Here is a 57207-nt window from a genome sequence, read left to right on the forward strand (position 1 = left end):
TGGAGGCGTCGATCAACGGGCTGCCCGAAGGGCCGAGGCCGCAGGCCGAAGAGACGGTAACCCGCAGGCTTCTATAGCGGGTGCCGTCTGCCCGTTGAGCGACGCCGGAAGGAGGGGACCCGTAGCGAAGCGGAGGGCCCAAGCAGGGGCAAGCCCTTTTTGCTTACTTTTTGGGGCGACTGCCAAAAAGTGAGTCGGCGTAAGGCCGAAACGGTCGGTGGTCGCACCACGAAAATGGATATATCCAGAAACGTCAGAAGCGGGATCCGATCATCGTGAACATATCCATTACCTAGGGTGATGCACAATCACCTTTCCGCCCTTACGGCGGCTCACTTTTTGTCAAACGCCACAAAAAGTAAGCAAAAAAGGCTTGCCCCTGCTTGGTCCCTACGCTTCGCTGCGGGTTCCCTCCCTCCGGCGTCGCCCAAGCGGCCGACGGCCCGGAATAGAAGCGCCTCCGGTTCCGTCTTCCCCGGCTACGCCGTGGACCGCTCGGCCAACGCCTCCAGTCGGCCCTGGCGCTTTATGGGGCACACAATCAAGATCAAGGGCCGCACGGGATCAAGATCAAAAGCAGTTCGCGGCAGCTACGGTGGCTGCGGTGGCTGCGTTAACACACTGCCGCCGAACCGCTTTTCAAAAGGCAAAAAAAAGGGGCGGTATGACCCGCCCACCTTTTCTGTCCCTATTCCCTGTATCCCTGTCATCGTCCTGATGAACCGCGTCCTGCGGTGTCCTGGCGCTCATCCTTGAGAGCCTGTGCCTGCTCCTTGGCACTGGTTCGATCATAGAGAATCCAGATGACGATTCAACTGCACAAGTCTTTCAGGAAAAGTCTTTTCCAAGCTGCAACAGTCAGGAAAAACCAGACAGAACAGTACGTTGCGCACAGCCATGGAAGACGTTTGACAGCCGCAGTCCACAATCACTTACAGAACACGCTGGCGATCGCTGACCCGAACGCCGGAAACAAAAACGCCCCGAACCAGTCGGGGCGCCTGAGCTGCCAAACGAACTACTGGAACAGTGATTCGCTGGACAGCCCGTTCTTCTCGAGAATCTCGCGCAAGCGCTTCAAGCCCTCGACCTGAATCTGGCGAACCCGCTCCCGGGTAAGGCCGATTTCCAGGCCGACGTCTTCCAGGGTACTGCTTTCGTGGCCACGCAGGCCGAAGCGCCGCACCACCACTTCGCGCTGCTTGTCGGTGAGCTCGGAGAGCCACTGGTCGATGCTCTGGGACAGGTCATCGTCCTGCAGCAGCTCGCACGGGTCGGTGGGACGGTCGTCCGTGAGGGTGTCGAGCAGGGTCTTGTCGGAGTCCGGGCCGAGGGAGACGTCCACCGAGGACACCCGCTCGTTGAGCCCGAGCATGCGCTTGACCTCGCCCACCGGCTTCTCCAGCAGGCTGGCGATTTCTTCCGGCGACGGCTCGTGGTCGAGTTTCTGGGTCAGTTCGCGCGCCGCCCGCAGGTAGACGTTGAGTTCCTTCACGACATGAATCGGCAGCCGGATGGTCCGGGTCTGGTTCATGATGGCGCGTTCGATGGTCTGGCGAATCCACCAGGTGGCGTAGGTGGAGAAGCGGAAACCGCGCTCGGGGTCGAATTTCTCGACGGCCCGGATAAGCCCCAGGTTGCCTTCCTCGATCAGGTCGAGCAGGGACAGGCCACGGTTGACGTAGCGACGGGCGATTTTCACCACCAGGCGCAGGTTGCTTTCGATCATGCGCTTGCGGCCGGCCGGATCACCCTTTTGCGACAGGCGCGCAAAATGGACTTCTTCTTCCGGGGACAACAGGGGGGAAAAGCCGATTTCGTTCAAATACAGCTGTGTCGCATCCAGCGCACGGGTGTAATCGATGTACTTGTGTTGCTTGAGTGCTGTGGAGTTCTTGGCCTTGGCACGAACCGTGGGCACCACGGGTTCATCGTCCGCCTCAGCGTCCAGGACGATGCCGGTTTCCATAAGGAGCACCTCATCGTCGATGTCAAACTCCGGCGCTTCTTTGTTGAGAGCCATTTGTTATAGTCCTTTGTTGAGTTCGACCTCAAGCTCTAGCGCCGCGCTTATCCTTGGCTACGCTAAAGCCTGTCCCCGCTACATCGAAGGAACAGGCTTGGCAACGATCAACGTCGTGGCAAAAACTGCAAGGGGTCTACTGGCTTGCCCTGCCGGCGAATCTCGAAGTGGAGCTTCACCCGGTCGGTACCCGTGGAACCCATCTCGGCAATTGTCTGCCCGGCCTTGACCTGCTGCCCCTCCCGAACCAAGAGCCTGCGGTTGTGACCGTAGGCACTGACGTAGGTATCGCTGTGCTTGATGATTACCAACTCGCCGTAGCCCCGCAACCCACTCCCGGCGTACACCACCGAACCATCAGACGCAGCAAAAACAGGCTGTCCCAATTCCCCGGCGATATCAACGCCTTTATTCAAACTACCGTTTGAAGCAAATTTTCCAATCAGCACGCCGTTGGCAGGCCATGTCCAACCGCCTGTGATCTTCTCGCCCGCAGGCACCGGCACCGGCTCGGGAGCGGCCGCAACGGGGGCCGGTGGCGCGGTTTTCTGACCCTGGGCACCCGCCACCGGCGTGAAGATAATGGGCCGACGAGTGACCTTGAACGAGCCCGACGGCGACGCCGAGGTTTCAGTTTGCGCCGCCGCGACCGGTGCAGATGGAGCGCTGCCATCACCGAAGCGAATGACCTGTCCCGGATGAATGGTATAGGGCTCGGGGATGTTGTTGCGGGCAGCCAGGGCCTTGTAGTCCCAGGAGTAGCGGAACGCGATGGAGAACAGGGTATCGCCGCGCTTGACCCGGTACTGGCCCGTGGTGACCGGCTGGCGCTCTGGCGCGGCCGGTGCCGAGGCGCTCCCGCCGCTGCTGCGGTCGACCACCCGCACGCCGCCCGAAGGGTGGCTTGCGCAGCCAGCCAGGGTCGTTGCAAGGGCGAGGCCAATCACCAGAAGCTTGTAGCTCGATAGTCCTGCATGCTGCCGAATGACTGTGGGACTCACCCGCCGCTCCCTTGAAAATGGTGGCTGATAGAAAAATAGACTGTTGTGTCGCAATTATAACCATCCACACGCATATTTCTGACGTATTCGCGTTACAACCTGTAAAGGCTGCGCTGTCAGACCCGTGCCCTGCCAAAGAATTCACCGCCAGCCAACGAAATCCTGCTCAGGCCAGGGGCCCGTTGAGCAGCGGCACGAAACGCACCGCTCCCAGCACATGCCGGGAAAAACCCTGATCTTCGCGGACGATCAGCATCAGTTGCTGCACCTCCCCCGACCCCACCGGAATGACCAGGCGCCCCCCCGGCGCCAACTGGTCCAGCAGCGCCTGGGGCACGTCGGTGGCCACGGCGGTGACGATGATGCCGTTGTACGGCGCCAGCGCCGGCCAGCCTTCCCAGCCATCGCCCCAGCGGAACACCACGTTGCGCAGGTTGAGCTCCACCAGGCGCTCCTTGGCGCGATCCTGCAGCACCTTGATGCGTTCGACCGAGAACACCCGCTCCACCAACTGCGACAACACCGCAGTCTGGTAGCCCGAGCCCGTGCCGATCTCCATGACCTTGTCCAGCGGCCCGGCCTCCAGCAGCAGCTCGCTCATGCGCGCCACCATGTAGGGCTGGGAGATGGTCTGGTTGTGGCCGATGGGCAGCGCCGTGTCCTCGTAGGCGCGGTGCGCCAGGGCTTCGTCGACGAACAGATGACGCGGGGTGCGGCGGATCACGTCCAGCACCCGCTCGTTGCTCACGCCCTCTTCGTACAGGCGCTGGATCAGCCGCTCGCGGGTGCGCTGGGAGGTGAAACCGATGCCGCGACGGCTCAGGTCATCTTGTTCGCGCATCAGCGTAGCCCCTCCAGCCAGGTTTCCAGGCTGTCGAACGCCGGGCTGAAAGTGCGGTCCAGCTGCAACGGGGTGACCGACACGTAGCCTTGCATCACCGCGTGGAAGTCGGTGCCCGGGCCGCCGTCCTCGGCGTTGCCGGCGGCGGCGATCCAGTAGCCTTCCTTGCCGCGCGGGTCGACCACGCGCGTGGGCGCCGCTGCGCGAGCGCGGTGGCCCAGGCGGGTCAGCTGGATGCCACGAATGCGCTCCAGCGGCAGGTTGGGAATGTTGACGTTGAGCACGGTGCGCGGCGGCAGGTTCAATTCACCGTGGGCCTGCACCAGGTGCCGGGCGTACCAGGCGGCAGTGGCGAGGTTGTCCACCTGGCGCGACAGGAACGAGAACGCAAACGAGGTGCCCCCCAGGAAACGCCCTTCCAGCGCGGCACCGACGGTGCCCGAATAGAGCACGTCGTCGCCCAGGTTGGCCCCCAGGTTGATGCCTGACACCACCAGGTCCGGCTCCTGCGGCAACAGGCCGTTGAGGCCCAGGTGCACGCAATCGGTGGGGGTGCCGTTGAGGCTGATGAAACCGTTGGCCAGGCGCTGCGGGTGCAGCGGCCGGTCCAGGGTCAGCGAACTGCTGGCACCGCTGCGGTCGCCGTCGGGGGCTATGACCGTGCACTCGGCAAAGCCGGCCAGCGCTTCATGCAGCGCGGCCAAGCCAGGGGCGGCGACACCATCATCGTTTGAAATCAGAATACGCATGGGCTTTCCGTCTGCCCTGCCGGCACCAGATCAACAAGCTCGCGCACCACCACGGTGGCGAAGCATCCGGCCGGAAGGACGAATTCCAATTGCAGAATGTCAGGCTCCGGATAATGCCACGCCAGCCCGCCGATGGGCAGCCGCAGGATGCGGCGTTCGTGAGCCATGCCCGCTTTTGCCAACCATTCGCCGAGCGGCGCCAACCGCGCGCCGACATTCTGTTCCAGTTCATGGATGGCACCCGCGGCCGGCGAGTCACCTTCGCCCCACATCGGGCCGGTGGGGTGCAGGTCGAGAATGCCCAGGCGCGGGTCGCTGCACTCGGCCTCACCGGCCGGGAAGAAGCTGCGGCTGTCGGTGAACGCCAGCAGGTCGCCGACCCGGGCCTGGTTCCAGCTACCGTCGCCGACGCGCGCAGCCAGCACCTGGTTGAACAGGTAGCTGCGGGCCGTGGACAGCAGGCGCGAACGCACGTTGCGCTGCTCTGGCAGGGCCTGGCGTTCGGCCCATTGGCGGGCGTCGTGGACGTTGCCACCCTGGAAGCCAAACCGCTGGGTGCCGAAGTAGTTCGGTACGCCAATGGTCTTGAGCTGTTCCAAACGTGCGTCCAGGGCCGCGCGGTCAGCCTCCAGCGCGGTCAGGCGCAGGGTGAAGCCGTTGGCCGAGTGCGCGCCGCGCTGCAGCTTGCGCTTGTGGCGGGCGACCTTGAGGATGGCCAGGGTGTCGTTTTCGGCGGCGCTCAGGTCCGGGTCCGCCTTGCCGGGCAGGTGCAGGCTGAACCACTGCCGGGTCAACGCCTGGCGGTCCTTGAGGCCTGCGTAGCTGACGGTGCGCAGCGGCACGCCGGCGGCCTTGGCCAGGCGGCGGGCAGCCTCTTCGGTGTTGAGGTTGCGTTTTTCCACCCACAGCCACAGGTGCTCGCCTTCGCCCGCCAACGGGATGTCCAGCACCTCGTCGACCTGGAAGTCTTCGGCAGTGGCTTTCAGCACGGCGCGGCCCAGGGCCGGCCCGGCGGCGCAGGGGCCCAACAGTTCGAGTTCGGTCATGCTGGCAGCAAAAAGGCGACGGCGTGAACCGCGATACCTTCCTCACGGCCGGTGAAGCCCAGCTTTTCGGTGGTGGTGGCCTTGACGTTGACCTGGTCCAGTTCGACCTGCAGGTCAGCGGCGATCAGGCTGCGCATGGTGTCGATGTGCGGGGCCATCTTCGGCGCCTGGGCGACGATGGTGGCGTCGACGTTGCCGACCTTCCAGCCCTTGGCCTGGACGATGCCGACCACGTGGCGCAGCAGCACGCGGCTGTCGGCGCCCTTGAATTGCGGATCGGTGTCGGGGAAGTGCTTGCCGATATCACCCAGCGCGGCGGCGCCGAGCAGCGCATCACTCAGGGCGTGCAGCAGCACGTCACCATCGGAATGGGCGAGCAGGCCGAATTTGTGAGCGATGCGAACGCCGCCCAGGGTAATGAAATCGCCGTCAGCGAAACGGTGCACATCGTAGCCGTGGCCAATACGCATAAATAGAAAAGCCCTGAAGGAGACAGGGCGTGATTCTACCTGCTTTATGTAACAACGGGGCCGCAAAAAGCGGCCCCGAAACGCCGTGAATCAGGGGCAAAACGACATCATGGCCACTGCAAAACGCGTAGCCGCTGCCGCAGGCTGCACTGGGCCGATACCTCACCGGAGATATCCAGTGACCACAAGCGCCAGCGCAGCCTGGCGGCAGCGGCTACGTCAAGCCAATGCCGCGGCGTGGTGACGCAGGTGGTCGTCAATGAAGCTGGCGATGAAGTAGTAGCTGTGGTCGTAGCCAGGCTGCAGGCGTAGCTGCAGGTCGTGGCCTGCGACCTTCGCCGCCTGCACCAGCGCCTCGGGCTTGAGCTGGTTGACGAGGAAATCGTCACGGTCGCCCTGGTCCACCAGGAACGCCTGGGGCGCCTTGCTCTCGGCCATCAGCACCGAGGCATCCCACTCGCGCCAGCGCGAACGCTCCTCGCCCAGATAACGGGTGAAGGCCTTCTGGCCCCACGGGCAATCCATGGGGTTGCTGATGGGCGAAAACGCCGACACCGAACGGTAGCGCCCCGGGTTGCGCAAGGCGCACACCAGCGCGCCATGGCCACCCATGGAGTGACCGCTGATGGCACGGCGGTCGGAGGCCGGGAAATGCGCCTCCACCAGGGCTGGTAGCTCGTTCACCACGTAGTCGTGCATGCGATAGTGCTGGGCCCACGGCTGCTGGGTGGCGTTGAGGTAGAACCCCGCCCCCAGGCCGAAGTCCCAGGCGCCGTCCGGGTCACCGGGCACGTCGGCGCCGCGCGGGCTGGTGTCCGGCGCGACGATGATCAGGCCCAGCTCGGCGGCCAGCTTGTGGGCGCCGGCCTTCTGCATGAAGTTCTCGTCCGTGCAGGTCAGCCCCGACAGCCAGTACAACACCGGCAGCGTGCCGCCCTGCTCCGCCTGGGGCGGCAGGTAGACGGCGAAGGTCATGTCGCAACCCAGCACGTCCGAGCGGTGGCGGTAGCGCTTGTGCCAACCGCCGGCGCTTTTCTGGCAGGAGATGTTTTCCAGGCTCATGGGCAACCTCAGAAGTGGATGACCGAACGGATGCTCTTGCCTTCGTGCATCAGGTCGAACGCCTTGTTGATGTCTTCCAGGCCCATGGTGTGGGTGATGAAGGTGTCCAGCGGGATCTCGCCCTTCTCGGCCATTTCCACGTAGCTTGGCAGCTCGGTGCGGCCACGCACGCCACCGAACGCCGAACCGCGCCAGACGCGACCGGTCACCAGCTGGAACGGACGGGTGGAAATTTCCTGGCCCGCGCCGGCCACGCCGATGATCACCGACTCGCCCCAGCCCTTGTGGGCGCATTCCAGGGCGGCACGCATCAGGTGCACGTTGCCGATGCACTCGAACGAGAAGTCGACGCCGCCGTCGGTCATGTCGACGATGACTTCCTGGATAGGACGGTCGAAGTCCTTCGGGTTGACGCAGTCGGTGGCGCCCAGCTGGCGAGCGATCTCGAACTTGGCCGGGTTGATGTCGATGGCGATGATGCGGCTGGCCTTGGCCTTGACCGCGCCGATGACCGCCGACAGGCCGATGCCGCCCAGGCCGAAGATAGCCACGGTGTCACCCGGCTTGACCTTGGCGGTGTTGAGCACCGCACCGATGCCGGTGGTCACGCCGCAACCCAGCAGGCAGACCTTCTCCAGCGGCGCTTCCTTCTGGATCTTGGCCACGGAGATTTCCGGCAGCACGGTGTATTCCGAGAAGGTCGAGGTACCCATGTAGTGGAACAGCGGCTTGCCGTTGTAGGAGAAACGCGAGGTGCCGTCGGGCATCAGGCCCTTGCCCTGGGTGGCGCGCACGGCCTGGCAGAGGTTGGTCTTGCCCGACAGGCAGAATTTGCACTGGCGGCATTCGGCGGTGTACAGCGGGATCACGTGGTCGCCCACGGCCACCGAGGTCACGCCTTCGCCGATGGCTTCGACGATGCCGCCGCCTTCGTGGCCCAGGATCGACGGGAAGATGCCTTCAGGGTCGGCACCGGACAGGGTGTAGGCGTCGGTGTGGCACACACCGGAAGCGACCACACGCACCAGCACTTCGCCAGCCTTGGGCATCGCCACGTCGACTTCGACGATTTCCAGCGGCTTCTTGGCCTCGAATGCTACTGCGGCACGGGACTTGATCATCGCAACCTTCTCCTGAAGTGTTTAGGTAAGGCGTTCAGTGTAATTCATGGGCCATTGAGGAATAATCAGGCCAAAGACAAAACATTATTGCCATGCAGGGATAATCAATGAGCGACAACCGCTGGGACGGCATCGACGAATTCGTCGCGGTCGCCGAGTGCAGCCAGTTCACCGCGGCGGCGGAGCGCCTGGGCATCTCCTCGTCGCACATCAGCCGGCAGATCGCCCGGCTGGAAGAACGCCTGCAGACCCGCCTGCTGTACCGCAGCACCCGGCGCGTGACCCTGACCGAGGCCGGGCAGACCTTCCTGCAGCACTGCCAGCGCCTGCAGGACGGCCGCGAGGAAGCCCTGCGCGCCATGGGCGACCTCAACAGCGAACCCAAGGGCCTGCTGCGCATGACCTGCGCCGTGGCCTACGGCGAGCGCTTCATCGTGCCGCTGGTGACCCGCTTCATGGGGCTGTACCCGCAACTGCGGGTGGACATCGAGCTGACCAACCGCACCCTCGACCTGGTGCACGAAGGCCTGGACCTGGGCATACGCCTGGGCCGCCTGCAGGATTCGCGGCAGGTGGCGTCGCGCCTGGCGCCGCGACGCATGTACCTGTGCGCATCACCTTCCTACCTTGCACGCTATGGCCGCCCGCACAGCTTGTCGGAACTGGCGCGGCATAACTGCCTGGTTGGCAGCTCGGATGTCTGGCAACTGCAGAACGAGGGCCGCGAACTGGCGCAGCGCGTACAGGGCAACTGGCGGTGCAACAGCGGGCAGGCCGTGCTGGATGCGGCGTTGCAGGGGATAGGCTTGTGCCAGCTGCCGGACTATTACGTGCTGGAGCATTTGCACAGCGGCGCGCTGGTGTCGCTACTGGAAGCGCACCAACCGCCCAATACCGCAGTGTGGGCGCTGTACCCGCAGCAGCGGCATCTGTCGCCTAAGGTGAGGAAGCTGGTGGATTATTTGAAGGAAGGGTTGGCGTCAAGACCCGAATATCAAGCCAATCACCTGTAGCCGCTGCCGCCAGGCTGCGCTGGCCCTTATGTACGCCAAAGATCCTCAGCGAGGCATCAGGCCAGCGCAGCCTGGCGGCAGCGGCTACAGGACTAGTGCGGACGCTGCGCCCAACGCTGGCGCAGCCACTCCAGATCCTCAGGCCGGGTCACCTTGAGGTTGTCCGAACGCCCTTCGATCAGCCGCGGCGCTTGCCCGGCCCACTCCATGGCAGAGGCCTCATCGGTAATCGCCACGTCCGCCACCAGGCTGTCGGCCAACGCCCGGTGCAAGGCACCGAGGCGGAACATCTGCGGCGTGTAGGCTTGCCAGATGGTGCTGCGGTCGACAGTCTCCGCCACGCGGCCATGGGCGTCGGCGCGCTTGAGGGTGTCCTTGGCCGGCACGGCCAGCAGGCCGCCCACCGGGTCGTGGGCCAGCTCGCCCAGCAGCTTGTCGAGGTCGGTGCGCGCCAGGTTGGGCCGCGCGGCGTCGTGCACCAGCACCCAATCGTCATCGGCAGCGCCCTGGGCGTGCAGGTGCAGTAAGGCATTGAGCACCGAGTCGGCACGCTCGGCGCCGCCAGGGGCACGCTGGATACGCGGGTCACGGGCACTGGCCAGGTCAGGCCAATAGGGGTCGTCTTCAGCCAGGCTGACCACCAGGCCCTTGAGCCCGGGGTGGTCGAGGAAACAGGCCAGGCTGTGTTCGAGAATGGTTCGGCCGCCCAGTTGCAGGTATTGCTTGGGCCGGTCGGCTGCCATGCGGGCACCAACGCCTGCGGCAGGAATCACTGCCCAGAAGGCAGGGGAAGAATAGGTCATTGCGCCAACTGATAAAGGGTTTCACCGTCCTTGACCATGCCCAGTTCATGGCGAGCCCGTTCTTCAACGGTCTCCATGCCCTTTTTCAGCTCCGCCACTTCCGCGTCGAGGACACGGTTACGCTCCAGCAGGCGCTCGTTTTCGGCGTGCTGGTCGGCGATCTGCTGCTCAAGGCTCGACACCTGGGCCAGGCTGCCGTTACCGACCCAGAGGCGGTACTGCAGGCCACCCAGCAGCAAGAGCAGGACAAGGAACAACCAATAGGGACTGCGCATCAAGGTATCCAGTGGAAATAAACGGCCGTACTGATGGCACGAAGCCTGGCTAGGCCAGGCTTTGTGCTGTACAGCGCTTGCTTTGTACCATCTAAAGCTTAGCCGCGAAACTCGGCACGGCCACGATAGACCGCCTTGGCGCCCAGTTGTTCTTCAATGCGCAGCAGCTGGTTGTACTTGGACACGCGGTCCGAGCGGCACAGCGAGCCAGTCTTGATCTGACCAGCAGCGGTACCCACGGCCAGGTCGGCAATGGTCGAGTCCTCGGTTTCGCCCGAACGGTGCGAAATGACCGCGGTGTAGCCGGCGGCCTTGGCCATCTGGATGGCTTCCAGGGTTTCGGTCAGGGTGCCGATCTGGTTGAACTTGATCAGGATGGAGTTGGCGATCTTTTTATCGATGCCTTCCTTCAGGATCTTGGTGTTGGTCACGAACAGGTCGTCGCCTACCAGCTGCACCTTGTCGCCCAGCTTCTCGGTCAGCACTTTCCAGCCAGCCCAGTCGGACTCGTCCAGGCCGTCTTCGATCGAGATGATCGGGAAACGCTCGGTCAGGCCTTTCAGGTAGTCGGCAAAACCGGCGGCGTCGAAGCTGTGGCCTTCACCGGCCAGGTTGTACACGCCGTCTTCGTAGAATTCGCTGGCTGCGCAGTCCAGGGCCAGGGTCACGTCGGTGCCCAGCTTGTAACCGGCGTTGGCCACGGCTTCGGCGATGGCCGACAGCGCGTCTTCGTTGGAGGTCAGGTTCGGGGCGAAGCCGCCCTCGTCACCCACGGCAGTGTTCAGGCCACGGGCCTTCAGCACAGCCTTGAGGTGGTGGAAAATCTCGGTGCCCATGCGCAGGCCGTCGGAGAAGGTCTTGGCGCCAACCGGCTGCACCATGAACTCCTGGATGTCGACGTTGTTGTCGGCGTGCTCGCCACCGTTGATGATGTTCATCATCGGTACTGGCATGGAGTAGACGCCAGGGGTGCCATTGAGGTTGGCGATGTGCGCGTACAGCGGGATGTCCTGGTCCTGGGCAGCGGCCTTGGCAGCAGCCAGGGACACGGCGAGGATGGCGTTGGCACCCAGCGACGCTTTGTTTTCAGTGCCGTCGAGTTCGATCATGGCGTGGTCCAGGGCTTTCTGGTCCGCAGGATCCTTGCCCAGCAGCAGCGAGCGGATCGGGCCATTGATGTTGGCCACGGCCTTCAGTACGCCCTTGCCCATGTAACGGCTCTTGTCGCCATCACGCAGCTCGAGTGCTTCACGCGAACCGGTGGAAGCACCGGACGGCGCGCAAGCGCTGCCGATGATGCCGTTATCGAGAAGCACGTCGGCTTCCACAGTGGGATTGCCACGGGAGTCGAGAACTTCACGACCTTTGATGTCGACGATTTTTGCCATTGTTATAAGCACTCCAAATTTGACCAAAACGACACTGCTGAGGGAAATCTGTTGTGGCCGAAGGCTCAATACGGCAGGCAGGCCTTCGGTCGACAAGGCTCTGGCCCGAGCGGGCCAGAGTGAATCGAGAGGTACTTTACCGGAAAAAAGTTGTTACGCGGTTTCTACCGTCGGAAAACTTTTAACCAGGTCGTCCAATTGCTTGAGCTGGGCCAGGAACGGTTCCAGCTTGTCGAGGCGCAGGGCGCAGGGGCCATCGCACTTGGCGTTGTCCGGGTCTGGGTGGGCTTCCAGGAACAGGCCAGCCAGGCCCTGGGACATGCCCGCCTTGGCCAGGTCGGTGACCTGGGCACGGCGGCCGCCGGCGGAATCCGAACGCCCGCCCGGCATTTGCAGGGCGTGGGTGACGTCGAAGAACACCGGGTATTCGAACGACTTCATGATGCCGAAGCCGAGCATGTCCACCACCAGGTTGTTGTAGCCGAAGCTCGAACCGCGCTCGCACAGGATCAACTGATCGTTGCCGGCTTCCTCGCACTTGGTCAGGATGTGTTTCATTTCCTGCGGCGCGAGGAATTGCGCCTTCTTGATGTTGATGACTGCGCCGGTCTTGGCCATGGCCACCACCAGGTCGGTCTGGCGCGACAGGAAGGCCGGCAGCTGGATGATGTCGCAGACCTCGGCGACCACCGCGGCCTGGGCCGGCTCGTGGACGTCGGTGATCAGCGGCACGCCGAAGGTCTTCTTCACTTCCTCGAAGATGCGCATGCCCTCTTCCAGGCCGGGACCCCGGTAGGAGGTCACGGAGGAACGGTTGGCCTTGTCGAAGCTGGCCTTGAACACGTACGGGATACCGAGTTTTTCGGTAACGCGCACGTATTCTTCGCAGACCTGCATCGCCATGTCGCGCGACTCGAGCACATTCATGCCGCCGAACAAGACGAAAGGCTTGTCGTTGGCGATCTCAATGTTGCCTACACGGATGATTTTCTGCGCCATGCTGTATTACTTCCTTGATCAGGCTTTCTTCTGGTGTTGAGCCAGGGCCGCCTTGACGAAGCCACTGAACAGCGGGTGGCCGTCACGTGGGGTCGAGGTGAACTCGGGGTGGAACTGGCAAGCCACGAACCATGGGTGGTCCTTGGCTTCCACCACTTCAACCAGGGCGCCGTCGCCGGAACGACCGGACACCACCAGGCCAGCGTCGATCAGCTGTGGCAGCAGGTTGTTGTTGACCTCGTAGCGGTGACGGTGACGCTCCACGATCACTTCGTTGGCGTAGCAGTCGAACACCTTGGAGCCCTTGGCCAGCTGGCACTCTTGGGCGCCCAGGCGCATGGTGCCGCCCAGGTCCGAGGCTTCGGTACGGGTCTCGACCGCGCCGGTGGCGTCTTCCCACTCGGTGATCAGGCCCACGACCGGGTGGCCGCTGGTGCGGTCGAACTCGGTGGAGTTGGCGTCTTTCCAGCCCATGACGTTACGAGCGAACTCGATGACCGCCACTTGCATGCCCAGGCAGATACCCAGGTACGGGACCTTGTTCTCGCGAGCGTATTGCACCGCGGTGATCTTGCCTTCCACGCCGCGCAGACCGAAGCCGCCCGGTACCAGGATGGCGTCGGCGCCTTCCAGCAGGCCGGTGCCCTGGTTCTCGATGTCTTCGGAGTCGATGTAGCGCAGGTTGACCTTGGTACGGTTGCTGATGCCCGCGTGGCTCATCGCTTCGATCAGCGACTTGTACGCGTCCAGCAGCTCCATGTACTTGCCGACCATGGCGATGGTCACTTCGTGTTCCGGGTTCAGCTTGGCATCGACGACCTTGTCCCACTCGGACAGGTCGGCCCCACCGCACTGCAGGCCGAAGCGCTCGACGACGAAATCGTCCAGGCCCTGGGAGTGCAGGATGCCCGGGATCTTGTAGATGGTGTCGGCGTCTTCCAGCGAGATCACCGCACGTTCTTCAACGTTGGTGAACTGGGCGATCTTGCGGCGCGAGGACACGTCGATCGGGTGGTCGGAACGGCAGACCAGCACGTCAGGCTGCAGGCCGATGGAGCGCAGCTCCTTCACCGAGTGCTGGGTAGGCTTGGTCTTGGTCTCGCCAGCGGTGGCGATGTACGGAACCAGCGTCAGGTGCATCAGCATCGCGCGCTTGTTGCCCACTTCGAAGCGCAGCTGGCGGATGGCTTCCAGGAACGGTTGCGACTCGATGTCACCCACGGTGCCACCGATCTCGACCATGGCCACGTCGGCATCGCCGGCGCCCTTGATGATGCGGCGCTTGATTTCGTCGGTGATGTGCGGGATCACCTGGATGGTGGCGCCCAGGTAGTCACCACGGCGCTCCTTGCGCAGCACGTGCTCGTACACGCGGCCGGTGGTGAAGTTGTTGTTCTGGGTCATGGTCGTGCGGATGAACCGCTCGTAGTGGCCCAGGTCGAGGTCGGTCTCGGCACCGTCGTGGGTCACGAAGACTTCACCGTGCTGGAACGGGCTCATGGTGCCCGGGTCGACGTTGATGTACGGGTCCAGCTTCAGCATGGTGACCTTAAGTCCCCGCGCCTCCAGGATGGCCGCCAAAGATGCCGAAGCAATGCCTTTCCCCAATGAAGAAACAACACCGCCCGTGACGAAGATGTAGCGCGTCATGAAAAACCCTAGAAGTCTGCGTTAAAGCGGTCAGAGCCGCCGGGGAAAGCGAAGGAAGGCCGAAGCCCCCGATGGCCAAAAACGGTTTGGCAATCGGCAACTGCCGTGTTTGCTGAGCAAGCACAGAAGTTGTATCAAGAAGGGAGCGTAGTCTACCGGAAACAGCCTTTCATCTCAAACGTTGTGCGTTCGTCGGTGGCAGCCAGTGCAAAACCGCGCCCTGCCCCGGGCCCAACAGCAGGTTGGCGACAGCCTGCAATTGGCCGTCGACGAACAGCAGCGGCAAGCGCCCGCGCACGAACGGCGGCAGGCCCGATTCGTTGAGCAGCCGCTTCAGGTCGCGGTGGCCGCGCCCCTCTATCTGGAGCATCTCGCCGCCCTCGCGGTAGCGAATCTGCACCCTGCCCTGCGGCGCCAGGCCGCACATCCGTACCTGGCCATTGCCGGGCAACGGCAAGGGCGCGACGGGGTCTGCCCACTCGGCCACGCCCTGGGGCGCGCGCAACCAGTCGTCGGCCAGCCACCACAAGCGACCGGCCGCGCGTTGCAGGTTGCCATCGGCCAGTGCCCATACCGGGGTGGCCGACGGCGCAGCGTCACGCAGGTCCTGCCAGCCAGCCCAATGCTGGGTGTCGGGCAGGCGCGTCAGCGGCGCCAACCAATGCTGCAGGGCGTTGCGCTGGCGGGCGTCGGACAATGCCTGCAACGCGCCCAGGTCCAGCGACGGCAGCGGCAGCCAGGGGAACGGCGATGACGTGCCGGCCACCCGCAGGTCCTGCGCCGCCAACTCGGCCAGCAAGCCCTGGGCTTCAGCCAGGTGGCTGGCGGTGCGGGCGAAGGTCTGGGCGAACTGCGGCCAGCGCCGGGCGATCACCGGCAGCACGTCGTTGCGCAGGTAGTTGCGCGAGAAACGCGTGTCGCTGTTCGAGGGGTCTTCCACCCAGGCCAGCCGATGGCTGTTGGCATACTGCTCAAGCTGGGCACGGGAAACGTCAAGCAGCGGGCGCAGCAGCCACCCCCGCCCCAGCGCACGCTCGGCCGCCATGCCGGCCAGGCCGCGCACGCCAGTGCCGCGCAACAGGCGGAACAGCAGGGTCTCGGCCTGGTCGTCACGGTGCTGGCCCGTCAGCAGCACCTCACCCGGCCCCAGCGCCTGCTCGAACGCCTGGTAACGCGCCTCGCGGGCGGCCGCCTCCAGGCTGGCGCCCGGCGCCACCTGCACGTGCACCACGGTCAAGGGCACGCCCAGGCTGTCGCACAGTTGGTGGCAATGCTGCGGCCACGCGTCGGCCGCGGCCTGAAGGCCGTGATGGACGTGAATGGCATGCAAGGGAGGCAGGGTTTCGGTGCGGGCCAGGGTGGCCAGCTGGTGCAGCAGGACGGTGGAGTCGAGGCCGCCGGAGAGGGCGATGTGCCAGCGCGGGGCGGTGCGCCATGAAGTCAGAAGCGGAAACATGGCAGGCTCCTTTCTGGGGTGTTCCGGACGCGGGCGGGGGGCGGGGGGGGCGGGGGGGGGTGGGGGGCGAGGCCCCGCGGGGCGTTCATCCGGGTGACTCGGCGGCCGCCGGCCGCGTCAGGAGCGCCGCGAAGCCGTGGCTTACAGGCCGTAGCTCATCAGGCGGTCATAGCGGCGCTTGAGCAGCGCGTCCATGTCCAGGCCCTTGAGCATGGCCAGCTGCGAGCTCAGCTCCTTGCGGATCAGTGCCGAAGCAGCGGCCGGGTCGCGGTGGGCGCCGCCCAGCGGCTCCTGAATCACCTTGTCGACGATACCCAGGCCTTTCAGGCGCTCGGCCGTGATACCCATGGCCTCGGCGGCGTCCGGGGCCTTCTCGGCGGTCTTCCACAGGATGGAAGCGCAGCCTTCAGGCGAGATCACCGCGTAGGTGGAGTATTGCAGCATGTTCAGCTGGTCGCACACGCCAATGGCCAGTGCACCGCCCGAACCACCTTCGCCGATCACGGTGGCGATGATCGGGGTTTTCAGGCGCGCCATGACACGCAGGTTCCAGGCGATGGCTTCGCTCTGGTTGCGCTCTTCGGCGTCGATGCCCGGGTAGGCGCCCGGGGTGTCGATGAAGGTCAGGATCGGCATTTTGAAGCGCTCGGCCATTTCCATCAGGCGGCAGGCCTTGCGGTAGCCTTCAGGGCGCGGCATGCCGAAGTTGCGGCGCACTTTCTCGCGCACTTCACGGCCTTTCTGGTGACCGATGACCATCACTGGCTGGTCGTCCAGGCGGGCGATACCACCGACGATGGCGGCGTCGTCGGAGAAGTGGCGGTCGCCGTGCAGCTCATCGAACTCGGTGAAGATGTGCTGGATGTAGTCCAGGGTGTACGGACGGCGCGGGTGGCGCGCCATGCGTGCGATCTGCCAGCTGGTCAGGTTGCCGAAAATGCTTTCGGTCAGGGTGCTGCTCTTGTCTTGCAGGCGCGAGATCTCATCGCTGATGTTCAGCGAATTGTCATTGCCGACCAGGCGCAGCTCTTCAATCTTGGCTTGCAGGTCAGCGATCGGCTGTTCGAAATCAAGAAAATTCGGGTTCATAGGCATCCGTCTTGGGTCGACGGCCAAGCGGCCGGCCGGTTGATCCGTTAAGCGCCCTACCATACGGGAAAGGGCGCATTGAGGTCGAGTTTAACGATCTGGGTCGAGTCTAGTCACCTTTGACAGGCTCAACGATATTGCAGGAAGACGTTCTCACGCCCGAACTGGTCACGCAGCGCTTGAATCAAACCATCACCGGGATCAATTCGATAGTCCTCGCCGAACTGCAACAGCGCCTTGGCGTCGGGGCCGGTGTACTCCATGGTGATCGGGCAGGCGCCGCGGTGGCGCTTGCACAGCTCGCCCAGCCAGCCCAGGCGGTCGCCCTTCAGGGCGTCGGCGTGCACCTTCAGGCGCAGGCTCTCGGCCAGGTTGGTGCGGGCGTCTTCCATGGTCATCACGCGGTTGACCCGCAGGCGCAGGCCGCCGGAGAAGTCATCGTTGCTGACCTCGCCCTCCACCACCACCATGGCGTCGGTCTGCAGCAGCGACTGGGCGGCCATGAAGGCGTCGGCGAACAGCGAGGCCTCGATACGCGCCGAGCGGTCGTCGAGGGTGATGAAGCCCATCTTGTCGCCCTTCTTGTTCTTCATCACCCGCAGGTTGATGACCATGCCCGCCACTGTCTGGGTGCCACGGGCCGGCTTCAGGTCGATGATGCGCTGGCGGGCGAAACGACGGATCTCGCCTTCGTATTCGTCGATCGGGTGACCGGTGAGGTACAGCCCCAAGGTTTCCTTTTCGCCGCGCAGGCGCTCCTTGAGGGTCAGCTCCTTGGCCTTGCGGTGGCTGGCGTAGACGTCGGCGTCTTCCTCCACGAACAGGCCGCCGAACAGGTCGCTGTGGCCGCTGTCATGGGTGCGCGCGGTCTGCTCGGCCGCCTTGATCGCCTCTTCCATGGCCGCCAGCAGCACCGCGCGGTTGCGGTCGATGTTGGCCAGGTACGCCTTGCTCTCGTCGTAGAAGAACGGGCCCAGGCGATCCAGGGCGCCACTGCGGATCAGGCCATCGAGGGTGCGCTTGTTCACGCGCTTGAGGTCGATGCGCTCGCAGAAGTCGAACAGGTCCTTGAACGGGCCGGCCTGGCGGGCCTCGGTGATGGCCTCCACCGGCCCCTCGCCCACGCCCTTGATGGCGCCCAGGCCGTAGATGATGCGGCCTTCGTCGTTCACCGTGAACTTGAACTCCGAGGCGTTCACGTCCGGCGCGTCGAGGCGCAGTTTCATGGTGCGCACTTCCTCGATCAAGGTCACGACCTTGTCGGTGTTGTGCATGTCCGCCGACAGTACCGCGGCCATGAACGGCGCCGGGTAGTGAGCCTTCAGCCAGGCGGTCTGGTACGACACCAGGCCGTAGGCGGCGGAGTGGGATTTGTTGAAGCCGTAGCCGGCGAACTTTTCCACCAGGTCGAAGATGTTGCCCGCCAGGTCCGCATCGATGTTGTTGTTGGCACAACCTTCGATGAAGCCACCGCGCTGCTTGGCCATTTCCTCGGGCTTTTTCTTACCCATGGCCCGGCGCAGCATGTCCGCGCCACCCAGGGTGTAGCCCGCCATCACCTGGGCGATCTGCATCACCTGTTCCTGGTACAGGATGATGCCGTAGGTAGGCGCCAGTACCGGCTTGAGGCCTTCGTACTGGTAGTCGGGGTGCGGGTACGCCAGCTCGGCGCGGCCGTGCTTGCGGTTGATGAAGTCGTCCACCATGCCCGATTGCAGCGGGCCCGGACGGAATAGGGCCACCAGTGCGATCAAGTCTTCCAGGCAGTCGGGCTTGAGCTTCTTGATCAGCTCCTTCATGCCGCGCGATTCAAGCTGGAACACCGCGGTGGTCTCGGCTTTCTGCAGCAGGCTGTAGGTGGGCTTGTCGTCCAGCGGAATGAAGGCGATGTCCAGCGGCGCTTCGCCGACCTTGGCGCGGTCGCGGTTGATGGTCTTCAGGGCCCAGTCGATGATCGTCAGGGTACGCAGGCCGAGGAAGTCGAACTTCACCAGGCCGGCCGCCTCCACGTCGTCCTTGTCGAACTGGGTCACCAGGCCGTCGCCGGCCTCGTCGCAGTAAATGGGCGAGAAGTCGGTGAGCTTGGTCGGGGCGATAACCACGCCACCGGCGTGCTTGCCGACGTTCCGGGTAATACCCTCGAGCTTGCGCGCCATCTCCCAGATTTCGCCGGCTTCCTCGTCGGTCTTGAGGAAGTCGCGCAGGATCTCTTCCTGCTCGTAGGCCTTCTCCAGGGTCATGCCCACTTCGAAGGGGATCATCTTCGACAGGCGGTCGGCCAGGCCATAGGACTTGCCCTGCACCCGCGCCACGTCACGGACCACCGCCTTGGCGGCCATGGAGCCGAAGGTGATGATCTGGCTTACGGCGTTGCGGCCGTATTTCTCGGCCACGTAATCGATTACCCGGTCGCGGCCGTCCATGCAGAAGTCGACGTCGAAGTCGGGCATCGAGACCCGTTCCGGGTTGAGGAAACGTTCGAACAGCAGGTCATATTCCAGCGGGTCGAGGTCGGTGATCTTCTGCACGTAGGCCACCAGGGAACCGGCGCCCGAACCCCGGCCAGGGCCTACCGGCACGCCGTTGCTCTTGGCCCACTGGATGAAGTCCATCACGATCAGGAAGTAACCGGGGAAGCCCATCTGGATGATGATATCCAGCTCGAAGTTCAGCCGGTCCACGTAGACCTGGCGCTTGGCCTCGTAGTCCTCGGTGGTGTCGCGCGGCAGCAGCACCGCCAGGCGCTCTTCCAGGCCGTCGAACGACACCTTGCGGAAGTATTCGTCGATGGTCATGCCATCGGGAATCGGGTAGTCGGGCAGGAAGTGCTTGCCCAGCTTGACGTCGATGTTGCAACGCTTGGCGATCTCGACGGTGTTTTCCAGCGCCTCGGGCAGGTCGCTGAACAGCGCGTGCATTTCCTCGGCGCTTTTCAGGTACTGCTGGTCGCTGTAGTTCTTGTTGCGGCGCGGGTCATCCAGGGCCCGGCCTTCGCCGATGCACACGCGGGTCTCGTGGGCCTCGAAGTCTTCCTGGCGGATGAAGCGCACGTCGTTGGTGGCCACCAGCGGCGCGCCGAACTTGTCGGCCAGGGCCACGGCGGCGTGCAGGTATTCTTCGTCGTTGGTGCGGTTGGTGCGCTGCACTTCCACGTAGAAGCGGTCGGGGAACACCGCCATCCACTCCTGCAGCAGCGCCTCGGCGTCCAGCGGGTTGCCGCCCAGCAGCGCCATGCCGATCTCACCTTCCTTGGCCGCGGACAGGCAGATCACGCCCTCGCTGGCCTCGGCCAACCACTCGCGCTCGATGATCACCTGGCCGTTGCGCTGGCCGTCGATGAAACCGCGGGAGATCAGTTCGGTGATGTTGCGGTAGCCCAGGGCGTTCATCGCCAGCAGGCTGATGCGGCTCAGCGGGCCGTCGGGATCCTTGTTGGCCAGCCACAGGTCAGCGCCGCAGATCGGCTTGATGCCGCCGCCCATGGCCGTCTTGTAGAACTTGACCAGCGAACACATGTTGTTCTGGTCGGTCACCGCCACCGCGGGCATGTTCATGCCGGCCAGGGCCTTGACCAGTGGCTTGATGCGCACCAGGCCGTCGACCAGGGAATATTCGGTGTGCAGGCGAAGATGAACGAAAGAAACCGACATGGTGATCCTATAGGTGCACAAAACAACAAAGCCCGGATTGTACCGGGCCTTGATCAAAACATCAGCCAGCTCAGCTCAGCGACATGTCCGGGTCGAGCAGCGCCCGCGCTTCATACGCCTGGCGCACCGGCGCGAACGAACGACGGTGGATAGGCGTAGGCCCCAGGCGGGCCAGCGCTTCCAGGTGCACGGGCGTGGGGTAGCCCTTGTGCCCGCCGATGCCGTAGCCGGGGTAGATCAGCTCGAACGCGGCCATTTCCCGGTCGCGGCTGACCTTGGCCAGGATGGAGGCGGCGGCAATCGCCGGCACCTTGGCGTCGCCCTGCACCACCGGGGCGCTGGGCACTGCCAGTTTCGGGCAGCGGTTGCCGTCGATCAGCGCGAGCTTGGGGGTAATGTGCAGGCCTTCCACCGCGCGCTGCATGGCCAGCATGGTGGCGTGGAGGATGTTCAGCTCGTCGATTTCCTCGACTTCGGCGCGGGCGATGTGCCAGCTCAGGGCCTTTTCGCAGATCTCGTCGAACAGCTTCTCGCGCTTGGCCTCGGTCAGCTTCTTGGAGTCGTTGAGCCCCAGGATCGGCCGGTTCGGGTCGAGGATCACCGCCGCGGTGACCACGGCGCCGCACAGCGGGCCACGGCCCACTTCGTCGACGCCGGCCACCAGGTCTTCGACCAGGGTGTAGTCCAGGCCCATTTGCATTTGTGAGGTCATTGTTTCGCCAGCAGTGCCAGCACACCTTCCGCTGCCTGGTTGGAGGCATCGCGGCGCAGGGTGCGGTGAATGTCGTCGAAGCCTTGGGTCTGCGCCTGGCCGTCATCCAGCAAGGGTAGCAGCGTTTGCACCAGGGCTTCGGGGGTGGCGGCGTCCTGCAGCAACTCGGGCACCAGCATGCGCTGGGCCAGCAGGTTGGGCAGCGACACGTACGGGCTTTTCACCATACGCTTGAGAATCCAGTAGCTGAGCCCCGCCAGGCGGTACGCCACCACCATCGGGCGCTTGTACAGCAACGCCTCAAGGGTGGCCGTGCCGGAGGCAATGAGCACCGCGTCGCAGGCCGCCAGGGCGCGATGGGACTGGCCGTCGAGCAGGGTCAGCGGCAGGTCGCGGCCCACCAGCATGGCCTCGATCTGCGCCCGGCGCGCGGTGTTGGCGCACGGCAGCACGAAGCGCAGGCCTGGGCGCAGGGCCAGCAGGCGCTGGGCGGCGTCGAGGAACAGCTCGCCCAGGCGCCCTACTTCGCCGCCACGGCTGCCCGGCATCAGCGCCACCACCTGGCCGTCCAGGGGCAGGCCGATCTCGGCGCGCGCCTGGGCACGGTCGGCCTGCAGCGGGATGGTGTCGGCCAACGAGTGGCCGACGAACCGCACCGGCACGCCCTTCTCTTCGTAGAATTTCGCTTCGAAGGGGAACAGGGTCAGCATCAGGTCGCAGCCTTCGCGGATCTTCAGCACGCGCTTCTGCCGCCATGCCCACACGGAGGGGCTGACGTAGTGCACGGTCTTGATCCCGGCCTGACGCAACTTGAGTTCGATGTTGAGGGTGAAATCGGGCGCATCGATGCCGATGAACACGTCGGGCTTGCGCTCGATCAGGGTCTGGATCAGCAGCTTGCGCCGGGCCAGCAGCTCGCGCAGGCGCCCCAGCACCTCGACCAGGCCCATCACGGCCAGGCGCTCCATGGGGAACTCGGACACCAGGCCCTGGGCTTCCATGAGCGGGCCGCCCACGCCCATGAATTCGATGTCCGGGTGGCGCGCCTTGAGGGCCTGCATCAGCCCGGCGCCAAGGATATCGCCACTGGCCTCGCCCGCCACCAGGGCGACGCGCAGCTTGCCTGGCAACGGCATCAGCGGGTGATGCCGCGGGTCGAGTTCTGGATGGAGCGCAGGAACACGTCCACCTCAGGGTACTGGGCAGCCGGCTCGGCCAGCTCGGCGATCGCCTGGTCGACGGTCAGGCCCTGGCGGTAGACCACCTTGTAGGCGCGGCGCAGGGCATGGATGGCGTCATCGCTGAAGCCACGACGGCGCATGCCCTCGAAGTTCATGCTGCGCGCCTCGGCCGGGTTGCCGAACACCGTGACGTAGGCAGGCACGTCCTTGCCAATGGCGGTGCCCATGCCGGAGAAGCTGTGGGCGCCGATGTGGCAGTACTGGTGCACCAGGGTGAAACCGGACAGGATCGCCCAGTCATCCATGTGCACATGGCCCGCCAACGCGGTGTTGTTGACCAGGATGCAGTGGTTGCCGATCACGCAGTCGTGGCCGATGTGGGCATAGGCCATGACCAGGTTGTGGTCGCCCAGGGTGGTTTCCGCGCGGTCCTGGACGGTGCCGCGGTGGATGGTCACGCCTTCGCGGATCACGTTGTGGTCACCAATGACCAGGCGCGTATCTTCGCCCTTGTACTTGAGGTCAGGGGTGTCTTCGCCTACCGAGGAAAACTGGTAGATGCGGTTGTGCTTACCGATTTTGGTCGGCCCCTTGAGAATCACGTGGGGGCCGATGACGGTCCCCTCGCCGATTTCAACGCCAGCGCCGATGATCGACCAAGGGCCGACCTCGACGCCGTCCGCCAGGATGGCAGACGGGTCGATGATGGCGCGAGGGTCAATCAAACTCATAGCTTGCGTTCCGCACAAATGATTTCGGCCGAGCACACCGGCTTGCCGTCAACGGAGGCCTGGCACTCGAATTTCCAGATTTGGCGCTTGCAGCTGATGAACTTGGCTTCCAGGATCAGCTGGTCGCCCGGCAGCACCGGCTGGCGGAAACGCAGTTTGTCGGAACCCACGAAGTAGTACAGGGTACCGTCGGCCGGTTTCACGTCCAGCATCTTGAAACCAAGAATACCAGCTGCCTGGGCCATTGCCTCGATGATCAGCACGCCCGGCATGATCGGGTGCTGCGGGAAGTGGCCGTTGAAGAATGGCTCGTTGATGCTGACATTCTTGTAGGCGCGAATGCGCTGTGCCTCGACGTCCAGCTCCACTACACGGTCCACCAGCAGGAACGGGTAACGGTGAGGCAGGTATTCGCGAATCTCGTTGATGTCCATCATTTCGGGGGGAAGCCTGTATAAAAGATAGGGAGCGCGCGACTGACGCGCAGCACTCCTATTGCAAATCAAGGAGGCAGTTTAGCGGCTGTGCACACTTGATATGGAATTGGTATCAGCCATCAGATGATGCTTTGTCGTCCGGGGTCACGGCTTCGACACGCTTTTCTACCTGTTTGAGACGACGGAACATGTCATCTATCTGGCGCAGGCGTGCCGCGCTCTTGCGCCACTCGCCCGCTGGCTGCATCGCCGTGCCCGAGGAATAGGCCCCTGGCTCGGTGATGGAATGGGTGACCATGGTCATGCCGGTGATGAAGACACCGTCACAGATATCGATATGGCCCACCAGGCCCACGCCGCCGGCCAGCATGCAATTCTTGCCGATCTTGGTGCTGCCGGAGATGCCGACGCACGCCGCCATGGCGGTGTTGTCGCCGATCTGCACGTTGTGGGCGATCTGAATCTGGTTGTCGAGCTTGACACCGTTGCCAATGACCGTGTCAGCCAGCGCGCCGCGGTCGACCGCAGTGTTCACGCCAATTTCCACGTCGTCGCCGATGCTGACGCCGCCCACCTGGGCAATCTTGTTCCACACGCCCTTTTCGTTGGCGAAGCCGAAGCCCTCGCCGCCCAGCACCGCGCCGGACTGGATGACCACGCGCTTGCCGATGCGCACGTCGTGGTACAGGGTGACGCGTGGGGCCAGCCAGCCGCCTTCGCCGATCACGCAACGCGCGCCGATGAAGCAGTGGGCACCCACGGTGGTGCCGGCGCCAATCTGCGCGCCGCTTTCAATCACCGCGAACGCGCCGATGCTGGCAGTGGGGTCCACCACCGCGTCGGCCGCCACCACGGCGCTGGCATGAATGCCGGCCGCTGCCTTGGGCTTGGGGTCGAACAGGTGGGAAACACGGGCGTAGGCCAGGTATGGATCGGCCACCACCAGCGCCGCGCCGGCGTAGCCTTCGGCGTCCGCCGCCTTGAGCAGCACGGCCGCAGCGGTGCAGTCAGGCAGGAACTTGCGGTACTGGGGGTTTGCCAGGAAGCTCAACTGACCAGGGCCGGCCTCTTGCAAAGTGGCCAGCCCGGTAATTTCGGTATCCTCGCTGCCCCGCAGGGTCGCACCGAGGAACTCGGCCAATTGGCCGAGCTTCAGGGTAACAGTCATATCAGCGCGCTTTGTTCATGCGCTCGATGACTTGGCGAGTGATGTCGTATTGAGGTTTGACATCGATCACAGCGCCACGCTCGAGTACCAGGTCAAAGCCGCCGTTCTTGATGACTTCTTCAACAGCGCCATCCAGCTTCGGCTTCAGCTGCTTGAGCATGTCGCGGTCGGCGTTGGCCTTGGCTTCGTTCAGTTCCTTGGACTGGAACTGGAAGTCGCGGGCTTTCTGCTTGAAGTCCAGCTCCAGCTTCTCGCGGTCACCTTGTGGCAGCTTGTCGCCACCGTTCACCAGGCGGTCCTGGATACCCTTGGCGCTGCTTTCCAGGGCCTTGAGCTTGGTCAGTTGCGGGCCGAACTTCTTCTCGGCATCCACGGCGTACTGCTTGGCGGCGTCAGACTCCAGCAGGGCCATCTGATAGTTCAGCACGGCAATTTTCATGTCGGCAAACGCTGGGGTAGCGGTAGCGGCCAGGGTGGCTGCCAGAAGAACCATTTGTGTCAACTTGCGCACGGTGCACTCCTACGGAAACTGTGGTTGGGCAGACCTTAGAAGGTCTGGCCCAGGGAGAATTGGAAGATCTGGGTTTCGGCGTTGTCAGGCTTCTTGACCGGCATGCCCAGGGCAAAGCTCAACGGGCCCAGTGCGGTAACCCAGGTCACGCCCAGACCGACGGAAGCAGCCATTTCTGAGAAGTCGACGCTGGTGCAGTTCACAGAAGTCTTCGCACAATTGGTATTGAAGGTGCTACCCATGTCGAGGAACAGCGAGGTACGCAGCGAACGCTGGTCCTTCACGAATGGCATAGGGAACAGGACTTCCGCACCACCGGTAACCAGGACGTTACCACCAAAGGCTTGCGGGCTCTGGTCAGGGTCTGCCTTGTTCGGCGTGCTGCGCGGGCCCAGCGTGCTGTCCTTGAAGCCACGAACAGAGTTGAAGCCACCGGCGTAGTAGTTTTCATAGAACGGCAGGCCCGAGGTCGAACCGTAGCCATCGCCGTAGCCCAGTTCCGAGTGCAGGCGCAGGGTATAGGTATCGGTGATCGGGGTAAACAGCTGGCCGCGATAGTCGACTTTGTAGAACGCCAGATCACTACCTGGCGTCGTGGTTTCGAACGTCAGGCTCTGCGAGTGGCCACGGGTCGGCAAGGTGCCTTTGTTCAGGGTCGAATCGGACCAGCCAACCGAGGCTTTCAAGTTGGTGAAGCTGTCGCCTTCTTTATCTACAAAGTCAGTGATTTCCTGAACGGTGTAGGTACCGGTGCTGATGGTGTCGCGTTGCAGCGTCAAGCCGTAGGTCAGGCGCGACGTCTCGCTGATCGGGTAACCGAAGGTTACGCCGGCACCGTAGCTGTCCACCGAGTAGTTGGCGATATCGACGTCGAGGTCGCTGTAGTCGGTCTTGCGGTAGAAGGCGTTGTAACCCAGGCTCACGCCGTCCGGCGTGAAGTACGGGTCGACGTAGCTGAAGTTGTAGCGGGTCTGGTACTCGGACTTGGTCAGGCCGATGGAGACCTTGTTACCGGTACCCAGGAAGTTGCTCTGGCTGATCGAGCCACCCAGGATCAGGCCGGCGCTCTGGGCGAAACCAACGCTGGCGGTGATCGAACCGGAGGCTTGTTCCTCTACCGAGTAGTTCACGTCAACCTGGTCGTCCACGCCCGGTACGGCCGGGGTCTCGACGTTGACTTCCTTGAAGTAGCCCAAACGCTCCAGGCGGGTCTTGGACTGGTCGATCAGGTAGGTGGAAGCCCAACCGCCTTCCATCTGGCGCATTTCACGGCGCAGTACCTTGTCGTCGGTCTTGGTGTTGCCGCGGTAGTTGATGCGGTTCACGTAGGCACGCTTGCCCGGGTCGACCACGAAGGTGATGTCCACGGTGTGGTCGTCGTCATGCGGGGTAGGCACGCCGTTGACGTTGGCAAAGGTGTAGCCGTCGTTGCCCAGGCGGCGGGTGATCAGCTCGCTGGTGGTGGTCATCAGTTTGCGCGAGAACACCTGGTCCTTCTGCACCAGCAGCAGCGCCTTGACCTGGTCTTCAGGCACTTTCAGGTCGCCGGAGAGCTTCACGTCACGAACGGTGTACTTCTGCCCTTCGTTGATGTTGACGGTGATGTAGACGCTCTTCTTGTCCGGGGTGATCGACACCTGGGTGGAAGCGATGTCCATGTTGATGTAGCCGCGGTCCAGGTAGTAGGAACGCAGGCGTTCAAGGTCGCCGGAGAGCTTTTCCCGGGCGTACTTGTCGTCGTTCTTGAAGAACGACAGCCAGTTGGTGGTCTTGAGCTGGAACTGATCGGTCAGTTCCTCTTCGGAGAACACCGTGTTGCCCACCACGTTGATGTGCTGGATGGCAGCGACGGTGCCTTCGTTGATCTTGATCTTCAGGCTGACGCGGTTGCGCGGCTGCGGCACCACCTCGGCGTCGACGGTGGCCGTGTAGCGGCCCTGGGCGACGTACTGGCGTTGCAGCTCGTTGCGCACGCCTTCAAGGGTGGCACGCTGGAAGATCTCGCCCTCGGCAAGACCGGACTGCTTCAGGCCTTTCATCAGGTCCTCAGTGGAAATAGCCTTGTTGCCCTCGATCTCGATACTGGAGACCGACGGGCGTTCGACTACACTGATGACCAGGACGTTGCCGTCGCGGCCCAGCTGGATATCCTGAAAGAAACCGGTCTTGAACAGCGCGCGAGTGGAATCCACGAGGCGTCGATCATCCGCTTCGTCGCCAACGTTCAATGGCAAGGCACCAAACACGCTGCCGGCGGATACCCGCTGCAAGCCGTTGACACGAATATCAGTGATTTTGAAGGACTCGGCGTGAACTTCGGTGACCATCAATGCGGCAAGAACCGCAGTAAGCAGCAGACGTTTCATGAAGTCCTTTCTTATTCCAACTGGCAATAAGCAAACTGCCGCAAAGGCGGCAGGTTTGCAATTGAGCGAAGCTTTACAGTCGACCCAAATCGTTGATCAGGGCAAGCAACATCACCCCGACTACCAAACTGATACCGATCTGGATCCCCCAACCCTGTACCCGATCCGAAACTGGGCGACCACGCACCCATTCGATCAGGTAGAACAGCAAGTGCCCCCCATCCAACACGGGGATGGGCAGCAAATTCAGAACCCCCAGGCTAATGCTCAGATAGGCGAGGAAATTCAGGAAATCCCCAACGCCCGACTGGGCTGAAGCGCCCGCCACTTTAGCAATGGTTATCGGTCCACTCAAGTTTTTTACCGAGAGCTCGCCGAAGAGCATTTTCTTTAGCGAATCAAGGGTCAGCACACTCATGGTCCAGGTGCGCCGGGCGCCCTCGCCGATGGCGGCAAGCGGGCCGTAGCTGACCTCACGGGTCATTTCCGGCGGCCACTCCACAGCCTTCACCCCAGCCCCCATGTAGCCCGCAGCAGCCTTGCCTTCGCCGCGGGTGGCCAGGGTCACCGGCACATCCAACAGCTGGCCATCACGCTGCACGTGCAGGGTGATCTTGCCGTCGGGGCGCTGGCGCACCAGGTCCACGACCTGCTGCCAATCGCCCAGCGCCTGGCCATCCAGCGCCAGCAGGCGGTCGCCGGCTTTCAGACCAGCGGCCTGGGCCGGGCCCTTGGGATCCAGCTCGGCCAGCACCGGCTCCAGCGCCGGACGCCATGGGCGAATACCCAGGGAATGAATCGGGTCGGGCTCGTCGGTGCCCTGCAGCCAGTGGTCCAGCGCCAGGGTATGCGGCTCATCGGCCGTGGAACCCTGGGGACGCACGTTGATCTGCAGCGAACCGCTCTCGCCCAGGCGACGGACCAGCTGCAGGTTGACCTGGGACCAACCGCTGGTGGCTTCGCCATCTACTGAAACAATTTCACTGCCCGCGCTCAGGCCGGCCACTGCCGCGATACTGCCCGGCTCGACGGCACCGATCACCGGCTTGACCTGCTGGCTGCCCAGCATCGCCAGCACCCAGAAGAAGAAGATGGCCAACAGGAAGTTGGCCACGGGGCCGGCGGCGACGATGGCAATGCGCTGCCCGACCTTCTTGCGGTTGAACGCCTGGTCCAGCTGCTCGGCCGGCACCTCGCCCTCGCGCTCATCGAGCATTTTCACGTAGCCACCCAAGGGGATGGCCGCTACCACGTATTCGGTGCCCTGGCGGTCATGCCAGCGCAACAGCGGCAGGCCGAAGCCCACGGAGAAACGCAGAACCTTGACACCACAGCGTCGCGCGACCCAGAAATGGCCGAATTCGTGAAAGGTAACCAGCACACCCAGCGCCACCAGGGTACCGACAATCATGTAGAGCGCACTCATAACTCTCTCCGAATTGCGTCGCGGCGCCAATCAACCGGGGTGTGCATGCACACGCCGGCGATCAACGCCCGTGGCGATTCAACCATTGCCCCGCCAGCTCGCGGGCCCGGGCATCGGCGGCAAACACCGCGTCCAGCGCGTCCAGGGCCACCACCGGCTCCTGCTCCAGCACATCCTCGATCATACGCGCGATCTCGGGATAACGGATGCGCCGCTCAAGAAATGCCGCCACTGCCACTTCGTTGGCAGCGTTGAGCATCGCCGGCGCGCTATTGCCGGCCTGGGCAGCCTGCCGCGCCAGGCGCAGGCAAGGGAAGCGCTGCTCGTCGGGGGCTTCGAAATCCAGCCGGCCGACGGCGAACAGGTCCAGCGGCGCAACCCCCGAATCCATGCGCGCCGGCCAGGCCAGCGCGTGGGCGATAGGGGTGCGCATGTCGGGGTTGCCCAACTGCGCCAGCACCGAGCCGTCGACATAATCGACCATGGAGTGAATCACACTTTGGCGATGCACCACCACCTCGACCTGCTCGGGCCGCGCGTCGAACAGCCAGCAGGCCTCGATCAGTTCCAGGCCCTTGTTCATCATGCTGGCCGAATCCACGGAAATCTTGCGCCCCATGGACCAGTTCGGGTGCGCGCAGGCCTGCTCGGGGGTCACGTGTTCGAGGTCGGCCAGCGGCGTCTCGCGGAACGGGCCGCCACTGGCGGTCAGCAGGATGCGGCGCACGCCGACATTGCCCAGGCCACGGCTGAAATCACCGGGCAGGCACTGGAAGATGGCGTTGTGTTCGCTGTCGATGGGCAGCAGCACTGCGCCGCTGCGGCGCACCGCCTGCATGAACAGCGCGCCGGACATCACCAGCGCCTCCTTGTTGGCCAGCAAGACCTTCTTGCCCGCCTCCACGGCCGCCAGCGTCGGGCGCAGGCCCGCGGCGCCGACAATGGCCGCCATCACCGCGTCCACGCGCGGGTCGGCAGCCACCTGGCACAGACCCTGCTCGCCGATCAGCACCTGGGTCGCCAGCCCGGCGGCACGCAGCCCCGCCTCCAGCTGGCGCGCGCCCGCCTCGTCCGCCACCACGGCCACCTGGGGCTGGTGCTTGACGCACAACGCCAGCAGCTCCTGCAGGCGCGAATGGCCGGTGAGCGCGAACACCTGGTACAGGTCCGGGTGGCGCGCCACCACGTCCAGGGTGCTCAGGCCGATGGAGCCGGTGGCACCGAGCACGGTAATCATCTGTGGCTTGTTCACAGGGGACTCCAGTTGGCAGCCCAGAGCAGCACGGCGAACACCGGCACCGCAGCGGTCAGGCTGTCGATGCGGTCCAGCACGCCGCCATGGCCCGGCAGCAGGTTGCTGCTGTCCTTGATACCCGCGCGGCGCTTGAACATGCTTTCGGTCAGGTCACCGACCACCGACAGCGCTACCACGATGGCCGCGCCAATCAGGCACAGCAGGGTTTCACCGATGCCCCAGTGACGCACCTGGCCAACCACCAGGGTAATCAGCAGGCTCACCGCCATGCCACCGTAGAAGCCCGCCCAGCTCTTGCCGGGGCTGACCTGCGGGGCCAGCTTGGCCTTGCCGAACGCCCTGCCGGAGAAGTAGGCGCCAATGTCGGCAGCCCAGACCAGCACCATCACCGCCAGGACCAGCCAGTTGCCTTGGCCCTGGGCCTTGATCAGCACCAGGCCCTGCCAGGCGGGCAGCAGGATCAGCAGGCCGATCAACAGCTTGCAGGCCACGCTGGCCCACTGCTTGCTGGTGCGCGGGAACGTCAGCACCAGGAACGTTGCCACGCCCCACCAGATCAGCGCAGCGGCCAGCACGAACGGCGCCAGCGCAGGCGACAGGTACAGGAAGAACAGGATGGCGGCTACCACGGCGGCAAAGCCCACGCGCGCACCCTGGGCCTCGAAACCGGCCAGGCGCGCCCATTCCCAGGCGCCCAGGGTCACTACCAGGCCGATGAACAGGGCAAAGCCCGCCCCTTCGAGCAGGAAGAAGCCGCACAGGGCGATCGGCAGCAGGATCAGCGCTGTAATGATGCGTTGTTTAAGCATTAAGCACGGGCTCCGGCTTCGACCTGCTCGCTCGTCTTACCGAAGCGGCGCTGGCGCGAAGCGAAATCGGCCAGCGCGGTGCGCATGGCGTCGTGTTTGAAGTCCGGCCAGAACAGGTCGGAGAAATACAGCTCGGCGTAGGCCAGCTGCCAGAGCAGGAAGTTGCTGATGCGTCGCTCACCCCCCGTGCGGATGCACAGGTCAGGCAACGGCAGGTCGCCGGTGGACAGGCAGGTCTGCAACAACCCGGGAGTAATGTCGTCCGGGCGCAGGTGCCCGGCCTGGACTTCGCGGGCCAGGCGCTGTGCGGCCTGGGCGATGTCCCACTGGCCGCCATAGTTGGCGGCGATCTGCAGTACGAAGCGGTCATTGCCGGCGGTCAACGCCTCCGCTTCACGCATGGCAGCCTGCAACTCGGGGTGAAAGCGCGAGCGATCACCGATGATGCGCAGGCTGATGCGGTTTTCATTCAGGCGCCGCGCTTCCCGGCGCAGGGCCGAGAAGAACAGTTCCATCAGGGCCCCGACCTCTTCGGCCGGGCGTTGCCAGTTCTCGCTGGAGAAGGCAAAGAGGGTCAGGACCTCGACCTTCGCCTCTGCACACACCTCGATGACGGCACGAACGGCGTCCACGCCGGCCTTGTGCCCGGCGATACCGGGCAACAGGCGCTTCTTCGCCCAGCGATTATTCCCATCCATGATGATCGCAACGTGTCGCGGCACCGAAGACGGCGCAGTCTGCTTGGTCTTTTCCATGGAAACGCGCGGATCCTTCTTATACAGCCATCAAGTCGGCTTCTTTCTGCTTCACGGCCACTTCGATTTCGGCAACGAATTTGTCGGTCAACTTCTGGACGTCATCGGCGGCACGACGTTCTTCGTCTTCGCTGATTTCCTTTTCCTTGACCAGGTCTTTCAGCTGGCCCAGGGCGTCACGACGGATGTTACGCACGGCAACGCGACCGTCTTCAGCGGCTTCACGGGCCTGCTTGGTGAAGCCCTTGCGGGTTTCTTCGGTCAGGGCCGGCATGGTGATCAGCAGCAACTCACCCAGGTTGGTTGGGTTGAAGCCCAGGCCCGAGCTCTGGATAGCCTTGTCGACGGCAGCCAGCATGTTGCGCTCGAACGCCACGACCTGCAGGGTGCGCGAGTCTTTAACAGTGACGTTGGCCACCTGGTTCAGCGGGGTGTCAGCGCCGTAGTAAGGCACCATCACGCCGCCCAGGATGCTGGGGTGCGCCTGACCGGTACGGATGCGGCTGAACGCGTGGGCCAGCGATTCCAGGGATTTCTGCATGCGCTCTTGAGCGTCTTTCTTGATTTCGTTGATCATTCTTCGCCTTCCTCGATCAGAGTTCCTTCAGCGCCGCCCACTACGATATTCAGCAGAGCGCCTGGCTTGTTCATGTTAAACACCCGCAACGGCATGTTGTGGTCGCGGCACAGGCAGATGGCGGTCAGGTCCATCACGCCCAGCTTGCGGTCCAGCACCTCATCGTACGTCAGGCGGTCAAATTTCTCAGCATGCGGATCCTTGAATGGATCGGCAGTGTACACACCATCCACCTTGGTTGCCTTCAACACCACGTCGGCACCGATTTCGATGGCGCGCAGGCACGCTGCGGAGTCGGTGGTGAAGAACGGGTTGCCGGTACCGGCAGCGAAGATCACCACGTCACCGGACTTGAGCAGGCGGTCGGCCTTGCGGCGGTCGTAGTGGTCGGTCACGCCAACCATGGTGATCGCCGACATGACGATGGCGGGGATGTTGGAGCGCTCCAGCGCATCGCGCATGGCCAGGGCGTTCATCACCGTGGCGAGCATGCCCATGTGGTCACCGGTAACGCGGTCCATGCCGGCTTCGCTCAGGGCGGCACCACGGAACAGGTTGCCGCCACCGATGACCAGGCCGACCTGCACGCCGATACCTACCAGCTGGCCAACTTCCAGGGCCATGCGGTCCAGCACCTTCGGGTCGATGCCGAAGTCTTCCGAGCCCATCAGGGCCTCGCCGCTAAGTTTGAGCAAAATGCGTTTATAGCGAGGTTGACGACCACTAACCTGCTGAGCCATTGCGAATCTCTCCTGCGGCGTTAAAAAATTCTGGGCGGGCTGTTTGCAGCCTGCGCTAACTCTAGCTTGGCGCTGCTACAGCGCCATCGGAAGCGGCCTTGTAAGCCACGATTCCGCCTTTCACTTTGACAAAGAGGCTGCGCGCGTGAGCGGGCAGCCTCTTTGGGACGACAGCGGTTAGACCGTCTTACTGCTTGGCAGCAGCCAGCTGAGCGGCAACTTCTTCAGCGAAGTTGTCAACTGGCTTCTCGATGCCTTCACCGACCTTGAAGTAGGTGAACGAAACGATTTCAGCGCCAGCTTTCTTGGCCAGGTCGCCAACCTTGACTTCAGGGTTCTTGACGAACGGCTGCTCGACCAGGGAAGCCTCGGCCAGGAACTTCTTGATGCGACCATCGATCATGTTCGCAACGATGTTCTCAGGCTTGCCTTTCATCTTCTCTTCGTTCAGCTGCAGGAACACGGCTTTCTCGCGTTCGATGGCTTCGGCGGAGACTTGCGATGGCAGCAGGAACTCTGGGTTGCTGGCAGCCACGTGCATGGCGATGTCTTTGGCCAGCTCGGCGTTGCCGCCTTTCAGGGCAACCACTACGCCGATCTTGTTACCGTGCAGGTAAGCGTCGACCACGTCGCCTTCAACGCGAACCAGGCGGCGAATGTTGACGTTTTCGCCAACTTTGGCAACCAGGGCTTCGCGAGCAGCTTCCTGAGCGGCGATCAGCGGAGCTGCGTCGGTCAGTTTGTCGGCCAGGGCTTTTTCAACGCTGGCAGCCACGAAGTTCTTGAAGTCGTCCTGCAGGGCCAGGAAGTCGGTCTGCGAGTTGACTTCCAGGATGACGGCCGACTTGTTGTCAGCGTCAACTTTAACGGCGATAGCGCCTTCAGCGGCAACGTTGCCAGCCTTTTTGGCGGCCTTGATGGCGCCCGAGGCACGCATGTCGTCGATCGCTTTTTCGATGTCGCCGCCAGCCTTGGTCAAGGCCTTTTTGCAGTCCATCATGCCTTCGCCGGTACGCTCGCGCAGTTCTTTGACCAACGCTGCAGTAATTTCTGCCATTTCAAAATCCTCTTGGATAGGTTTTCAACCATTCCACCCGATTGGCACGGGCGCTCAATTCTTGAACACTGCCAGCTACTGCGTTAAAAAAATGCAATGACTACGCAGACAGGTTCTCGAGGTGGCAAAAAGGGGGCCTAGCCCCCTTTTTGCGTACCGAGTAAACGCTGGGCGTCTAGACTCAGCCTTCTACCGCTGCAGCAGGAGCGTCCTGGACGTACTCTTCAGTACCGCCAGCAACGTGGTTGCGGCCACGGATAACGGCGTCAGCCATCGAACCCATGTACAGCTGGATGGCGCGGATGGCGTCATCGTTACCTGGGATGATGTAGTCAACGCCTTCTGGGCTGGAGTTGGTATCGACTACGCCGATAACCGGGATACCCAGCTTGTTGGCTTCGGTGATCGCGATGCGCTCGTGATCAACGTCGATAACGAACAGTGCGTCAGGCAGGCCGCCCATGTCCTTGATACCACCCAGGGAGCGATCCAGTTTTTCCAGATCACGGGTGCGCATCAGGGCTTCTTTCTTGGTCAGCTTGGCAAAGGTGCCATCTTCGGCCTGGGTTTCCAGGTCGCGCAGACGCTTGATCGAAGCACGGATGGTTTTGAAGTTGGTCAGCATGCCGCCCAACCAGCGGTGGTCGACGTACGGCGAACCGCAACGTGCTGCTTCTTCAGCAACGATCTTGCCAGCCGAACGCTTGGTGCCGACGAACAGGATCTTGTTCTTGCCCTGGGCCAGGCGCTCAACGAAAGTCAGAGCTTCGTTGAACATTGGCAGGGTTTTTTCGAGGTTGATGATGTGAATCTTGTTGCGCGCGCCGAAAATGTACTTGCCCATTTTCGGGTTCCAGTAACGGGTCTGGTGGCCGAAGTGCACACCGGCCTTCAGCATATCGCGCATATTGACTTGGGACATGATAGTTCCTTGATAAGTCGGGTTAGGCCTCCACGTACCCCAATGACCAACCAGCAGCTAGAGCTGAAGGCACCCAGGTCATCGTGCCGGCACGTGTGTGGGTTTGTGCTTTCGGGGCTATCCCCGGAAAGCGGCGCATTTTATACCACAGAACCTTTGCCAGCGAAACCCGAATTCACGTTGTCGATCAACGACTTTTGCGTGGAAGCTTGTTTCGCGCAACAATGGCCCCATGACTCTATATAGAGAAGCGATGCCTGGCGACAGTTCCCGCTGCCGTACGTCTGGTAGAATCGTTTCATTCCGTGTTTGCCTGCGCCGCCGTGCGCCCAGAGAGCCCGTATGACCGTTACCATCAAAACTCCCGAGGACATCGAGCACATGCGCGTTGCCGGCCGCCTGGCCGCGCAAGTGCTGGAAATGATCGAGCCCCACGTCAAGCCCGGCGTGACCACGGAAGAGCTGGACCGCCTGTGCCATGACTTCATCGTCAACGAGCAGAAGGCCATCCCGGCCCCGCTGAACTACAAGGGCTTCCCCAAGTCGATCTGCACCTCGATCAACCACGTGGTCTGCCACGGCATTCCCGGTGACAAGGTGCTCAAGGATGGCGACACCCTGAACATCGACGTCACCGTGATCAAGGACGGCTACCACGGCGACACCAGCCGCATGTTCCACGTCGGCACCGTGCCGGCCTGGGCCGAGCGCCTGTCCAAGGTCACCCAGGAATGCATGTACAAGGCCATCGAGCTGGTGAAGCCGGGCTGCCGCCTGGGCGACATCGGCGAAGTGATCCAGAAACACGCCGAAAAGAATGGTTTCTCTGTGGTGCGCGAGTTCTGCGGCCACGGCATCGGCAAGGTGTTCCACGAAGAGCCGCAGATTCTGCACTACGGCCGCGCTGGCACCGGCATGGAACTCAAGGAAGGCATGACCTTCACCATCGAGCCGATGATCAACCAGGGCAAGGCCGACACCAAGGTGCTGGGCGACGGCTGGACCGCCATCACCAAGGACCGCAAGCTGTCGGCGCAGTGGGAACATACCCTGGTGGTGACTGCCACCGGCTACGAGATTTTCACCCTGCGCGCGGACGACACCATCCCACGCGTCTCGGCCTGACCCCGTAGCAGCTGCCGCACGCGGCGTCCGCGCGCACCGCCGACGCAGCCTGCGGCAGCTGCTACGCAATCTTCAACTTCAGCATGTAAAGGCCATTCGATGCCCCAGGTGGATCCGGAGTTGTTCGATCGCGGCCAGTTCCAGGCGGAACTGGCCCTCAAGGCGAGCCCCATCGCCGCGTTCAAGAAAGCCATTCGCCAGGCCCGCGACGTGCTGGACGGACGCTTTCGCGCCGGCCGCGATATTCGCCGGCTGATCGAGGACCGCGCCTGGTTCGTCGATAACATCCTGCAGCAGGCCTGGAAACAGTTCGACTGGAGCGACGAAGCCGACATCGCCCTGGTGGCCGTGGGCGGCTATGGCCGTGGCGAGCTGCACCCCTACTCCGACATCGACCTGCTGATTCTGCTGGAAAGCTCGGACCACGAGATTTTCCGCGACTCCATCGAGCGTTTTCTCACGCTGCTGTGGGACATCGGCCTGGAAGTGGGCCAGAGTGTGCGCTCCATCGACGAGTGCGCCGAACAGGCCCGCGCCGACCTCACCATCATCACCAACCTGATGGAAAGCCGCACCGTGGCCGGCCCCGAGCGCCTGCGCAAGCGCATGCTGGAAGTCACCGGCACCGCGCACATGTGGCCCAGCAAGGATTTCTTCCTGGCCAAGCGCGCCGAGCAGAAAGCCCGGCACCACAAGTACAACGACACCGAATACAACCTGGAGCCCAACGTCAAGGGCTCCCCGGGCGGCCTGCGCGACATCCAGACCATCCTCTGGGTGGCCCGCCGCCAGTACGGCACCCTGAACCTGCACGCCCTGGCCGGCGAAGGCTTCCTGCTGGAAAGCGAGAACAACCTGCTGGCCAGTTCCCAGGAATTCCTGTGGAAGGTGCGCTACGCCCTGCACATGCTGGCCGGGCGCGCCGAAGACCGCCTGCTGTTCGACCACCAGCGCACCATCGCCGGCCTGCTGGGCTTCAAGGACAGCGACGCGAAGCTGGCCATCGAACGCTTCATGCAGAAGTACTACCGCGTGGTGATGAGCATCGCCGAGCTCAGCGACCTGATCATCCAGCACTTCGAGGAAGTGATCCTCGCCGATGACGTGGGCAGCGTTACCCTGCCCATCAACTCGCGCTTCCAGCTGCACGACGGCTACATCGAGGCGGTGCACGCCAACGTGTTCAAGCGCACGCCGTTCGCCATGCTGGAAATTTTCGTGCTGATGGCGCAGAACCCCGAAATCAAGGGCGTACGCGCAGATACCATCCGCCTGCTGCGCGAACATCGCCACCTGATCGACGACGATTTCCGCAACGACATTCGCAACACCAGCCTGTTCATCGAGCTGTTCAAGTGCGAGATCGGCATCCACCGCAACCTGCGCCGCATGAACCGCTACGGCATCCTGGGCCGCTACCTGCCCGAGTTCGGCCACATCGTGGGGCAGATGCAGCACGACCTGTTCCACATCTATACGGTGGACGCGCACACGCTGAACCTGATCAAGCACCTGCGCAAGCTGCAGTACACGCCGGTGTCGGAGAAATTCCCGCTGGCCAGCAAGCTCATGGGCCAGCTGCCCAAGCCCGAGCTGATCTACCTGGCCGGCCTGTACCATGACATCGGCAAGGGCCGCCAGGGCGACCACTCCGACCTGGGTGCGGTGGACGCCGAGGCGTTCTGCCAGCGCCACCAGCTGCCCGTGTGGGACAGCCGCCTGATCGTGTGGCTGGTGCAGAACCATCTGGTGATGTCGACCACCGCCCAGCGCAAGGACCTCTCCGACCCGCAGGTGATCCACGATTTCGCCCAGCTGGTGGGCGACCAGACGCACCTGGACTACCTCTACGTGCTGACCGTGGCCGACATCAACGCCACCAACCCCAGCCTGTGGAACAGCTGGCGCGCCAGCCTGCTGCGCCAGCTGTTCACCGAGACCAAGCGCGCCCTGCGCCGCGGCCTGGAGAACCCGCTGGACCGCGAGGAGCAGATTCGCCAGACCCAGAGCGCGGCCCTGGATATCCTGGTGCGCGCCGGCACCGACCCCGACGACGTCGAGCAGCTGTGGTCGCAACTGGGCGACGACTATTTCCTGCGCCACACCGCCGGCGACGTCGCCTGGCACAGCGACGCCATCCTTCAGCAGCCGCTGGACGGCGGCCCGCTGGTGCTGATCAAGGAAACCACCCAGCGCGAGTTCGAGGGCGGCACGCAGATCTTCATCTACGCGCCCGACCAGCACGACTTCTTCGCCGTGACCGTGGCGGCCATGGACCAGCTCAACCTGAACATCCATGACGCGCGCATCATCACTTCCAGCAGCCAGTTCACCCTCGACACCTACATTGTCCTGGACACCGACGGCGGCTCGATCGGCGACAACCCGGTGCGCGTCAAGGAGATCCGCAGCGGCCTCACCGAGGCCCTGCGCAACCCCGATGACTACCCCACCATCATCCAGCGTCGGGTGCCGCGCCAGCTCAAGCATTTTGCCTTCGCGCCCCAGGTCACCATTCATAACGATGCCCAGCGCCCGGTGACTATCCTGGAGCTCAGCGCCCCGGACCGTCCCGGCCTGCTAGCGCGCATCGGCAAGATTTTCCTGGAGTTCGACCTGTCGTTGCAGAACGCCAAGATCGCCACCCTGGGCGAACGGGTGGAAGACGTGTTCTTCATCACCGACGCCGACAACCAACCGCTTTCCGACCCGCAACTGTGCAGCCGCCTGCAGGATGCCATCGTCGACCAACTGAGTGTCAGCCAGCCGCAGGGCGTCGAGCTGTCGCGCCTGAGCATTTAGAGGAACATTCGTGAACAACGCTTTGAACCAGCTGCAGCCCTACCCGTTCGAGAAATTGCGCAAGCTGCTGGGCGCCGTCACGCCCAACCCGGACAAGCGCGCCATTGCCCTGTCCATCGGCGAGCCCAAGCACCGCTCGCCCAGCTTCGTGGCCGAAGCGCTGAGCGCCAACCTCGACCAGATGGCCGTGTACCCCACCACCCTGGGCATCCCGGCCCTGCGCGAGGCCATCGGCGCCTGGTGCGAGCGCCGCTTCAACGTGCCGGCCGGCTGGATCGACCCGGCGCGCCACGTGCTGCCGGTGAACGGCACCCGCGAGGCGCTGTTCGCCTTCACCCAGACCGTGGTCGAGCGCAGCGACGATGGCCTGGTGGTCAGCCCCAACCCGTTCTACCAGATCTACGAAGGCGCGGCCCTGCTGGCCGGCGCCACGCCGCACTACCTGCCGTGCCTGGACAGCAACGGTTTCAACCCCGACTTCGACGCCGTTACGGCTGACGTCTGGGACCGCTGCCAGATCCTGTTCCTGTGCTCGCCCGGCAACCCCACCGGCGCCCTGGTGCCGATGGACACCCTGAAGAAACTGATCGCCCTTGCCGACAAGCACGACTTCGTGATTGCCGCCGATGAGTGCTACAGCGAGCTGTACTTCGACGAGCAAACCCCGCCACCCGGCCTGCTTAGCGCCTGCGTGGAACTGGGCCGCAGCGACTTCAAGCGTTGCGTGGTGTTCCACAGCCTGTCCAAGCGTTCGAACCTGCCGGGCCTGCGCTCGGGCTTCGTCGCCGGCGACGCCGAGATCCTCAAGGCGTTCCTGCTGTACCGCACCTACCACGGCTGCGCCATGCCCGTGCAGACCCAACTGGCCAGCATCGCCGCCTGGAACGACGAAGTGCACGTGCGCGCCAACCGCGCCCTGTACCGCGAGAAGTTCGATGCCGTGCTGGAAATCCTGGCGCCGGTGCTGGACGTGCAGCGCCCGGACGGCAGCTTCTACCTGTGGCCGAAGGTGCCGATGGATGACGCGCAGTTCTGCCAGCAGCTGTTCGAGCAGCAGCACGTGACCGTGGTGCCGGGCTCGTACCTGTCCCGCGACGTGGATGGCGTAAACCCGGGTGCCGGCCGCGTGCGCATGGCCCTGGTCGCGCCCCTGGCCGAGTGCGTGGAAGCCGCCGAGCGCATTCGCGACTTCGTCAGCCAGCGCTAAACCCCTGACGCGGCCTGGCGGCCACTGCTACGGGATCGCGTAGCAGCGGCCACCAGGCCGCGTCAGCACCCTCCCAGTCAACCGACCGAGGGCCGGGTCACCCCCAGGTTCGCCTCGCTCAGGTCCAACTCGCTGAGAATCTCGCGTAGCACGTCATCACCAATATGGTGATGGCGGCGCAGGTCATACAGCTCCAGGCGCTGGGCGCGCAGGCCGCGGATACGGAGGCGGCGCTCCAGTTGGTCCATCAGCAGGGCCTGCGCCTGGGCCTCGGCGGAGTCGTTGAACACGTCCAGCTGGTGGCGGTACTCGGACATGATCTGCGCCTTCAACTCGGTGGCCAGCGCGGCCTGGGCGGCATCGGGCGCAGGCGCGGCCGGGTCGTTCACCTCTTCGGTTTCCAGCGCACGAATGGCCGCCTCGGCGGTACGCCGCCACACCTCGCGCACCTCCTTGCGCAACGCCTCGTCGGAGGTCTTCTCCACCCCGCGCAACAACAGCGGCAGGGCCACGCAGGCGGCGATCAACGACAACAAAATCACCCCCGCAGCGATGAAGATCAGCAGGTCGCGCTCAGGAAAATCCTGCCCTGCGCCCAGCAGCAACGGCACCGACATCACGCCCGCCAGGGTCACGGCGCCGCGCACGCCACCCACGGTCAGCAGCCAGCAGGACCGGGCCGTTGGCAGCATGGTGATGGTGGCCTTGCCGGTCCAGCGGCGCAGCATGCTGATAAAACGCCAGGTGCTCTGCACCCAGATGAAGCGCAGCACCACCAGCACCAGGAAAATCCCGGCGACATCGAACAGGCGGTAGCCCAGGGTCGGCCACAGCGAGGCCTCGTGACTGGTGACTGCCTTGATGATGTCCGGCAGTTGCAGGCCCAACAGCAGGAAGATCAGGCCGTTGAAGGCGAACTCCAGCAGCGACCAGACGCTGCGGTTGAGCAGGCGGGTGCTGGTCTGCCGCGGCAGCAGGTCGAGCCAGCTCTGCATCATGCCGGCGGCCACCGCCGAGAGAATGCCCGAGGCGCCCAGGCGCTCGGCCAGCACGTAGGCGGCGAACGGCAGCAACAGCATGAACACCACGTGGGTGGCCGGGTCATCCCAGCCGCGGGCGATCATCCACAGGCGCAGGCGCCCCACCAGCCAGCTCAACGCCACGCCGATGGCCAGGCCACCCACAGCCACCAGCACGAAGGTCAGGCTGGCCTCGGCCAGCGAGAAATAGCCGGTAACGGCGGCGGCCAGGGCGAACTTGAAGGTCACCAGGCCCGAGGCATCGTTCATCAGCGCCTCGCCCTGCAGGATGCGCATCAGCGGCGTGGGCAGCTTGTCCTGGGCAATCGCCGACACCGCCACGGCGTCGGTGGGCGACAGCACGGCCGCCAGGGCGAAGGCCACCGGCAGCGGGATGGTCGGCAGCAGCCAGTGAATGAAGTAGCCCGCCCCCACCACGGTAAACAGCACCAGGCCCACCGCCAGCATCAGGATCGAGCCACGGTAGCGCCACAGGTCGCGCTTGGGCATGCGCCAGCCGTCGGCGAACAGCAGCGGCGGCAGGAACAGGAACAGGAACAATTCGGGGTCCAGCACCACGTGCAGCCCCAGGCTGGGCCAGGCCAACAAGGCCCCGGCGGCGATCTGCACCAGTGGCAGCGGAATCGGGATCACCCTCGCCACCAGCCTGCTCAGGCCCACCAGCATCAGCAGGATCAGGACGGTGTAGGCGGTTTGCATAAGACAGTCTTCCCTCTTGCTTCACACGTGCCGGGCGGAATGGAACAGCCCGAACATTAAACGATACATCTTAACCACCCAAGGCTGTCGTGGCGCCTGCACCATGGTCGCAGGCAAAGCCATCGCACCTTTGACGAACGCTTTGAAGCACATTGCAAGGCAACAGTCATGGCGCCGAAAGAATCGATGCCGCATAATTCGTCGATTCGTATTCAGGAGACCGCAGGGCATGGCCGCGTTCCGCACGGGCCGCCCCCTTTGAACCATGGCTTACACACTGTTCGGCATCAAGGCCTGCGACACCATGAAAAAAGCCCGCACCTGGCTCGACGAGCACGGAGCCGCTTACGAATTCCATGACTACAAGACCCAGGGCATCGACCGCGAGCACCTGGAGCAATGGTGCGGCGAACACGGCTGGGAAGTCGTGCTGAACCGCGCCGGTACTACCTTCCGCAAGCTCGCTGACGAGCAGAAGGCCGATCTGGACCAGGCCCGCGCCATCGATCTGATGCTCGCCCAGCCGTCCATGATCAAGCGCCCGGTGCTGGACCTTGGCCACCGGACCCTCGTGGGCTTCAAGCCCGATATTTATGCGGCGGCCGTCCAGCAATAATGCTGGCAACAGGCCCCATTCATTTGCAAAGAGGTAACTGCATGTCCACTACCCTGTTCAGCCTGGCTTTCGGCGTCGGCACCCAGAATCGCAACGGCGCCTGGCTTGAAGTGTTCTACGCACAACCCCTGGTGTCGCCGTCGGCCGAACTGGTCGCCGCGGTCACCCCTGTCCTGGGCTACACCGGTGGCAACCAGGCTATCAGCTTCACCACCGCCCAGGCCTCGCAGCTGGCCGAAGCCCTGAAAGGCGTCGACGCCGCCCAGGCCGCCCTGCTCACCCGCCTGGCCGAGAGCCACAAGCCGCTGGTCGCCACCTTGCTGGCCGAAGACGCCGCGCTGACCTCCACCCCAGAGGCCTACCTGAAGCTGCACCTGCTGTCGCACCGCCTGGTCAAGCCGCACGGCGTCAGCCTGGCCGGCATCTTCCCGCTGCTGCCAAACGTGGCCTGGACCAGCCAGGGCGCCGTCGACCTGGCCGAACTGGCCGAGCTGCAACTGGAAGCGCGCCTGAAGGGCGAGCTGCTGGAAGTGTTCTCGGTGGACAAGTTCCCGAAAATGACCGACTACGTGGTACCGGCTGGCGTGCGTATCGCCGATGCCGCCCGTGTGCGCCTGGGCGCCTACATCGGCGAAGGCACCACCATCATGCACGAAGGCTTCGTCAACTTTAACGCCGGCACCGAAGGTCCTGGCATGATCGAAGGCCGCGTGTCGGCTGGCGTGTTCGTCGGCAAGGGTTCGGACCTGGGCGGCGGCTGCTCCACCATGGGCACCCTGTCGGGCGGCGGCAACATCGTCATCAAGGTCGGCGAAGGCTGCCTGATCGGCGCCAACGCCGGTATCGGCATCCCATTGGGTGACCGCAACACCGTGGAAGCTGGCCTGTACATCACCGCCGGCACCAAGGTAGCCCTGCTGGACGAAAGCAACCAGCTGGTCAAAGTGGTCAAGGCCCGTGACCTGGCTGGCCAGACCGACCTGCTGTTCCGTCGCAACTCGGAAACCGGCGCTGTGGAATGCAAGACCCACAAGTCGGCCATCGAGCTGAACGAAGCGCTGCACGCTCACAACTAAGCGGCACCGCGCAGGCCCGGCAGCGTGCCGGGCCTGCCTGCCCAGAGCCCCAATCCCATGTTCCAGCCCTCCCCCTGGCGCGCCGATTTTCCGGCCATCGCCGCCCTGCAACGCCAGCACCAGACGTATCTGGACAATGCGGCAACCACGCAGAAACCCCAGGCCCTGCTCGATGCATTGGCCCACTATTACAGCCACGGCGCCGCCAACGTGCACCGTGCGCAGCACCTGCCAGGCGCCTTGGCCACTCAAGCGTTCGAAGCCAGCCGCGAGAAAGTCGCGCAATGGCTCAATGCTGCCAGTCCCAGCCAGGTGGTCTTCACCCACGGCGCCACCAGCGCCCTGAACCTGCTGGCCTACGGGCTGCAGGCGCACTTCCAGCCCGGTGACGAAATCGTCATCAGCGCCCTGGAGCACCACGCCAACCTGCTGCCCTGGCAACAGCTGGCCCAGCGCGCCAACTTGAAACTGGTGGTGCTGCCGCTGACCGTCAATGGGCTGATCGACCTCGACGCAGCCGCCAGCCTGATCGGCCCGCGCACCCGGCTGCTGGCCGTCAGCCAGCTGTCCAACGTGCTCGGCGCCTGGCAGCCGCTCGAGCTTTTGCTGGCCCTGGCCCGCGCCCAAGATGCCCTGACGGTGGTCGACGGTGCCCAGGGCGTGGTGCATGGCCGTCATGACGTGCAGCAACTGGGCTGCGACTTCTACGTGTTCTCCAGCCACAAGCTGTACGGCCCGGATGGCGTCGGCGTGCTCTACGGCCGCAGCGAAGCGCTGGGCAAACTGGCCCACTGGCAATTCGGCGGCGAGATGGTGCACGTGGCCGACTACCACAGCGCCAGCTTCCACCCTGCGCCGCTGGGCTTCGAGGCCGGCACCCCACCCGTGGCCGGCGTGATCGGCCTGGGCGCCACCCTGGATTACCTGGCCAGCCTCGACCACGAAGCCGTCACGGCCCACGAAAACGCCCTGCACGGCCTGCTGCTGCGCGGCCTCAACGACCGCGAGGGCGTGCGTCTGCTGGGCACCCCGCAACTGGCCCTGGCCAGCTTCGTGGTGGACGGCGTGCACAACGCCGACCTGGCGCACCTGCTCACCGAACAGGGCATTGCCGTGCGCGCCGGGCACCATTGCGCCATGCCGCTGCTGAAAAGCCTGGGGCTGGCCGGTGCCATTCGCGTGTCGCTGGCGCTGTACAACGACAGCGACGACCTGCAGCGCTTTTTCGACGCGCTGGACAAGTCGTTGGAGTTGCTGCGATGAGGCTGCCCGTGCACGCCGCCGAGGCCTTGCAGGCCTTCGAACAAGCTGCGGGCTGGGAACAGCGCGCACGCCTGCTGATGCAGTGGGGCGAGCGCCTGGCGCCGCTCGCCGACGAAGAGAAAACCGCCGAGCACCTGGTGCACGGCTGCGAAAGCCAGGTGTGGCTGATCGCTACCCAGGTGGATGGCCAATGGCAGTTCCGCGCCGGTAGCGATGCGCGGCTGATTCGCGGCTTGCTGGCGCTGCTGCTGGTGCGGGTCGAAGGGTTGAGCGCTGCCGAACTGGCGGCGCTGGACCTGCCGGCATGGTTCCAGCAGCTAGGGCTGGGCCGTCAGTTGTCGCCGTCGCGCAGCAATGGCTTGAACGCGGTGCTCAAGCGCATGGCGGAGCTGGCAGCGCCCTGACGCCACGCTCGGACGGGCGGCGCACACCCGCCACCAACTTATCCACCGCCCGCGCCGCCGCGACCATGCCGAAGGTCGCGGTCACCATCATCACCGCACCGAACCCTCCGGCGCAGTCCAGCTTCACCCCTTCGCCCACGAACGCCTTGGTCAGGCACACGCCGCCCTTGTTGTCCGGGTAGCGCAGCTGCTCGGTGGAATACACGCACGGCACGCTGTAATGCCGGGTGGTGTTACGGGAGAAACCGTAGTCACGACGCAGGGTGGAGCGCACGTTGGCCGCCAGCGGGTCGTTGTGGGTGCGGTTCAGGTCGCAGACCTTGATCTGCGTGGGGTCGATCTGCCCGCCCGCACCGCCGGTGGTGATGATGCCGATCTTGCGGCGCTTGCACCAGGCGATCAGCGCCGCCTTGGCGAGCATGCTGTCGATGCAGTCGATCACGAAGTCCAGGTCCGGGGTGATGTACTCGGCCATGGTCTCGCGGGTCACGAAATCGCTGACCGCGTGCACCGTGCACGCCGGGTTGATCGCGCGCAGGCGCTCGGCCATCACCTCGACCTTGGGCTTGCCGACGTTGCCGTCCAGGGCATGCAACTGGCGGTTGACGTTGCTCACGCAGACATCGTCCAGGTCGAACAGCGAAATCTCGCCCACGCCGCTGCGGGCCATGGCTTCAGCCGCCCACGAGCCCACGCCGCCGATGCCGACGATGGCCACATGGGCGGCGCGCAGGCGCTGCATGCCCTCGCGACCGTACAGCCGGGTAACACCTTCGAAACGTGGATCTTCTGTGCTCATGGACCTGGACCTCAAAAACCGGCGCGCATTATAGGCCTGTAGCACGCACAGATCACCTGTGGCGTTTAATGCGCTACAACTAATAGCAGGCAAGAACTTAAACAAAAAATTCCAATCTAAACGTATGTTTTCAGACATCTCCTATACACACTTGTAACGTGCAGAGTAGGATGCGCGCCGGTTCGGCGCCCGTCGCCGGCACTCCCCCGTTCCCCCGCTTCGGAACCCAAGCCCCCATGTCATCGCGTAAATTTGGTCTCAACCTGGTGGTAGTCGTCGCGATCGCGGCCCTATTCACGGGTTTCTGGGCGTTGATCAACCGCCCGGTCAGCGCCCCCGACTGGCCTGAACAAATCTCCGGCTTCTCTTACTCGCCTTTCCGCCTGGGCCAAAGCCCGCAGAAAGAGCAGTACCCCACTGACGACGAAATTCGTCAGGACCTCGAGCAGATGAGCAAGCTGACCGACAGCATCCGCATCTACTCGGTGGACGGCACCCAGGCCGACATTCCGAAAATCGCCGAGGAGTTCGGCCTGCGCGTCACCGTGGGCGTGTGGATCAGCCCCGACCTTGAGCGCAACGAACGCGAAATTGCCAAGGCCATCGAACTGGCCAACACCACCCGCAGCGTCGTGCGCGTGGTGGTCGGCAACGAAGCGCTGTTCCGCAAGGAAGTGACCGTCAAGGACCTGGAAGGCTACCTGGACCGCGTCCGTGCCGCCGTGAAGGTGCCGGTGACCACATCCGAGCAATGGCACATCTGGGAACACAACCAGTCGCTGGCCAAGCACGTGGATCTGATTGCCGCGCACATCCTGCCGTACTGGGAATTCATCCCGATGGACAAGGCCGGCCAGTTCGTCCTCGACCGGGCGCGGGAACTCAAGCACATGTTCCCGAAAAAGCCGCTGCTGCTGTCTGAAGTGGGCTGGCCAAGCAACGGCCGCATGCGCGGTGGCGCCGACGCCACCCAGGCCGACCAGGCCATTTACCTGCGCACCCTAGTCAACAAGCTCAACCGCCAGGGCTACAACTACTTCGTGATCGAAGCCTACGACCAGCCGTGGAAGGCCAGCGACGAAGGCTCGGTGGGCGCGTACTGGGGCGTGTTCAACGCTGCGCGCCAGCAGAAATTCAACTTCGAAGGCCCAGTCGTGGCCATTCCGCAATGGCGCGTGCTCGCCATTGGCTCGGTGGTGCTGGCCATGTTGTCCCTGGCCCTGCTGCTGATCGACGGCTCGGCCCTGCGCCAGCGTGGCCGCACCTTCCTGACCTTCATCGCGTTCCTGTGTGGCTCGGTGCTGGTGTGGATCGGCTATGACTACAGCCAGCAATACAGCACCTGGTTCAGCCTGACGGTCGGCTTCCTGCTGGCCCTGGGCGCCCTGGGCGTGTTCATCGTACTGCTGACCGAAGCCCACGAACTGGCCGAGGCCGTGTGGACGCACAAGCGCCGCCGCGAGTTCCTGCCGGTGGAGGGCGACTCCAACTACCGGCCGAAAGTGTCCATCCACGTGCCGTGCTACAACGAGCCGCCGGACATGGTCAAACAGACCCTGGACGCCCTGGCGGCACTGGATTACCCGGACTACGAAGTCCTGATCATCGACAACAACACCAAGGACCCCGCGGTGTGGGAGCCAGTGCAGGCCTACTGCGAACTGCTGGGCCCGCGCTTCAAGTTCTTCCACGTCGCGCCCCTGGCCGGTTTCAAGGGCGGTGCGCTGAACTACCTGATCCCGCACACCGCGCCGGACGCCGAAGTGATCGCCGTGATCGACTCCGACTACTGCGTGGACCGCAACTGGCTCAAGCACATGGTGCCGCACTTCGCCGATCCGAAGATCGCCGTGGTGCAATCGCCGCAGGACTACCGCGACCAGAACGAAAGCACCTTCAAGAAGCTCTGCTACTCCGAGTACAAGGGCTTCTTCCACATCGGCATGGTCACCCGTAACGACCGTGACGCGATCATCCAGCACGGCACCATGACCATGACCCGCCGCTCGGTGCTCGAAGAGCTGGGCTGGGCCGACTGGTGCATCTGCGAAGACGCCGAGCTGGGCCTGCGGGTGTTCGAGAAAGGGTTGTCGGCGGCGTACTACCACCACAGCTACGGCAAGGGCCTGATGCCCGACACCTTCATCGACTTCAAGAAGCAGCGTTTCCGCTGGGCCTACGGCGCTATCCAGATCATCAAGCGCCACACCGCCAGCCTGCTGCGCGGCAAGGACACCGAGCTGACCCGCGGCCAACGCTACCACTTCCTGGCGGGCTGGCTGCCGTGGGTGGCCGATGGCATGAACATCTTCTTCACCGTGGGCGCCCTGCTGTGGTCGGCGGCGATGATCATCGTGCCGCAACGGGTCGACCCACCGCTGCTGATCTTCGCGATCCCGCCCCTGGCGCTGTTCGTGTTCAAGGTGGGCAAGATCGTGTTCCTGTACCGTCGCGCCGTGGGCGTGAACCTCAAGGACGCGTTCGCCGCCGCCCTGGCTGGCCTGGCATTGTCGCACACCATTGCCAAGGCAGTGCTGTACGGCTTCTTCACCACCAGCATCCCGTTCTTCCGCACCCCGAAGAACGCTGACAGCCACGGCCTCCTGGTGGCCATCTCGGAGGCCCGCGAGGAGCTGTTCATCATGCTGCTGCTGTGGGGCGCGGCTGGCGGTATCTGCTTCGTGCAGGGCCTGCCGAGCTCCGACATGCGCTTCTGGGTGGCCATGCTGCTGGTGCAGTCGCTGCCCTACCTGGCGGCGCTGGTGATGGCATTCCTGTCGTCGCTGCCCAAACCGGCGCCGGCGCCGGAACCGGTGACTGCGCAGTAACCTGAAGAGAGGCCCGCAAATGCGGGCCTTTTTCTTATGACAAATTCAACAACCTCACCTGTCGATGACCACGACACACGGTCATGACAGGAACCGGTGTAGACACAACACCCCCAAACCGAAGAAAAAGGTTACCGCAAAAGGCACCAAACCATAGGTTTCAGCCAGGGACTCCTTGCGGCCCATGTCTTTCTCTATTTGGTCAATTTCCTTGTCGATTGCCGCCAGGAAACGCTGAGTTGAACTGCTCATCCCTTCATCCTCTTTTGACGCCAGCCTAATCCCGCCGAATACCGACGGCAAACTCCTTCCAACCCCAAATGTGTCTCAAGCGATTTCACCGCCTGGAAGTCAAATCTTGAGCCAGAAGGTTCCGACGGTAGTAATCGACGCTGTTGCCACCAAAATCGGATAAAACAATCCCTCTCGCTTCAACTTCACCGTCTCTGCCTTCAGTTTTGCGGTTTCCGACCTCAACTTTTCAGTTTCGATTGCCTTTCTGCGATTCTCGACAAGCAGGGCTTCGAGCTCCGCATTTTCTCTGTTGTCTAAAAGCATCCGTTGCCTCCACGTTCATCCAAGGTGCAGGGAACATTGTGCAATGGCTCGAAAATGAAATATGCCGGTCGTCTCCGACGTTTCTGTAGGAAGCGTCTCCATTTGAATTAATCGTGTCGGCCCATAGATCTACCAGCCCCTGCGCCCGCCCCCGTTTTGCTTTAACATGTCGCCCTCTTTATACGTGCCCTGCCCTGTTTTCGGAGTCTTCCCCATGACGGCCCACGCCGACCTTTCGCCGACCCTGCAACTCGCCTGCGACCTGATTCGCCGCCCTTCGGTCACCCCGGTGGACGCCGACTGCCAGAAGCTGATGATGCAGCGCCTGGGCGATGCCGGCTTCACGCTGGAGCCCATGCGCATCGAAGACGTCGACAACTTCTGGGCCAGCCACGGCACCCAGGAAGGCCCGGTGCTGTGCTTCGCCGGCCACACCGACGTGGTGCCCACTGGTCCGGTCAGCGCCTGGCAGACCGACCCGTTCGACGCACTGATCGACGAGCAGGGCATGCTCTGCGGGCGCGGCGCGGCCGACATGAAAGGCAGCCTGGCGGCCATGCTGGTAGCGGCCGAGCGCTTCGTCGGCGACTACCCCAACCACCGCGGCGCGGTGACCTTCCTGATCACCAGCGACGAGGAAGGCCCTGCCCACCACGGCACCAAGGCCGTGGTCGAGCGCCTGGCCGCGCGCAACGAGCGCCTGGACTGGTGCATCGTCGGCGAGCCGTCGAGCACCAACCTGGTGGGTGACGTGGTCAAGAACGGCCGTCGCGGCTCCCTGGGCGCGACCCTGACCGTGCGCGGCAAGCAGGGCCACGTGGCCTACCCGCACCTGGCCCGCAACCCCATTCACCTGGCTGCCCCGGCGCTGGCCGAACTGGCCGCCGAGCACTGGGACAACGGCAACGCCTTCTTCCCGCCCACCAGCTTCCAGGTGTCGAACCTGAACTCGGGCACCGGCGCCACCAACGTGATCCCGGGCGACCTGACGGCCGTGTTCAACTTCCGCTTCTCCACCGAATCCACCGTGGAAGGCCTGAAGGCGCGCGTGGCCGCCATCCTCGACAAGCACGAGCTGGACTGGCACGTGGACTGGGCGCTGTCGGGCCTGCCGTTCCTCACCGAGCCCGGCGCCCTGCTGGACGCGGTGTCGGCGAGCATCAAGGCGGTCACCGGCCGCGAGACCCAGGCGTCCACCAGCGGCGGCACCTCCGATGGCCGCTTCATCGCCACCCTGGGCACCCAGGTGGTCGAGCTGGGCCCGGTCAACGCCACCATCCACCAGGTCAACGAGCGCGTGCTGGCCAGCGACCTCGACGTGCTGACCGAGATCTACTACCAGACCCTGGTGAAACTGCTCGCATGATGCTCACCTGCCCCATCTGCAACGCCGGCCTGGCCAACGCCAGCGCCGGCAATGGCGTGGTCTGCCCCGCCGGCCACAGCTTCGACCGCGCGCGCCAGGGTTACCTGAACCTGCTGCCGGTGCAGCACAAGAACAGCCGCGACCCCGGTGACAACCAGGCCATGGTGGAAGCGCGCCGCGACTTCCTCAACGCCGGCCACTACTCGCCCGTGGCCCAGCGCCTGGCGGAGCTGGCCGCCGAGCGCCAGCCCGGTCGCTGGCTGGACATCGGCTGCGGCGAAGGCTACTACACCGCGCAGATCGCCGAGGCGCTGCCCAAGGCCGATGGCTATGCCCTGGACATCTCCCGCGAGGCGGTGAAGCGCGCGTGCAAGCGCAACCCAGCCGTCACCTGGCTGGTGGCGAGCATGGCGCGCATCCCGCTGCCCGACGCCAGCTGCCAGTTCCTGGCCAGCGTGTTCAGCCCGCTGGACTGGCAGGAGGCCAAGCGCCTGCTGGTGCCCGGCGGTGGCCTGATGCGCGTGGGGCCGACCCGCGAGCACCTGATGGAGCTGCGCGAGCAGCTGTACGATGAAGTGCGCGAATACGTCGACGACAAACATTTGCTGCAGGTGCCCGACGGCATGAGCCTGGCCCACAGCGAGACGCTGACCTTCAAGATCAAGCTGATCGACGGCCCGTCCCGCGCCAACCTGCTGGCCATGACACCCCATGGCTGGCGCGCCAGTGCCGAACGTCGCACAAAGGTCATCGAGCAGCCGCGGCCGTTCGTGGTCACCGTGTCCATGCGTTACGATTATTTTGTGCTGCAACCCTGATTCCCGAGTGAGTACGTCCATGCGCCAACCCGATATCGAGATTTACCTCAAAGACGCCGACGTCGACCACAAGGCCATCGCCGCGTGGCTGGGCGAGGCCCTGGGCCCGTGCAGCGACTGGGTACAGAAGGGCCAGACCTGGAAGTGCAAGGCCGGCAGCGTGCCAGTGACCTGGCTGCCCAAGGCCGTGGGCAAATGGAACAGCCTGTACCTGGAAAGCGACCAGACGCCGTGGGACGACGACATCGCCTGCGCCCGCGCCGCCTTCGCCGCGCTGCAGGTGGAAGTCCGCTGCGCACCGGGCAGCTGGGTGGAAGAGGAAGGTGAAGAAAGCGCCGACACCTGGATTCGTGTCAGCGCTGACGGTGAAGAGCAGATCACCTGGCGTACCAGCTGACGCGCACCTGTAGCCGCTGCCGCCGGCTGCGCGTGCCTTTGTTCACACTGGAATCTCCAGCGCGGCAGAGGGCCAGCGCAGCCTACGGCAGCGGCTACACGTCACGCGTTACCCGTCACAGCCCCTGCACGTCCTCCGCCTGGGGGCCTTTCGGGCCGTTGACCAACGCATACTCCACCTGCTGCCCCTCTACCAGCGACCGATGCCCATCGCCACGAATGGCGCGGAAATGCACGAACACATCGGCCCCGCCCTCACGCTGGATAAAGCCATAGCCCTTGGCATCGTTGAACCACTTGACGCTTCCTGTCTCACGAGACGACATCGGCACTACTCCGTTTTTTCTATTTATGGGACACAATTATTCTGCCGGCGGCGCTTTTTGCCGGACGATCGAGCCTGTAGAGTGCCGAGCATCCGTTTCAAGCAAGCACAGGCCTTATGACCCGTTTCCCGTTCCGCCGCTTTGCCTTTGGCACCCTGCGCCGACTGCTGTACCTCTGGGTTCGCTCGGAGACCATCAACCAGTCGTCCTTCACCCTGAACCTGGACCGCAGCCGGCCAGTGTTCTATGTGTTGCAGTCGCCGTCGGCCAGTGACCTGGCGGTGCTGGACACCGAGTGCACCAAGGCCGGCCTGCCGCGCCCGGTGCTGCCGGTCGCCGTTGGCCAGCTGCTGGAACCCGCCGCCTTCTTCTACCTCACCCCCGAGCCGGACTGGCTGGGCCGCCACGACAAGCGCGGCGCGCCACCGACCCTGGAGCGCCTGGTAGCGGCCATTAGCCAGAATGCCGAAGAAGATGCACAAATCATTCCCGTCAGCGTGTTCTGGGGCCAGACCCCGGCCAGCGAGTCCAGCCCCTGGAAGCTGCTGTTCGCCGACAGCTGGGCGGTCACGGGCCGTCTGCGCCGGCTTGTGAGCATCCTGATCCTGGGCCGCAAGACCCGTGTGCAGTTCTCCGCGCCGATTCATTTGCGCGAGCTGGTGGCACAGAACAAAGGCCACGAACGCACCCTGCGCATGACCCAGCGCCTCCTTCGGGTGCACTTTCGTAACCTCAAGGCCGCAGTCATTGGTCCAGATATTTCCCACCGGCGTAACCTGGTCAAGGGCCTGGTCCACGACAGCCAGGTGCGCCAGGCCATCAGCGAAGAAGCCGCACGGCAGAACATCCCGCTGGAAAAAGCCGAGGCCCTGGCCCTGCGCTACGGCAACGAGATCGCCTCGGACTACACCTACACCGCCATCCGCTTCCTGGAAGTGGTGCTGAGCTGGTTCTGGAACAAGATCTACGACGGCATCAAGGTCAACAACATCGAAGGCGTGCAGGACGTCGCCCCCGGCCACGAAGTCATCTACGTGCCGTGCCACCGCAGCCACATCGACTACCTGCTGCTGTCCTACCTGCTGTTCCGCAACGGCCTGACGCCGCCGCACATCGCCGCCGGCATCAACCTCAACATGCCGGTGATCGGCGGCCTGCTGCGCCGTGGCGGGGCGTTCTTCATGCGCCGCACCTTCAAGGGCAACCCGCTGTACACCGCGGTGTTCAACGAATACCTGCACACGCTGTTCACCAAGGGCTTCCCCGTCGAATACTTCGTCGAGGGCGGGCGCTCGCGCACCGGGCGCATGCTGCAACCCAAGACCGGCATGCTGGCCATCACCCTGCGCAGCTTCCTGCGCTCGTCGCGCATGCCCATCGTCTTCGTGCCGGTGTACATCGGCTACGAGCGCGTGCTCGAGGGCCGCACCTACCTGGGCGAGCTGCGTGGCGCCAGCAAGAAGAAGGAGTCGATCTTCGACATCTTCAAGGTCATCGGCGCTCTCAAGCAGCGCTTCGGCCAGGTGGCGGTGAACTTCGGCGAGCCGATCAAGCTGGCCGAATTCCTCGACGCCGAGCAGCCAGGCTGGCGCGAGCAGGACCTGGGCCCGCAATACAAACCCCAGTGGCTGCATGAAACCACCCACCGCCTGGGCTCGCAGGTAGCGCAGCACCTCAACGAGGCGGCAGCGGTCAACCCAGTGAACCTGGTGGCCCTGGCGCTGCTGTCCACCACGCGCCTGGCCCTGGACGATGCGGCCATGGCGCGGGTGCTGGACCTGTACCTGGCGCTGCTGCGCAAGGTGCCCTACTCGCCGCACACCACCTTGCCGGACGGCGACGGCCGCGCGCTGATCGACCACGTCAAGGCCATGGACCTGCTGTCCGAGCAAAGCGATGCGCTGGGCAAGATCCTCTACCTGGACGAGCAGAACGCCGTCCTCATGACCTACTACCGCAACAATGTGCTGCACATCTTCGCCCTGCCGGCGCTGCTGGCCAGCTTCTTCCAGAGCAGCTCGCGCATGAGCCGCGAACAACTGCTGCGCTATACCCGCGCGCTGTACCCGTACCTGCAGTCGGAGCTGTTCATTCGCTGGTCCCTGGACGAGCTGGACGCAGTGATCGACCAGTGGCTGGAAGCCTTCGTCGAGCAGGGCCTGCTGCGCTTCGAGAATCAGGTGTACCTGCGCCCGGCGCCCAGCTCGCGCAAGTTCGTGCTGCTGACCCTGCTGTCGCGCAGCGTCGCCCAGACGCTGCAGCGTTTCTACATGGCCATCGCACTGCTGCTCAACAACGGCCAGCACGCGCTGAGCGCCGAGGAACTGGAAGACCTGTGCACCATCATGGCCCAGCGCCTGTCCATCCTGCACGGGCTCAACGCGCCGGAATTCTTCGACAAGAGCCTGTTCCGCCACTTCATCCAGACCCTGCTCGACCAGGGCGTGGTCACCCGCGACGCCGCCGGCAAACTGGGCTTCCACGACAAGCTGGGGGAGCTGGCCGAGGGCGCGGCCAAGCGCGTGCTGCCGGCGGAAATTCGCCTGTCGATTCGCCAGGTGGCGCTGCACCGCAGCGACGAAGCCTTCCAGGGCAGCTGAAGTGCCGGGCGTTTATCCGTATCCTGTGCACTCCTAGGCTGCATTCGATACGGAGATCCGCCCATGAAGCAACTCACCCTGGTCCTGTTGAGCGCCCTGCTGGGCGCCTGCAGCAGCTTCGACAGCGCCCCCCAGGCGAGCCTCGACGGCGAAGTGTTCTACCTGCAACGCATGGCGCTGCCGCCATCGGCCACCCTCAGCGTGAGCCTGCAGGACATTTCCCTGGCCGATGCCCCGGCCCAGGTGCTGGCCAGCCAGAACGGTCCCATCAAGGGCCAGGTGCCACTGCCCTTTCACCTGCAATACGATCCCCGGCAGGTCCAGCCCGGCCACCGCTACGCGGTCAGCGCCCGCGTCGAGGCCGAGGGTCAGCTATTGTTTATCAGCACCGAGCAGCACACCGTGCAGCTGGACGGCAAGGACCCGCAGCCCCTGCGGATTCGCCTGAACCCTGCCCGCTAATTCAAATACGCAAAAGGACGCATCCATGCTTCGTCGTTCCGCCCCCTTCGCCGGCCTGATGGCTGGCCTGCTGCTGTGCACCCACGCCTTCGCCCTGGACCTGTCCAGCCTGTCCCAGGGGGACGCCAGCGGCGGCCTCAAGGACGCCCTGACCCAAGGTGCCCAGGTGGCCGTCAAGCAGCTGGGCACGCCCGGCGGCTTCAGCAACAACCCGGACGTGCGCATTGAACTGCCAGGCAAGCTGGGCAAGGCCGCCAAGGCCATGAAGAAGTTCGGCATGGGTAGCCAGGTCGACGCCCTGGAAACCAGCATGAACCAGGCCGCCGAAGCCGCCATGCCGCAAGCCCAGGCACTGCTGGTGGACGCCGTGAAGAAAATGACCGTGACCGACGCCAAGGGCATCCTCACCGGCGGCAACGACTCGGCCACCCAATACCTGAGCAAGACCAGCCGCGAACAGATCCGCGCCAAATTCCTGCCCATCGTCAAGCAAGCCACCGACAAGGTCGGCCTGGCGCAGAAATTCAACAGCTTCGCCGGCCAGGCCGCCAGCCTGGGCGTGATCGACAGCAAGGACTCGAACCTGGAAGGCTACGTGACCGAACAGGCGCTGAACGGCCTGTTCAAGGAAATCGCCAACCAGGAAGCCAGCATCCGCAAGAACCCGGCGCAGGCGGCTACCAGCCTGGCGAAGAAGGTGTTTTCGGCGCTGTAACAGCGGCCGCATGGCCGCGTCACGGGCGCTCGCGCTTGCTCTGATACACCGCGCGGGGCGGACGCAGCCTGTGGCAGCTGCTACGGGATGGGTTTGTAGCAGCGGCCGCAGGCCGCGTCAGGGGCGCTCGCGCTTGGCCTGATGCACCGCGCGGCGCGGACGCAGCCTTCGGCAGCTGCTACGGGATGGGTTTGTAGCAGCGGCCGCATGGCCGCGTCAGGGGCGCTCGCGTTTGGCTTGATACACCGCGCGGGACGGACGCAGCCTGCGGCAGCTGCTACGGGCTTAGAAGCGGTACACCGCCGACAGCACCGCCGATCTTCCGTCCCCATACTCGATGGCCGAAGAACGCTTATTGTTGCCCTCCACCGTGCGTACCCGCTCCACGTAGTGGGTGTTCAGCAGATTATCGACGTTCAGCTGCAGGTCCAACTCCTTGGTCACCTTGTACCCGAGCATGGCCTGGTGCACCCAGTAGCCATCCACCTTGTAGGTGGCGTCGTCACGCAGGTTGCGCTCGCTTACGTGGCGCAGGCCGTAGCCCAGGCGCCAGTCACCCGGCAGCTGGTAGGCGGTCCACAGGCTGAAGGAGCGTGGCGGGGTATTGGCCAGGGCCTGGCCTTCGGCACGCGGGTTGTTCCTGGATTTCAGGGTTTCGCTATGCATGAAGGTGTAGTTGGCAATCACCTGCCAGTGTTCGCTGAGGTTGCCGGTGGCGCCCAGTTCCAGGCCTTGTACCCGTTGCAGGCCGGCCAGCAGCGACTCACGGTTTCGAGCTTCTCGCGCACGTTGTCCTTCTGGGTGCGGAACAGCGCCGCGTTCAG

General features: G+C 64.0%; 51 protein-coding genes and 1 pseudogene (1 of these 52 only partly in view). 15 read left to right on the top strand and 37 right to left on the bottom strand.

What is annotated here, in order from left to right; translation table 11 throughout:
* Window positions 1–1018 precede the first annotated feature (1018 nt).
* The 8 genes from rpoS to AC0Z2B_RS11500 all read right to left on the bottom strand — a co-directional run bounded on the left by rpoS (window position 1019) and on the right by AC0Z2B_RS11500 (window position 8313).
* Window positions 1019–2023: an RNA polymerase sigma factor RpoS gene (gene rpoS, locus AC0Z2B_RS11465; RefSeq protein WP_416422868.1), complete on the bottom strand. Its 1005-nt coding sequence runs from the start codon at window positions 2021–2023 to the stop codon at window positions 1019–1021.
* A gap of 107 nt (window positions 2024–2130) precedes the next feature.
* Window positions 2131–3024 (bottom strand): peptidoglycan DD-metalloendopeptidase family protein, encoded by an 894-nt coding sequence (locus AC0Z2B_RS11470; RefSeq protein WP_476296754.1) that lies wholly within the window; start codon window positions 3022–3024, stop codon window positions 2131–2133.
* A 166-nt stretch (window positions 3025–3190) separates the two neighbouring features.
* The gene (locus tag AC0Z2B_RS11475; protein WP_476296756.1) at window positions 3191–3865 is read right to left on the bottom strand and encodes a protein-L-isoaspartate(D-aspartate) O-methyltransferase; all 675 of its coding nucleotides are present in this window, start codon (window positions 3863–3865) and stop codon (window positions 3191–3193) included.
* Window positions 3865–4614 (bottom strand): 5'/3'-nucleotidase SurE, encoded by a 750-nt coding sequence (surE, locus tag AC0Z2B_RS11480; protein ID WP_416422865.1) that lies wholly within the window; start codon window positions 4612–4614, stop codon window positions 3865–3867. The genes AC0Z2B_RS11475 and surE overlap by 1 nt, the downstream gene beginning before the upstream one ends.
* Window positions 4602–5660: a tRNA pseudouridine(13) synthase TruD gene (gene truD, locus AC0Z2B_RS11485; protein ID WP_476296758.1), complete on the bottom strand. Its 1059-nt coding sequence runs from the start codon at window positions 5658–5660 to the stop codon at window positions 4602–4604. Before truD ends, surE begins: the two co-directional genes overlap by 13 nt.
* Window positions 5657–6130 carry a 2-C-methyl-D-erythritol 2,4-cyclodiphosphate synthase gene (gene ispF, locus AC0Z2B_RS11490; protein WP_476296760.1) on the bottom strand — a complete coding sequence of 158 codons (474 nt, stop codon included), beginning with the start codon at window positions 6128–6130 and terminating at the stop codon, window positions 5657–5659. The genes truD and ispF overlap by 4 nt, the downstream gene beginning before the upstream one ends.
* Window positions 6131–6349: 219 nt before the next feature.
* Window positions 6350–7198, bottom strand: a complete 849-nt coding sequence (fghA, locus tag AC0Z2B_RS11495; protein ID WP_476296762.1) for an S-formylglutathione hydrolase — start codon at window positions 7196–7198, stop codon at window positions 6350–6352.
* Between the two features lie 2 nt (window positions 7199–7200).
* Window positions 7201–8313: an S-(hydroxymethyl)glutathione dehydrogenase/class III alcohol dehydrogenase gene (locus tag AC0Z2B_RS11500; protein ID WP_416422861.1), complete on the bottom strand. Its 1113-nt coding sequence runs from the start codon at window positions 8311–8313 to the stop codon at window positions 7201–7203.
* Between the two features lie 107 nt (window positions 8314–8420).
* Here AC0Z2B_RS11500 and AC0Z2B_RS11505 point away from each other — a divergent pair, with 107 nt between their 5' ends.
* Window positions 8421–9326, top strand: a complete 906-nt coding sequence (locus AC0Z2B_RS11505) for a LysR substrate-binding domain-containing protein (RefSeq protein WP_476296764.1) — start codon at window positions 8421–8423, stop codon at window positions 9324–9326.
* A 92-nt stretch (window positions 9327–9418) separates the two neighbouring features.
* On the opposite strand, the gene ispD is transcribed toward AC0Z2B_RS11505, so the two are convergent.
* The 23 genes from ispD to rpsB all read right to left on the bottom strand — a co-directional run bounded on the left by ispD (window position 9419) and on the right by rpsB (window position 35283).
* Entirely contained in the window at window positions 9419–10129 is a 711-nt protein-coding gene (gene ispD, locus AC0Z2B_RS11510; protein WP_473005605.1) for a 2-C-methyl-D-erythritol 4-phosphate cytidylyltransferase, read from the bottom strand.
* Window positions 10126–10404: a cell division protein FtsB gene (ftsB, locus tag AC0Z2B_RS11515; protein WP_008366399.1), complete on the bottom strand. Its 279-nt coding sequence runs from the start codon at window positions 10402–10404 to the stop codon at window positions 10126–10128. The genes ispD and ftsB overlap by 4 nt, the downstream gene beginning before the upstream one ends.
* Window positions 10405–10502: 98 nt before the next feature.
* Complete coding sequence (gene eno / locus AC0Z2B_RS11520) at window positions 10503–11792, bottom strand: phosphopyruvate hydratase (RefSeq protein WP_416422858.1); 1290 nt, start codon at window positions 11790–11792, stop codon at window positions 10503–10505.
* 153 nt (window positions 11793–11945) lie between these two features.
* Complete coding sequence (gene kdsA / locus AC0Z2B_RS11525) at window positions 11946–12791, bottom strand: 3-deoxy-8-phosphooctulonate synthase (protein WP_416422857.1); 846 nt, start codon at window positions 12789–12791, stop codon at window positions 11946–11948.
* Window positions 12792–12809: 18 nt separating this feature from the next.
* Window positions 12810–14441, bottom strand: a complete 1632-nt coding sequence (locus AC0Z2B_RS11530) for a CTP synthase (protein ID WP_416422856.1) — start codon at window positions 14439–14441, stop codon at window positions 12810–12812.
* A gap of 169 nt (window positions 14442–14610) precedes the next feature.
* On the bottom strand, window positions 14611–15897 hold the full coding sequence (tilS, locus tag AC0Z2B_RS11535; protein ID WP_476296766.1) for a tRNA lysidine(34) synthetase TilS: 1287 nt from the start codon (window positions 15895–15897) through the stop codon (window positions 14611–14613).
* Between the two features lie 141 nt (window positions 15898–16038).
* Window positions 16039–16986 carry an acetyl-CoA carboxylase carboxyltransferase subunit alpha gene (locus AC0Z2B_RS11540; RefSeq protein WP_416422854.1) on the bottom strand — a complete coding sequence of 316 codons (948 nt, stop codon included), beginning with the start codon at window positions 16984–16986 and terminating at the stop codon, window positions 16039–16041.
* A 128-nt stretch (window positions 16987–17114) separates the two neighbouring features.
* Window positions 17115–20636, bottom strand: coding sequence for a DNA polymerase III subunit alpha (gene dnaE / locus AC0Z2B_RS11545; RefSeq protein WP_476296768.1), 3522 nt, complete (start codon window positions 20634–20636; stop codon window positions 17115–17117).
* A gap of 70 nt (window positions 20637–20706) precedes the next feature.
* Window positions 20707–21336, bottom strand: a complete 630-nt coding sequence (gene rnhB / locus AC0Z2B_RS11550) for a ribonuclease HII (RefSeq protein WP_473006818.1) — start codon at window positions 21334–21336, stop codon at window positions 20707–20709.
* Window positions 21337–21344: 8 nt separating this feature from the next.
* Window positions 21345–22478 (bottom strand): lipid-A-disaccharide synthase, encoded by a 1134-nt coding sequence (lpxB, locus tag AC0Z2B_RS11555; protein WP_476296955.1) that lies wholly within the window; start codon window positions 22476–22478, stop codon window positions 21345–21347.
* Between the two features lie 5 nt (window positions 22479–22483).
* On the bottom strand, window positions 22484–23260 hold the full coding sequence (gene lpxA / locus AC0Z2B_RS11560; RefSeq protein WP_416422852.1) for an acyl-ACP--UDP-N-acetylglucosamine O-acyltransferase: 777 nt from the start codon (window positions 23258–23260) through the stop codon (window positions 22484–22486).
* Window positions 23257–23697 (bottom strand): 3-hydroxyacyl-ACP dehydratase FabZ, encoded by a 441-nt coding sequence (fabZ, locus tag AC0Z2B_RS11565; protein WP_416422851.1) that lies wholly within the window; start codon window positions 23695–23697, stop codon window positions 23257–23259. The genes lpxA and fabZ overlap by 4 nt, the downstream gene beginning before the upstream one ends.
* Window positions 23698–23809: 112 nt before the next feature.
* Window positions 23810–24865: a UDP-3-O-(3-hydroxymyristoyl)glucosamine N-acyltransferase gene (lpxD, locus tag AC0Z2B_RS11570; protein ID WP_476296770.1), complete on the bottom strand. Its 1056-nt coding sequence runs from the start codon at window positions 24863–24865 to the stop codon at window positions 23810–23812.
* A 1-nt stretch (window position 24866) separates the two neighbouring features.
* The gene (locus tag AC0Z2B_RS11575; protein ID WP_416422849.1) at window positions 24867–25376 is read right to left on the bottom strand and encodes an OmpH family outer membrane protein; all 510 of its coding nucleotides are present in this window, start codon (window positions 25374–25376) and stop codon (window positions 24867–24869) included.
* Window positions 25377–25411: 35 nt separating this feature from the next.
* Complete coding sequence (gene bamA / locus AC0Z2B_RS11580; RefSeq protein ID WP_476296772.1) at window positions 25412–27742, bottom strand: outer membrane protein assembly factor BamA; 2331 nt, start codon at window positions 27740–27742, stop codon at window positions 25412–25414.
* Between the two features lie 73 nt (window positions 27743–27815).
* The gene (gene rseP, locus AC0Z2B_RS11585) at window positions 27816–29168 is read right to left on the bottom strand and encodes a sigma E protease regulator RseP (RefSeq protein ID WP_476296774.1); all 1353 of its coding nucleotides are present in this window, start codon (window positions 29166–29168) and stop codon (window positions 27816–27818) included.
* A 61-nt stretch (window positions 29169–29229) separates the two neighbouring features.
* Window positions 29230–30420, bottom strand: coding sequence for a 1-deoxy-D-xylulose-5-phosphate reductoisomerase (gene ispC, locus AC0Z2B_RS11590; RefSeq protein WP_476296776.1), 1191 nt, complete (start codon window positions 30418–30420; stop codon window positions 29230–29232).
* Complete coding sequence (locus tag AC0Z2B_RS11595) at window positions 30417–31232, bottom strand: phosphatidate cytidylyltransferase (RefSeq protein ID WP_476296778.1); 816 nt, start codon at window positions 31230–31232, stop codon at window positions 30417–30419. Before AC0Z2B_RS11595 ends, ispC begins: the two co-directional genes overlap by 4 nt.
* The gene (gene uppS / locus AC0Z2B_RS11600) at window positions 31232–31987 is read right to left on the bottom strand and encodes a polyprenyl diphosphate synthase (protein ID WP_416422844.1); all 756 of its coding nucleotides are present in this window, start codon (window positions 31985–31987) and stop codon (window positions 31232–31234) included. Before uppS ends, AC0Z2B_RS11595 begins: the two co-directional genes overlap by 1 nt.
* Window positions 31988–32006: 19 nt before the next feature.
* Window positions 32007–32564: a ribosome recycling factor gene (gene frr / locus AC0Z2B_RS11605; RefSeq protein ID WP_416422843.1), complete on the bottom strand. Its 558-nt coding sequence runs from the start codon at window positions 32562–32564 to the stop codon at window positions 32007–32009.
* Window positions 32561–33304: a UMP kinase gene (pyrH, locus tag AC0Z2B_RS11610; RefSeq protein WP_008366369.1), complete on the bottom strand. Its 744-nt coding sequence runs from the start codon at window positions 33302–33304 to the stop codon at window positions 32561–32563. The genes frr and pyrH overlap by 4 nt, the downstream gene beginning before the upstream one ends.
* Window positions 33305–33491: 187 nt before the next feature.
* The gene (gene tsf, locus AC0Z2B_RS11615; protein ID WP_473005598.1) at window positions 33492–34361 is read right to left on the bottom strand and encodes a translation elongation factor Ts; all 870 of its coding nucleotides are present in this window, start codon (window positions 34359–34361) and stop codon (window positions 33492–33494) included.
* A gap of 181 nt (window positions 34362–34542) precedes the next feature.
* Entirely contained in the window at window positions 34543–35283 is a 741-nt protein-coding gene (gene rpsB, locus AC0Z2B_RS11620) for a 30S ribosomal protein S2 (RefSeq protein WP_249672328.1), read from the bottom strand.
* A 342-nt stretch (window positions 35284–35625) separates the two neighbouring features.
* Here rpsB and map point away from each other — a divergent pair, with 342 nt between their 5' ends.
* The 3 genes from map (at window position 35626) to dapC (ending at window position 40417) form a co-directional block, all read left to right on the top strand.
* Window positions 35626–36408, top strand: coding sequence for a type I methionyl aminopeptidase (gene map, locus AC0Z2B_RS11625; protein WP_277962027.1), 783 nt, complete (start codon window positions 35626–35628; stop codon window positions 36406–36408).
* A gap of 99 nt (window positions 36409–36507) precedes the next feature.
* On the top strand, window positions 36508–39210 hold the full coding sequence (locus AC0Z2B_RS11630) for a [protein-PII] uridylyltransferase (protein WP_416422841.1): 2703 nt from the start codon (window positions 36508–36510) through the stop codon (window positions 39208–39210).
* Between the two features lie 10 nt (window positions 39211–39220).
* Window positions 39221–40417 (top strand): succinyldiaminopimelate transaminase, encoded by a 1197-nt coding sequence (dapC, locus tag AC0Z2B_RS11635; RefSeq protein ID WP_476296781.1) that lies wholly within the window; start codon window positions 39221–39223, stop codon window positions 40415–40417.
* Window positions 40418–40494: 77 nt separating this feature from the next.
* Here dapC and AC0Z2B_RS11640 read toward each other — a convergent pair whose 3' ends face one another.
* Window positions 40495–42156, bottom strand: coding sequence for a Na+/H+ antiporter (locus AC0Z2B_RS11640; protein WP_476296783.1), 1662 nt, complete (start codon window positions 42154–42156; stop codon window positions 40495–40497).
* A gap of 265 nt (window positions 42157–42421) precedes the next feature.
* On the opposite strand from AC0Z2B_RS11640, the gene AC0Z2B_RS11645 reads away from it, so the two are divergent.
* The 4 genes from AC0Z2B_RS11645 to AC0Z2B_RS11660 are packed head-to-tail and all read left to right on the top strand — an operon-like array spanning window position 42422 to window position 45515.
* Window positions 42422–42772: an ArsC family reductase gene (locus AC0Z2B_RS11645; protein ID WP_476296785.1), complete on the top strand. Its 351-nt coding sequence runs from the start codon at window positions 42422–42424 to the stop codon at window positions 42770–42772.
* A gap of 41 nt (window positions 42773–42813) precedes the next feature.
* Window positions 42814–43848 (top strand): 2,3,4,5-tetrahydropyridine-2,6-dicarboxylate N-succinyltransferase, encoded by a 1035-nt coding sequence (dapD, locus tag AC0Z2B_RS11650; RefSeq protein ID WP_476296787.1) that lies wholly within the window; start codon window positions 42814–42816, stop codon window positions 43846–43848.
* A 57-nt stretch (window positions 43849–43905) separates the two neighbouring features.
* The gene (locus AC0Z2B_RS11655) at window positions 43906–45111 is read left to right on the top strand and encodes a cysteine desulfurase (RefSeq protein ID WP_476296789.1); all 1206 of its coding nucleotides are present in this window, start codon (window positions 43906–43908) and stop codon (window positions 45109–45111) included.
* Window positions 45108–45515 (top strand): SufE family protein, encoded by a 408-nt coding sequence (locus AC0Z2B_RS11660; RefSeq protein ID WP_476296791.1) that lies wholly within the window; start codon window positions 45108–45110, stop codon window positions 45513–45515. Before AC0Z2B_RS11655 ends, AC0Z2B_RS11660 begins: the two co-directional genes overlap by 4 nt.
* Here AC0Z2B_RS11660 and tcdA read toward each other — a convergent pair.
* Entirely contained in the window at window positions 45484–46314 is an 831-nt protein-coding gene (gene tcdA, locus AC0Z2B_RS11665; protein ID WP_476296793.1) for a tRNA cyclic N6-threonylcarbamoyladenosine(37) synthase TcdA, read from the bottom strand. The genes AC0Z2B_RS11660 and tcdA overlap by 32 nt on opposite strands.
* Window positions 46315–46550: 236 nt before the next feature.
* Here tcdA and AC0Z2B_RS11670 point away from each other — a divergent pair, with 236 nt between their 5' ends.
* A complete protein-coding gene (locus AC0Z2B_RS11670; protein ID WP_476296795.1) occupies window positions 46551–49142 on the top strand; it encodes a glycosyltransferase in 2592 nt (863 codons plus the stop codon).
* A gap of 81 nt (window positions 49143–49223) precedes the next feature.
* Here AC0Z2B_RS11670 and AC0Z2B_RS11675 read toward each other — a convergent pair whose 3' ends face one another.
* Window positions 49224–49394 carry a hypothetical protein gene (locus tag AC0Z2B_RS11675; protein ID WP_473005592.1) on the bottom strand — a complete coding sequence of 57 codons (171 nt, stop codon included), beginning with the start codon at window positions 49392–49394 and terminating at the stop codon, window positions 49224–49226.
* A gap of 99 nt (window positions 49395–49493) precedes the next feature.
* Window positions 49494–49700 (bottom strand): hypothetical protein, encoded by a 207-nt coding sequence (locus AC0Z2B_RS11680; protein ID WP_473005591.1) that lies wholly within the window; start codon window positions 49698–49700, stop codon window positions 49494–49496.
* 214 nt (window positions 49701–49914) lie between these two features.
* Between AC0Z2B_RS11680 and dapE the strand changes: the two genes are divergently transcribed.
* From dapE to AC0Z2B_RS11695, 3 genes are read left to right on the top strand one after another with little or no spacing between them, the layout of a single operon-like run.
* Complete coding sequence (gene dapE / locus AC0Z2B_RS11685; protein WP_416422831.1) at window positions 49915–51066, top strand: succinyl-diaminopimelate desuccinylase; 1152 nt, start codon at window positions 49915–49917, stop codon at window positions 51064–51066.
* Entirely contained in the window at window positions 51066–51884 is an 819-nt protein-coding gene (locus AC0Z2B_RS11690) for a putative RNA methyltransferase (RefSeq protein ID WP_416427546.1), read from the top strand. Before dapE ends, AC0Z2B_RS11690 begins: the two co-directional genes overlap by 1 nt.
* 19 nt (window positions 51885–51903) lie before the next feature.
* Entirely contained in the window at window positions 51904–52281 is a 378-nt protein-coding gene (locus AC0Z2B_RS11695) for a hypothetical protein (RefSeq protein ID WP_416422830.1), read from the top strand.
* A 115-nt stretch (window positions 52282–52396) separates the two neighbouring features.
* On the opposite strand, the gene AC0Z2B_RS11700 is transcribed toward AC0Z2B_RS11695, so the two are convergent.
* The gene (locus AC0Z2B_RS11700; RefSeq protein WP_476296797.1) at window positions 52397–52606 is read right to left on the bottom strand and encodes a cold-shock protein; all 210 of its coding nucleotides are present in this window, start codon (window positions 52604–52606) and stop codon (window positions 52397–52399) included.
* 116 nt (window positions 52607–52722) lie between these two features.
* Between AC0Z2B_RS11700 and plsB the strand changes: the two genes are divergently transcribed.
* From plsB to AC0Z2B_RS11715, 3 genes are all read left to right on the top strand, one after another.
* A complete protein-coding gene (gene plsB / locus AC0Z2B_RS11705; protein WP_476296799.1) occupies window positions 52723–55206 on the top strand; it encodes a glycerol-3-phosphate 1-O-acyltransferase PlsB in 2484 nt (827 codons plus the stop codon).
* 63 nt (window positions 55207–55269) lie between these two features.
* Window positions 55270–55668, top strand: a complete 399-nt coding sequence (locus AC0Z2B_RS11710) for a YbaY family lipoprotein (RefSeq protein WP_416422827.1) — start codon at window positions 55270–55272, stop codon at window positions 55666–55668.
* A 25-nt stretch (window positions 55669–55693) separates the two neighbouring features.
* A complete protein-coding gene (locus AC0Z2B_RS11715; RefSeq protein WP_476296801.1) occupies window positions 55694–56383 on the top strand; it encodes a DUF4197 domain-containing protein in 690 nt (229 codons plus the stop codon).
* A gap of 285 nt (window positions 56384–56668) precedes the next feature.
* Here AC0Z2B_RS11715 and AC0Z2B_RS11720 read toward each other — a convergent pair.
* Window positions 56669–57207: pseudogene (locus AC0Z2B_RS11720) on the bottom strand (TonB-dependent receptor); it runs 1641 nt beyond the window's last position.

Source organism: Pseudomonas sp. GYB4201 (assembly GCF_056312595.1).

Bases quoted from the DNA above. Each gene is read 5' to 3' on its own strand.
- AC0Z2B_RS11655 (WP_476296789.1), top strand. From the start codon at position 43,906: ATGTTCCAGCCCTCCCCCTGGCGCGCCGATTTTCCGGCCATCGCCGCC.
- fabZ (WP_416422851.1), bottom strand. From the start codon at position 23,697: ATGATGGACATCAACGAGATTCGCGAATACCTGCCTCACCGTTACCCG.
- AC0Z2B_RS11530 (WP_416422856.1), bottom strand. From the start codon at position 14,441: ATGACGCGCTACATCTTCGTCACGGGCGGTGTTGTTTCTTCATTGGGG.
- AC0Z2B_RS11715 (WP_476296801.1), top strand. From the start codon at position 55,694: ATGCTTCGTCGTTCCGCCCCCTTCGCCGGCCTGATGGCTGGCCTGCTG.
- AC0Z2B_RS11695 (WP_416422830.1), top strand. From the start codon at position 51,904: ATGCGCCAACCCGATATCGAGATTTACCTCAAAGACGCCGACGTCGAC.
- AC0Z2B_RS11670 (WP_476296795.1), top strand. From the start codon at position 46,551: ATGTCATCGCGTAAATTTGGTCTCAACCTGGTGGTAGTCGTCGCGATC.
- AC0Z2B_RS11690 (WP_416427546.1), top strand. From the start codon at position 51,066: ATGCTCACCTGCCCCATCTGCAACGCCGGCCTGGCCAACGCCAGCGCC.
- tsf (WP_473005598.1), bottom strand. From the start codon at position 34,361: ATGGCAGAAATTACTGCAGCGTTGGTCAAAGAACTGCGCGAGCGTACC.
- AC0Z2B_RS11500 (WP_416422861.1), bottom strand. From the start codon at position 8,313: ATGATCAAGTCCCGTGCCGCAGTAGCATTCGAGGCCAAGAAGCCGCTG.
- tilS (WP_476296766.1), bottom strand. From the start codon at position 15,897: ATGTTTCCGCTTCTGACTTCATGGCGCACCGCCCCGCGCTGGCACATC.
- dnaE (WP_476296768.1), bottom strand. From the start codon at position 20,636: ATGTCGGTTTCTTTCGTTCATCTTCGCCTGCACACCGAATATTCCCTG.
- AC0Z2B_RS11630 (WP_416422841.1), top strand. From the start codon at position 36,508: ATGCCCCAGGTGGATCCGGAGTTGTTCGATCGCGGCCAGTTCCAGGCG.
- AC0Z2B_RS11505 (WP_476296764.1), top strand. From the start codon at position 8,421: ATGAGCGACAACCGCTGGGACGGCATCGACGAATTCGTCGCGGTCGCC.
- AC0Z2B_RS11680 (WP_473005591.1), bottom strand. From the start codon at position 49,700: ATGCTTTTAGACAACAGAGAAAATGCGGAGCTCGAAGCCCTGCTTGTC.
- bamA (WP_476296772.1), bottom strand. From the start codon at position 27,742: ATGAAACGTCTGCTGCTTACTGCGGTTCTTGCCGCATTGATGGTCACC.
- dapE (WP_416422831.1), top strand. From the start codon at position 49,915: ATGACGGCCCACGCCGACCTTTCGCCGACCCTGCAACTCGCCTGCGAC.
- rpsB (WP_249672328.1), bottom strand. From the start codon at position 35,283: ATGTCCCAAGTCAATATGCGCGATATGCTGAAGGCCGGTGTGCACTTC.
- AC0Z2B_RS11540 (WP_416422854.1), bottom strand. From the start codon at position 16,986: ATGAACCCGAATTTTCTTGATTTCGAACAGCCGATCGCTGACCTGCAA.
- lpxD (WP_476296770.1), bottom strand. From the start codon at position 24,865: ATGACTGTTACCCTGAAGCTCGGCCAATTGGCCGAGTTCCTCGGTGCG.
- AC0Z2B_RS11660 (WP_476296791.1), top strand. From the start codon at position 45,108: ATGAGGCTGCCCGTGCACGCCGCCGAGGCCTTGCAGGCCTTCGAACAA.
- AC0Z2B_RS11475 (WP_476296756.1), bottom strand. From the start codon at position 3,865: ATGCGCGAACAAGATGACCTGAGCCGTCGCGGCATCGGTTTCACCTCC.
- surE (WP_416422865.1), bottom strand. From the start codon at position 4,614: ATGCGTATTCTGATTTCAAACGATGATGGTGTCGCCGCCCCTGGCTTG.
- uppS (WP_416422844.1), bottom strand. From the start codon at position 31,987: ATGGAAAAGACCAAGCAGACTGCGCCGTCTTCGGTGCCGCGACACGTT.
- AC0Z2B_RS11675 (WP_473005592.1), bottom strand. From the start codon at position 49,394: ATGAGCAGTTCAACTCAGCGTTTCCTGGCGGCAATCGACAAGGAAATT.
- eno (WP_416422858.1), bottom strand. From the start codon at position 11,792: ATGGCAAAAATCGTCGACATCAAAGGTCGTGAAGTTCTCGACTCCCGT.
- map (WP_277962027.1), top strand. From the start codon at position 35,626: ATGACCGTTACCATCAAAACTCCCGAGGACATCGAGCACATGCGCGTT.
- truD (WP_476296758.1), bottom strand. From the start codon at position 5,660: ATGACCGAACTCGAACTGTTGGGCCCCTGCGCCGCCGGGCCGGCCCTG.
- kdsA (WP_416422857.1), bottom strand. From the start codon at position 12,791: ATGGCGCAGAAAATCATCCGTGTAGGCAACATTGAGATCGCCAACGAC.
- lpxA (WP_416422852.1), bottom strand. From the start codon at position 23,260: ATGAGTTTGATTGACCCTCGCGCCATCATCGACCCGTCTGCCATCCTG.
- AC0Z2B_RS11640 (WP_476296783.1), bottom strand. From the start codon at position 42,156: ATGCAAACCGCCTACACCGTCCTGATCCTGCTGATGCTGGTGGGCCTG.
- frr (WP_416422843.1), bottom strand. From the start codon at position 32,564: ATGATCAACGAAATCAAGAAAGACGCTCAAGAGCGCATGCAGAAATCC.
- AC0Z2B_RS11645 (WP_476296785.1), top strand. From the start codon at position 42,422: ATGGCTTACACACTGTTCGGCATCAAGGCCTGCGACACCATGAAAAAA.
- pyrH (WP_008366369.1), bottom strand. From the start codon at position 33,304: ATGGCTCAGCAGGTTAGTGGTCGTCAACCTCGCTATAAACGCATTTTG.
- tcdA (WP_476296793.1), bottom strand. From the start codon at position 46,314: ATGAGCACAGAAGATCCACGTTTCGAAGGTGTTACCCGGCTGTACGGT.
- rnhB (WP_473006818.1), bottom strand. From the start codon at position 21,336: ATGCAAATGGGCCTGGACTACACCCTGGTCGAAGACCTGGTGGCCGGC.
- ispD (WP_473005605.1), bottom strand. From the start codon at position 10,129: ATGACCTATTCTTCCCCTGCCTTCTGGGCAGTGATTCCTGCCGCAGGC.
- rseP (WP_476296774.1), bottom strand. From the start codon at position 29,168: ATGAGTGCGCTCTACATGATTGTCGGTACCCTGGTGGCGCTGGGTGTG.
- rpoS (WP_416422868.1), bottom strand. From the start codon at position 2,023: ATGGCTCTCAACAAAGAAGCGCCGGAGTTTGACATCGACGATGAGGTG.
- AC0Z2B_RS11700 (WP_476296797.1), bottom strand. From the start codon at position 52,606: ATGTCGTCTCGTGAGACAGGAAGCGTCAAGTGGTTCAACGATGCCAAG.
- ispF (WP_476296760.1), bottom strand. From the start codon at position 6,130: ATGCGTATTGGCCACGGCTACGATGTGCACCGTTTCGCTGACGGCGAT.
- plsB (WP_476296799.1), top strand. From the start codon at position 52,723: ATGACCCGTTTCCCGTTCCGCCGCTTTGCCTTTGGCACCCTGCGCCGA.
- AC0Z2B_RS11710 (WP_416422827.1), top strand. From the start codon at position 55,270: ATGAAGCAACTCACCCTGGTCCTGTTGAGCGCCCTGCTGGGCGCCTGC.
- AC0Z2B_RS11595 (WP_476296778.1), bottom strand. From the start codon at position 31,232: ATGCTTAAACAACGCATCATTACAGCGCTGATCCTGCTGCCGATCGCC.
- dapD (WP_476296787.1), top strand. From the start codon at position 42,814: ATGTCCACTACCCTGTTCAGCCTGGCTTTCGGCGTCGGCACCCAGAAT.
- ftsB (WP_008366399.1), bottom strand. From the start codon at position 10,404: ATGCGCAGTCCCTATTGGTTGTTCCTTGTCCTGCTCTTGCTGCTGGGT.